This window comes from Methylorubrum salsuginis (assembly GCF_900114375.1).
GTDB classification, from domain to species: Bacteria; Pseudomonadota; Alphaproteobacteria; order Rhizobiales; family Beijerinckiaceae; genus Methylobacterium; species Methylobacterium salsuginis.
On record NZ_FOSV01000023.1, the window covers coordinates 1 to 54685 of the forward strand.

56 protein-coding genes (1 of these 56 cut by a window edge) are annotated in these 54685 nt (G+C 70.6%); 25 read left to right on the forward strand and 31 right to left on the reverse strand.

The annotated features are described in order from the left end of the window. Together BM140_RS26630 and BM140_RS25535 are read left to right on the forward strand one after the other, a co-directional pair. On the forward strand, nucleotides 1-1259 hold a 1259-nt coding region (locus tag BM140_RS26630), incomplete at its 5' end, for a flagellin (protein ID WP_114436011.1). A gap of 264 nt (nucleotides 1260-1523) precedes the next feature. Further along, nucleotides 1524-2267, forward strand: a complete 744-nt coding sequence (locus BM140_RS25535; RefSeq protein WP_131803903.1) for a hypothetical protein — start codon at nucleotides 1524-1526, stop codon at nucleotides 2265-2267. Between the two features lie 306 nt (nucleotides 2268-2573). On the opposite strand, the gene BM140_RS20500 is transcribed toward BM140_RS25535, so the two are convergent. Beyond that, nucleotides 2574-2888, reverse strand: a complete 315-nt coding sequence (locus BM140_RS20500) for a DUF6471 domain-containing protein (RefSeq protein WP_244535537.1) — start codon at nucleotides 2886-2888, stop codon at nucleotides 2574-2576. Nucleotides 2889-3026: 138 nt separating this feature from the next. Here BM140_RS20500 and BM140_RS20505 point away from each other — a divergent pair, with 138 nt between their 5' ends. The 3 genes from BM140_RS20505 to BM140_RS20515 all read left to right on the forward strand — a co-directional run bounded on the left by BM140_RS20505 (nucleotide 3027) and on the right by BM140_RS20515 (nucleotide 4911). After that, nucleotides 3027-3266 (forward strand): hypothetical protein, encoded by a 240-nt coding sequence (locus tag BM140_RS20505; protein WP_091950570.1) that lies wholly within the window; start codon nucleotides 3027-3029, stop codon nucleotides 3264-3266. A gap of 33 nt (nucleotides 3267-3299) precedes the next feature. Continuing rightward, complete coding sequence (locus BM140_RS20510; RefSeq protein ID WP_091950573.1) at nucleotides 3300-3716, forward strand: DUF1236 domain-containing protein; 417 nt, start codon at nucleotides 3300-3302, stop codon at nucleotides 3714-3716. A 70-nt stretch (nucleotides 3717-3786) separates the two neighbouring features. Next, the gene (locus BM140_RS20515) at nucleotides 3787-4911 is read left to right on the forward strand and encodes an aminotransferase class I/II-fold pyridoxal phosphate-dependent enzyme (protein WP_091950575.1); all 1125 of its coding nucleotides are present in this window, start codon (nucleotides 3787-3789) and stop codon (nucleotides 4909-4911) included. Here the strand turns inward: BM140_RS20515 and BM140_RS20520 are convergent, their stop codons facing one another. The 8 genes from BM140_RS20520 to BM140_RS20560 all read right to left on the reverse strand — a co-directional run bounded on the left by BM140_RS20520 (nucleotide 4912) and on the right by BM140_RS20560 (nucleotide 12882). Beyond that, nucleotides 4912-5982 carry a catalase family protein gene (locus BM140_RS20520; RefSeq protein ID WP_091950578.1) on the reverse strand — a complete coding sequence of 357 codons (1071 nt, stop codon included), beginning with the start codon at nucleotides 5980-5982 and terminating at the stop codon, nucleotides 4912-4914. 88 nt (nucleotides 5983-6070) lie between these two features. After that, nucleotides 6071-7393 (reverse strand): BatD family protein, encoded by a 1323-nt coding sequence (locus BM140_RS20525; protein WP_425287075.1) that lies wholly within the window; start codon nucleotides 7391-7393, stop codon nucleotides 6071-6073. Further along, the gene (locus BM140_RS20530) at nucleotides 7390-8346 is read right to left on the reverse strand and encodes a tetratricopeptide repeat protein (protein WP_091950580.1); all 957 of its coding nucleotides are present in this window, start codon (nucleotides 8344-8346) and stop codon (nucleotides 7390-7392) included. Before BM140_RS20530 ends, BM140_RS20525 begins: the two co-directional genes overlap by 4 nt. Then, the gene (locus tag BM140_RS20535; protein ID WP_091950583.1) at nucleotides 8346-9269 is read right to left on the reverse strand and encodes a vWA domain-containing protein; all 924 of its coding nucleotides are present in this window, start codon (nucleotides 9267-9269) and stop codon (nucleotides 8346-8348) included. Before BM140_RS20535 ends, BM140_RS20530 begins: the two co-directional genes overlap by 1 nt. Continuing rightward, entirely contained in the window at nucleotides 9266-10285 is a 1020-nt protein-coding gene (locus BM140_RS20540; RefSeq protein ID WP_091950585.1) for a VWA domain-containing protein, read from the reverse strand. Before BM140_RS20540 ends, BM140_RS20535 begins: the two co-directional genes overlap by 4 nt. 4 nt (nucleotides 10286-10289) lie before the next feature. Then, nucleotides 10290-10757 carry a DUF4381 domain-containing protein gene (locus BM140_RS20545; protein ID WP_091950587.1) on the reverse strand — a complete coding sequence of 156 codons (468 nt, stop codon included), beginning with the start codon at nucleotides 10755-10757 and terminating at the stop codon, nucleotides 10290-10292. 201 nt (nucleotides 10758-10958) lie between these two features. Continuing rightward, nucleotides 10959-11885, reverse strand: a complete 927-nt coding sequence (locus tag BM140_RS20555; RefSeq protein WP_091950592.1) for a DUF58 domain-containing protein — start codon at nucleotides 11883-11885, stop codon at nucleotides 10959-10961. Nucleotide 11886: 1 nt separating this feature from the next. Next, nucleotides 11887-12882: an AAA family ATPase gene (locus BM140_RS20560; protein WP_091950595.1), complete on the reverse strand. Its 996-nt coding sequence runs from the start codon at nucleotides 12880-12882 to the stop codon at nucleotides 11887-11889. A 316-nt stretch (nucleotides 12883-13198) separates the two neighbouring features. Here BM140_RS20560 and BM140_RS20565 point away from each other — a divergent pair, with 316 nt between their 5' ends. Then, nucleotides 13199-13915 (forward strand): MgtC/SapB family protein, encoded by a 717-nt coding sequence (locus BM140_RS20565; protein ID WP_091950597.1) that lies wholly within the window; start codon nucleotides 13199-13201, stop codon nucleotides 13913-13915. Between the two features lie 110 nt (nucleotides 13916-14025). On the opposite strand, the gene BM140_RS20570 is transcribed toward BM140_RS20565, so the two are convergent. After that, entirely contained in the window at nucleotides 14026-15027 is a 1002-nt protein-coding gene (locus BM140_RS20570; RefSeq protein WP_091950599.1) for an Hsp33 family molecular chaperone, read from the reverse strand. A 419-nt stretch (nucleotides 15028-15446) separates the two neighbouring features. Here BM140_RS20570 and BM140_RS20575 point away from each other — a divergent pair, with 419 nt between their 5' ends. The 7 genes from BM140_RS20575 to BM140_RS20610 all read left to right on the forward strand — a co-directional run bounded on the left by BM140_RS20575 (nucleotide 15447) and on the right by BM140_RS20610 (nucleotide 22278). Then, complete coding sequence (locus BM140_RS20575) at nucleotides 15447-15644, forward strand: con-10 family general stress protein (RefSeq protein ID WP_091950602.1); 198 nt, start codon at nucleotides 15447-15449, stop codon at nucleotides 15642-15644. 187 nt (nucleotides 15645-15831) lie between these two features. Next, nucleotides 15832-16677 (forward strand): response regulator, encoded by an 846-nt coding sequence (locus BM140_RS20580; protein ID WP_091950604.1) that lies wholly within the window; start codon nucleotides 15832-15834, stop codon nucleotides 16675-16677. A gap of 4 nt (nucleotides 16678-16681) precedes the next feature. Continuing rightward, nucleotides 16682-17812: a DUF2336 domain-containing protein gene (locus tag BM140_RS20585; protein ID WP_091950606.1), complete on the forward strand. Its 1131-nt coding sequence runs from the start codon at nucleotides 16682-16684 to the stop codon at nucleotides 17810-17812. Nucleotides 17813-18081: 269 nt separating this feature from the next. Continuing rightward, nucleotides 18082-18531: a PadR family transcriptional regulator gene (locus BM140_RS20590; protein WP_244535539.1), complete on the forward strand. Its 450-nt coding sequence runs from the start codon at nucleotides 18082-18084 to the stop codon at nucleotides 18529-18531. Continuing rightward, nucleotides 18518-19774 (forward strand): MFS transporter, encoded by a 1257-nt coding sequence (locus BM140_RS20595; protein ID WP_091950610.1) that lies wholly within the window; start codon nucleotides 18518-18520, stop codon nucleotides 19772-19774. Before BM140_RS20590 ends, BM140_RS20595 begins: the two co-directional genes overlap by 14 nt. A 106-nt stretch (nucleotides 19775-19880) precedes the next feature. Continuing rightward, complete coding sequence (locus BM140_RS20600; protein WP_091950612.1) at nucleotides 19881-21629, forward strand: ABC transporter ATP-binding protein; 1749 nt, start codon at nucleotides 19881-19883, stop codon at nucleotides 21627-21629. A gap of 421 nt (nucleotides 21630-22050) precedes the next feature. Next, nucleotides 22051-22278 carry a hypothetical protein gene (locus tag BM140_RS20610; protein WP_091950616.1) on the forward strand — a complete coding sequence of 76 codons (228 nt, stop codon included), beginning with the start codon at nucleotides 22051-22053 and terminating at the stop codon, nucleotides 22276-22278. Between the two features lie 82 nt (nucleotides 22279-22360). Here the strand turns inward: BM140_RS20610 and gmk are convergent, their stop codons facing one another. Beyond that, nucleotides 22361-23038 carry a guanylate kinase gene (gmk, locus tag BM140_RS20615; protein ID WP_091950618.1) on the reverse strand — a complete coding sequence of 226 codons (678 nt, stop codon included), beginning with the start codon at nucleotides 23036-23038 and terminating at the stop codon, nucleotides 22361-22363. 8 nt (nucleotides 23039-23046) lie between these two features. After that, nucleotides 23047-23910: a YicC/YloC family endoribonuclease gene (locus BM140_RS20620; protein ID WP_091950700.1), complete on the reverse strand. Its 864-nt coding sequence runs from the start codon at nucleotides 23908-23910 to the stop codon at nucleotides 23047-23049. Between the two features lie 313 nt (nucleotides 23911-24223). On the opposite strand from BM140_RS20620, the gene BM140_RS20625 reads away from it, so the two are divergent. Both BM140_RS20625 and BM140_RS20635 read left to right on the forward strand, forming a co-directional pair. Further along, complete coding sequence (locus BM140_RS20625; protein WP_091950620.1) at nucleotides 24224-24769, forward strand: hypothetical protein; 546 nt, start codon at nucleotides 24224-24226, stop codon at nucleotides 24767-24769. A 714-nt stretch (nucleotides 24770-25483) separates the two neighbouring features. Continuing rightward, nucleotides 25484-27277 carry a sensor histidine kinase gene (locus BM140_RS20635; protein WP_091950623.1) on the forward strand — a complete coding sequence of 598 codons (1794 nt, stop codon included), beginning with the start codon at nucleotides 25484-25486 and terminating at the stop codon, nucleotides 27275-27277. A 12-nt stretch (nucleotides 27278-27289) separates the two neighbouring features. Here the strand turns inward: BM140_RS20635 and BM140_RS20640 are convergent, their stop codons facing one another. From BM140_RS20640 to BM140_RS20670, 7 genes are all read right to left on the reverse strand, one after another. After that, a complete protein-coding gene (locus BM140_RS20640; RefSeq protein ID WP_091950625.1) occupies nucleotides 27290-28390 on the reverse strand; it encodes a M48 family metallopeptidase in 1101 nt (366 codons plus the stop codon). Nucleotides 28391-28396: 6 nt separating this feature from the next. Beyond that, the gene (locus BM140_RS20645) at nucleotides 28397-29674 is read right to left on the reverse strand and encodes a YjgN family protein (RefSeq protein ID WP_091950628.1); all 1278 of its coding nucleotides are present in this window, start codon (nucleotides 29672-29674) and stop codon (nucleotides 28397-28399) included. A gap of 133 nt (nucleotides 29675-29807) precedes the next feature. Then, nucleotides 29808-30038, reverse strand: coding sequence for a YbdD/YjiX family protein (locus BM140_RS20650; protein WP_091950630.1), 231 nt, complete (start codon nucleotides 30036-30038; stop codon nucleotides 29808-29810). A 4-nt stretch (nucleotides 30039-30042) separates the two neighbouring features. After that, the gene (locus BM140_RS20655) at nucleotides 30043-32103 is read right to left on the reverse strand and encodes a carbon starvation CstA family protein (protein ID WP_091950632.1); all 2061 of its coding nucleotides are present in this window, start codon (nucleotides 32101-32103) and stop codon (nucleotides 30043-30045) included. 137 nt (nucleotides 32104-32240) lie between these two features. Next, nucleotides 32241-32867, reverse strand: coding sequence for a TPM domain-containing protein (locus BM140_RS20660; RefSeq protein WP_207549488.1), 627 nt, complete (start codon nucleotides 32865-32867; stop codon nucleotides 32241-32243). Next, nucleotides 32857-33636: a TPM domain-containing protein gene (locus BM140_RS20665; RefSeq protein WP_091950634.1), complete on the reverse strand. Its 780-nt coding sequence runs from the start codon at nucleotides 33634-33636 to the stop codon at nucleotides 32857-32859. The genes BM140_RS20660 and BM140_RS20665 overlap by 11 nt, the downstream gene beginning before the upstream one ends. 13 nt (nucleotides 33637-33649) lie before the next feature. After that, nucleotides 33650-34285: a LemA family protein gene (locus BM140_RS20670; RefSeq protein ID WP_091950637.1), complete on the reverse strand. Its 636-nt coding sequence runs from the start codon at nucleotides 34283-34285 to the stop codon at nucleotides 33650-33652. Nucleotides 34286-34475: 190 nt separating this feature from the next. Between BM140_RS20670 and BM140_RS20675 the strand changes: the two genes are divergently transcribed. Then, the gene (locus tag BM140_RS20675; protein WP_091950639.1) at nucleotides 34476-34802 is read left to right on the forward strand and encodes an Rdx family protein; all 327 of its coding nucleotides are present in this window, start codon (nucleotides 34476-34478) and stop codon (nucleotides 34800-34802) included. Between the two features lie 100 nt (nucleotides 34803-34902). After that, nucleotides 34903-37044 (forward strand): sensor histidine kinase, encoded by a 2142-nt coding sequence (locus BM140_RS20680; RefSeq protein ID WP_091950704.1) that lies wholly within the window; start codon nucleotides 34903-34905, stop codon nucleotides 37042-37044. 68 nt (nucleotides 37045-37112) lie between these two features. On the opposite strand, the gene BM140_RS20685 is transcribed toward BM140_RS20680, so the two are convergent. The 3 genes from BM140_RS20685 to BM140_RS20695 all read right to left on the reverse strand — a co-directional run bounded on the left by BM140_RS20685 (nucleotide 37113) and on the right by BM140_RS20695 (nucleotide 39465). After that, on the reverse strand, nucleotides 37113-37949 hold the full coding sequence (locus BM140_RS20685; RefSeq protein ID WP_091950641.1) for an aldo/keto reductase: 837 nt from the start codon (nucleotides 37947-37949) through the stop codon (nucleotides 37113-37115). A 194-nt stretch (nucleotides 37950-38143) separates the two neighbouring features. Continuing rightward, nucleotides 38144-38620, reverse strand: coding sequence for a prepilin peptidase (locus BM140_RS20690; RefSeq protein WP_091950643.1), 477 nt, complete (start codon nucleotides 38618-38620; stop codon nucleotides 38144-38146). After that, nucleotides 38617-39465: a hypothetical protein gene (locus tag BM140_RS20695; RefSeq protein ID WP_244535540.1), complete on the reverse strand. Its 849-nt coding sequence runs from the start codon at nucleotides 39463-39465 to the stop codon at nucleotides 38617-38619. Before BM140_RS20695 ends, BM140_RS20690 begins: the two co-directional genes overlap by 4 nt. A 178-nt stretch (nucleotides 39466-39643) precedes the next feature. On the opposite strand from BM140_RS20695, the gene gspG reads away from it, so the two are divergent. Continuing rightward, nucleotides 39644-40087 carry a type II secretion system major pseudopilin GspG gene (gene gspG / locus BM140_RS20700; RefSeq protein ID WP_091950706.1) on the forward strand — a complete coding sequence of 148 codons (444 nt, stop codon included), beginning with the start codon at nucleotides 39644-39646 and terminating at the stop codon, nucleotides 40085-40087. A gap of 1 nt (nucleotide 40088) precedes the next feature. Here gspG and BM140_RS20705 read toward each other — a convergent pair whose 3' ends face one another. The 6 genes from BM140_RS20705 to BM140_RS20730 all read right to left on the reverse strand — a co-directional run bounded on the left by BM140_RS20705 (nucleotide 40089) and on the right by BM140_RS20730 (nucleotide 46397). Further along, on the reverse strand, nucleotides 40089-40736 hold the full coding sequence (locus BM140_RS20705) for a GNAT family N-acetyltransferase (RefSeq protein ID WP_425287074.1): 648 nt from the start codon (nucleotides 40734-40736) through the stop codon (nucleotides 40089-40091). Further along, the gene (locus tag BM140_RS20710; RefSeq protein ID WP_091950645.1) at nucleotides 40736-43105 is read right to left on the reverse strand and encodes an Orn/Lys/Arg family decarboxylase; all 2370 of its coding nucleotides are present in this window, start codon (nucleotides 43103-43105) and stop codon (nucleotides 40736-40738) included. Before BM140_RS20710 ends, BM140_RS20705 begins: the two co-directional genes overlap by 1 nt. Before the next feature lie 110 nt (nucleotides 43106-43215). Then, nucleotides 43216-43689, reverse strand: a complete 474-nt coding sequence (locus BM140_RS20715; RefSeq protein ID WP_091950647.1) for an arsenate-mycothiol transferase ArsC — start codon at nucleotides 43687-43689, stop codon at nucleotides 43216-43218. A gap of 163 nt (nucleotides 43690-43852) precedes the next feature. Further along, nucleotides 43853-44356 carry a UPF0262 family protein gene (locus tag BM140_RS20720; RefSeq protein WP_091950649.1) on the reverse strand — a complete coding sequence of 168 codons (504 nt, stop codon included), beginning with the start codon at nucleotides 44354-44356 and terminating at the stop codon, nucleotides 43853-43855. Between the two features lie 246 nt (nucleotides 44357-44602). Then, nucleotides 44603-45898, reverse strand: coding sequence for a histidinol dehydrogenase (hisD, locus tag BM140_RS20725; protein WP_091950650.1), 1296 nt, complete (start codon nucleotides 45896-45898; stop codon nucleotides 44603-44605). 43 nt (nucleotides 45899-45941) lie between these two features. Beyond that, nucleotides 45942-46397, reverse strand: a complete 456-nt coding sequence (locus tag BM140_RS20730) for a DUF2948 family protein (protein ID WP_091950652.1) — start codon at nucleotides 46395-46397, stop codon at nucleotides 45942-45944. A gap of 149 nt (nucleotides 46398-46546) precedes the next feature. On the opposite strand from BM140_RS20730, the gene BM140_RS20735 reads away from it, so the two are divergent. Continuing rightward, nucleotides 46547-46858 (forward strand): hypothetical protein, encoded by a 312-nt coding sequence (locus tag BM140_RS20735; protein ID WP_091950654.1) that lies wholly within the window; start codon nucleotides 46547-46549, stop codon nucleotides 46856-46858. On the opposite strand, the gene murA is transcribed toward BM140_RS20735, so the two are convergent. Then, on the reverse strand, nucleotides 46855-48144 hold the full coding sequence (murA, locus tag BM140_RS20740) for a UDP-N-acetylglucosamine 1-carboxyvinyltransferase (RefSeq protein WP_091950656.1): 1290 nt from the start codon (nucleotides 48142-48144) through the stop codon (nucleotides 46855-46857). The genes BM140_RS20735 and murA overlap by 4 nt on opposite strands. A 156-nt stretch (nucleotides 48145-48300) precedes the next feature. Continuing rightward, nucleotides 48301-48465 carry a hypothetical protein gene (locus BM140_RS25975; protein WP_165616512.1) on the reverse strand — a complete coding sequence of 55 codons (165 nt, stop codon included), beginning with the start codon at nucleotides 48463-48465 and terminating at the stop codon, nucleotides 48301-48303. 434 nt (nucleotides 48466-48899) lie between these two features. Between BM140_RS25975 and hemA the strand changes: the two genes are divergently transcribed. Genes hemA through BM140_RS20755 form a run of 3 tightly spaced genes read left to right on the forward strand, consistent with a single transcriptional unit; the run spans nucleotide 48900 to nucleotide 51395 of the window. Then, entirely contained in the window at nucleotides 48900-50321 is a 1422-nt protein-coding gene (gene hemA, locus BM140_RS20745) for a 5-aminolevulinate synthase (RefSeq protein WP_091950658.1), read from the forward strand. A gap of 37 nt (nucleotides 50322-50358) precedes the next feature. Further along, entirely contained in the window at nucleotides 50359-50925 is a 567-nt protein-coding gene (locus tag BM140_RS20750) for a hypothetical protein (RefSeq protein WP_091950660.1), read from the forward strand. Continuing rightward, nucleotides 50922-51395, forward strand: coding sequence for a hypothetical protein (locus BM140_RS20755; RefSeq protein ID WP_091950662.1), 474 nt, complete (start codon nucleotides 50922-50924; stop codon nucleotides 51393-51395). Before BM140_RS20750 ends, BM140_RS20755 begins: the two co-directional genes overlap by 4 nt. On the opposite strand, the gene BM140_RS20760 is transcribed toward BM140_RS20755, so the two are convergent. Beyond that, complete coding sequence (locus BM140_RS20760) at nucleotides 51356-52087, reverse strand: MBL fold metallo-hydrolase (RefSeq protein ID WP_091950664.1); 732 nt, start codon at nucleotides 52085-52087, stop codon at nucleotides 51356-51358. The two genes, BM140_RS20755 and BM140_RS20760, sit on opposite strands and share 40 nt — an antisense overlap. A 280-nt stretch (nucleotides 52088-52367) precedes the next feature. Here BM140_RS20760 and BM140_RS20765 point away from each other — a divergent pair, with 280 nt between their 5' ends. From BM140_RS20765 to budC, 3 genes are all read left to right on the forward strand, one after another. After that, on the forward strand, nucleotides 52368-52925 hold the full coding sequence (locus BM140_RS20765; RefSeq protein ID WP_091950666.1) for a DUF4337 domain-containing protein: 558 nt from the start codon (nucleotides 52368-52370) through the stop codon (nucleotides 52923-52925). Nucleotides 52926-53043: 118 nt separating this feature from the next. After that, nucleotides 53044-54195, forward strand: coding sequence for a helix-turn-helix transcriptional regulator (locus BM140_RS20770; protein WP_244535541.1), 1152 nt, complete (start codon nucleotides 53044-53046; stop codon nucleotides 54193-54195). Between the two features lie 180 nt (nucleotides 54196-54375). Further along, nucleotides 54376-54685, forward strand: the 5' portion of a protein-coding gene (budC, locus tag BM140_RS20775; RefSeq protein WP_091950669.1) for a meso-2,3-butanediol dehydrogenase. It continues 455 nt past the right edge of the window; only the first 310 of its 765 coding nucleotides appear in the window; it begins with the start codon at nucleotides 54376-54378; its stop codon lies beyond the right edge, outside the window.

Genomic DNA, 54685 nt, shown 5'->3' on the forward strand with positions numbered 1-54685 from the left:
CCTACTGGTCGATCGCCACCACGGTGCGCACCGACAACGCCTCGCTGTCGGCCGTGAAGGACTCCCTCGGCCTCGGCTCCTCGGCGGTCGACACCGCCTATAACGGCCTGAACTCGGTCCTGTCCGACCTGCAGAACATGCGCGCCAAGCTGCAGACCGCGCTGCAGCCGGGCGTGGACCGCGCCAAGGTCCAGACCGAGATCAAGGCGATCCAGGACAAGATGCGCTCGACCGCAGATTCCTCGACCTCCTCGGGCCAGAACTGGCTCTCGGTCGATTCCTCGGCCACCAACACCGCCTACCAGGCGACCCAGAACGTGGTCGCCGGTTTCTCGCGGGCGACGTCGGGCACCGTCTCGTTCTCGATGATCGGCGTCGACGTGAACGCGATCAAGCTCTACGACGTGAACGCGGCCACCATCACCACCCCGGCGACCTCCGGCCAGGTGTTCGGCTCGACCTCGCTCACCGGCACGACCGCCTTCACCGGCGGCACGGCGAACTTCAGCGGCACCAACGAGGTCAGCTTCACGCTCTCGCTCGCCGACGGCTCGACCGCCGACATCCTGATCAACAAGACCACGATGGCGTCCGCGGCCGCCGACCTGACCAAGGTGACGACGCAGGACTTCCTCGACGCGATCAACAACCAGATCGCCGCCGACACCGCCGCCACGCCGCTCGCCGGCAAGGTGAGCGCCTCCCTCGACACCGCGGGCCGCCTGACCTTCAAGACCACGGCGACCGGCGCGGCCACCAACGCCCAGGTCACGATCCAGAACCTGGCGGCGAGCGGCTCCAACGTCCTGGTCGATGTCGGCTTCGGCACGGGCACGGCGGCGACCGACGCCCGCACCGGCAAGGGCTCGGCGGCCGGCACCGCCGCCGGCAAGGGCATCCTCGACACGGTCGATGGCGGCACCACCTTCTCGATCGCCACGGTCAACATCTCGAACCTCGTCGGCACCGCGGGCGATACGGCGCTCAGCGCCATCATCACCCAGGTCGAGAAGGCGATCGCCAAGGTCACCGACGCCGGCACCAAGCTCGGCGCCAACAAGACCCAGATCGACGGCCAAAAAACCTTCGTCGACACCCTGATGAAGGCCAACGACCGCACCATCGGCATCCTGGTCGACGCCGACATCGAGGAAGAATCGACCAAGCTGAAGGCGCTCCAGACGCAGCAGCAGCTCGCCGTCCAGGCGCTCTCGATCGCCAACTCGTCCAGCCAGAACGTGCTCTCGCTGTTCCGCTAAGCCTCGACCCCCGGCCGCTCCGGCGGCCGGGTTCTTGTCCGCCATCGATCAGGGCCGCTCCCGGCATGGGCGCGGCCCATTTTCGTCGTCCGGTGGGGCGCTGGCCTCAAAAGTTTTGGTACGCTCAGTCGATGCCGCCCGCGTCGGGGTCGCAGACAGGCGCGGCCTTATGAAGGAGATGCACCAAGGTAGCGGCAGTGGCCGCGTAGGGCATTTGACCGGCCTGTAGCGCGTGCTACGACTCACCCAACCTAAGGGTGAGCAATGCCCGTTGATACTCTGAGCCTGTATCTTGATCTCGAAGAGGGGCAAAAGGCCGATCTAGAGGTAGCTTCACGTGCTGCGATTGCTTTTGCGGAGGCCGTGAGAGAAATCGCAGCGTTCGTTGATCCGTTCAGCGATGTTAAAGTAGAGTTGATCGGAACGACTGAGGGAAGTATCTCGTTTGATACGAAAATTAGATTCAGAACCGCGAGCGGTACGAAAGAGATTACGCTATATGCTCTTGTGATAGTGTGTATGATCTACCTCGGCTCCCATATCGGCGATTTTCTAATAGAAAAGGGCCTTGGAAAAGTTTGGGAACAGGTTTTTGTCGACGAAACAAAGAAACTCACGCAAGCAGAGATAGATGAGGTGGCACGGACTGTTGTGCAGGCCATTGATGCTCGGGCAGGTGAAAGGCAAGCAAAGTCGATTTATTCGGAGCTTGAAAAGGACCAGTCTGTAAAAGGCGTTGGGCTTACCACTGAGCCAGGAGTGAAACCCCGCATCATTGTTCCAAGTTTTGAGTTTCTTAAGCGTAGCGGAGCCGAAAGATTCCCTGAGCCTGTTGAAAAGAAGAGGAAAGTTAAGGAGACGAAAAATGTAGTGCTGGTTAGCCCGGTCTTACAGCACGACCGAAAGAGACGCTGGAAGTTTCGCCTTGGTGATCACGAGTTTGGCGCACCAATAAAAGATGAATACTTTCTTGACGCTGTTTTTCAGGAAAGCATCCCATCCTTTTGAAGGGCAATATCCAGATGAAGGTTCGTATTGAGATAAACGAAGAATATATAAATGGCGTTTGGGTGCCAAAGGAGTACACTATATGGCAAGTTATTGGTGTGCCTGGGCAATACCAAGGGCCGCAGCAGTCATTGCTTTTCGATGAGCACCCACAAGCAACCAATAAATACAGAAAGAGCCAATAATATTGCCGCCAACGGACTGTAGGAGCGCGCCCAGTAAAGGGCAGCAATCAGCACGCCGCTTGCTAGGGCGGCGATCGCGTAAGAGCCAAGCTTTCCCTGTCTTGTAAACACCAGTAGATAACTAAGAGATTATAATATAAAAGTCAAGCGTGACATTTATGCATTTAATTGCGGCCAAGCAGTGAAGCAAGAAATTGGTCGTAAATCCGCCGCGGCCTATCTTATTCGCAATATTTTGCTCGCTATCTTCGGCGCTGAGCTCGCCGAGCTTTTCGGCAAGCTGGGTGTAGCTCACACCGTTTCGCTTTAACACGGCCTTCAAGAAGATCTTGCGCGGCCCTTGTTCGTCGTCCTCCGGGACCACCGGCCCGGCGGTCGCCGAACGGATCGGCCGGTCGTGCCGCGGCGGTTCGGGTATCGAACCGCGCCGGCGCATCGTATCGGCTGTCCAACGTCCAGATTTCGACCGCTGGATGCAGCCCTTCCCAAGCTAAACAAGCAGAAAAATCCCGGAACCGTTTTTCGGAGCCGCAAGTTCTTCGCCACATCGATAACAAATCTCGGGAGTACGCTCATGCGCAATCATTTGATGGCCGCGGCCGGCCTGCTGACGCTCGTCTGTGGCGCCAATACTGCCCGGGCCGAAGAAACCGTGATCCGCAGCGAGACCCGGCCGGACGTGTCGGTCGAGCGCCGCGAGGGCGTGGTCGAGCACCGCGAGGTCACCACCGGCAGCGTCGATTGCGGCTCCAAGACCGTCCACAAGGAGGACGGCGCCGGCAATTCCAAGACCGTTCACAAGGAAGGCTGCTGAACCCGGTCCCGCATCCCGACAGAGGAGAGAGCGATGACGAACAAGTTCTGGCTCGCAACAGTCACCGCCTCGCTGCTGGCGCTGCCGGCGGCCGCACAGGCCCAGGGCACGATCCGCGGTGCGGCCGAGGGGGCCGAGGCGGGTGCGGCCGCGGCGGGTCCGGTCGGCGGCGTGGTCGGCGGGGCCGTCGGCGCCGCGACCGGCACGGTCGGGGGCATCCTAGGGGTCGACGACCGCCCGCGCTTCCGCTCCTACGTGCGCGAGCGCAACGTCCGCTCCTACGATTACGACGGCCGCGTCGCGGTCGGCTCGACGCTGCCGGCGAGCGGCGTGACCTATTACGACGTGCCGAGCGAGTACCGGGTGAAGCCGGGCTACCGCTACACCGTGGTCAACCGGCAGCCGGTGCTGGTCGACGGCAGCCACCGCATCGTCGAGGTTCTGGACTGACGCTCACGCCCCCGGCCCGTCCCGGCCGGGGGCGCTTGACATCGCCGGCGCTCCGGCGGCTTGAGGCGTCATGTCCGACAGCCTCGACGCTTTCGCCACTGACAAACTCGCCGGCCTCGACGCGGCGGCGCTCCGCCGCCGGCTCGTGCCGACCGCGCGCGGTCCCGCGGCCTCCGCCGAGCGGGGCGGGCGCAGCCTCGTGTCGTTCTCCTGCAACGACTATCTCGGCCTCTCCCACGATCCGCGGGTGATCGCCGCCGCCGCCGAGGCGCTCGCCCGTTACGGCGCCGGGGCCGGGGCCTCGCAACTCGTCACCGGCCATTCGCCGCCGCTCGCCGCGCTCGAAGCCCGGCTCGCCCGGCACAAGGGCAAGGACGCGGCGCTGGTGTTCGGCTCCGGCTATCTGGCCAATCTCGGCATCACCCCGGCTTTGGTCGGCCCCGGCGACCTGATCCTGATCGACGAACTCGGCCATTCCTGCCTGTTCGCGGGCGCGCGGATGTCGGGGGCGCAGATTCGCACCTTTCCGCACAATCGAATCGAGCAGCTTCGGGCAGACTTACGTGATGATCGCGGCGCGGCCCGGCGCGCCCTGATCCTCACCGAGCGCATCTTCAGCATGGACGGCGACCGGGCGCCGCTGCCCGAAATCCTGGAGATCGCGGAGGCCTACGACGCCTGGACCCTGGTCGACGACGCCCACGGCCTCGGCGTGGTCGCGCCCGGCGCCCGGGCCCCGCTGGAGATGGGCACGCTGTCGAAGACGCTCGGCTCCTACGGCGGCTATCTCTGCGCCTCGCGCCCCGTCATCGACCTCCTGACGAGCCGCGCCCGCAGCCTCGTCTACACCACCGGCCTGCCCCCGGCCTCCGCGGCCGCCGCTTTGGCCGCGCTCGACATCGTCGAGACCGAGCCGGCGCTCGCCGCCCGGCCGCTGGCGCTCGCCCGCCGCTTCACCGCCCGGCTCGGATTGCCGCCGGCGCAGAGCCCGGTCGTGCCGGTGCTGGTCGGCGCGGCCGAGGCGGCGCTCACGCTCTCCAAGGCCTTGGAGGAACGCGGCTTTCTCGTCGTGGCGATCCGCCCGCCGACGGTGGCGCCGGGCACCGCCCGCCTGCGGGTCGCCTTCTCGGCGGCCCATGCCGAGGCGCAGGTCGATGCGCTCGCCGACGCGTTGACCGAATCGATGCCGCGATAACTACCGCCCCGGCTCGTGGATCGGGCAGCCATTGTGCTCGGCGCGAAACCCCGCGGAGGCCGGGTAGGCGGCCCGCCGCGCCCGCATGATCGCGCCGAGCGGGCGGTGGGCCTCGATCCCGTGCCAGGGGTTGAAGGCAAGGCCGTCGTCGATGCGGTGCTGCTTCTCCTCGCTCCAGGCATCCTGGCGTGGCACCGTGAGGCGCGCCACCGCGACGTAGGGGCTCTCGTCCTCCGGCCATGGCACCGAGGCGTCCTCGACCGGCATGCTCTCGTCGTTCGTGCGCAGCTGCGCCCGCAGCTCCCACACGCCCTCGTGCTCGGCGAAGAAAGCGGTCACCGCCTCGCGCAGGCCGTTCGGCTTGCCGTTGACGTTGAGGCTGGCACCCGTCAGCGCCGTCAGCTCGGGCGAGACGGGGGCGACCGCGACCTTGGCGACGTAATCGCCCCAGCGCACCGGCACCTGACTGAAGAAGGTCTCGCCGAGGATGTGGGTCTCGGGGTGGCCGCCCATCGAGATCAGGGTCGGGCTCTTGGTGCCGACGCTCTCCAGCACGGTCTCGACGCCGCGCAGCACCGCCGAAAACGCCTTCTTGAACACCTGCGGTGTGTCGGTGGTGGCGGCGAGCAGCTTGAGGCTCTTGAGGAAGGCCGCGTCGTCCGGCGCCGTGAAGGCCGGGGCGTTGGCCATCACGAAATCCTGCGTCGTCCCCTCGGCGGCGGGCAGCCGCTCCCCCTCGACGCCGACGAGTTTGAGCGCGAGGCCGCGTGGGGTCGAGACACTGTCGTCGAGGATGTCGCCGGGGTTGGTCGAGAACCGCAGGATCGCGTCGTAGGTGCGGGCTCGAGCGAAGGCACCCTGCGCCAGTTCGGGCGGGAGACCGGGCAGCACCTCGATCTGACCGTCTAGCAGGCCGTGGCTCTTGGCATGGACGCCGCGCACCGCCCGACCGTAATCCGCGAAGGTGGTGGTCTGGATCTTGGCGAAGGTCGCCAGCATCTGGGCGTGGATGTCGTCCTCGTCGGTGCGCGGCTGTTCGACGGAGGGGTGGTAGGGGATCGGCGCGCTCAAACCTTGTCTCCGTGGAGCCGGCGGCTCCCGGACGGAGACGCATGCCGGACCCAACCGAGGCTGAAACATGGCCGTTCCGGCTGGCCGCTCACGCCTTCGCGAGCGGACCGTCGAGGGGGGCGAGCTTCGGCTCGGGCGCGAGCGGGCCGGCTACCGGGCGGCGCGGCCGGGTGAGTGCGGTCGCGAGCCGGGTGAGGTCGGGTGCGGAGGTTGGGCCTGCGCCGAACAGGTGGGCATCGAGGGTCTCGAGCCGCGCCGCGATCTCCGGGTCGTCCCGCCACAGGGCGGCGAGGTCGGGATGCGCCCGCGTCGCTTGCCCGAACGCGGCGCGGAAGGCGCGGGGGTCGTTCGCCGAGGCGGCGCGCTTGAGGGCGCGGGCTTCCCCCCGGTCGAGGCGCAGGCGCCCCTGGCCGGTGCCGTATCCGAGAAGCGCGAGCCCGAGGCCGAAGGCGGCCAGAGCCGCCGCCGCCAGCACCGGCCAGCCCGCAGGTGCCGGCGGCTTCAGGTCTCCCTCGCGATCGGGCAGGCCGCCGCCGATCTGACGGGCCGGAATCTCGGCCTCGCGCATGGTGCGGGACACGGTGTCGAACCAGGGGATCTTGATGGCGTCGAGCGGGATCACCTCGCGCACGCCGGGCTTCACGTCCCATTGGTAGGTCGCCCGGGCCACGGGCCCCGAGGGGGTGATCAGGGTCTCGCGCTTCACCGGACCGGCGAAGGTGACGATGCCGCGGGTGCGCATGACGGGGCGCGGCGGCAGGCCCTCGGCCAGCATGCCCTGAGCCTCCAGCACGACGATGCGCCGGGCGGTCTCGCCCATCTTGATCGTCTCGGGGTCGGGGTCCCAGTGGTCGGTGATCGCCACGTCGCGGGCGGGCAGCCACCAGGGCTCGGCCACGTCCGGCCCGCCGGTCTCGCCGGTCCAGGTCGCGACCGGAAACGGCACGGCCTCGGAGCGCACGTCGATCTGCTTGCGCTCGCCGTTGTCGTTGATGGTCAGGCGGTGGACGAACGGGTCGATGGTGAAGGTGCCGGTGTGCTGCGGAAACACCGCGATGGTGCGCTCGAATTCCAGCGCCATCTGCCCGTCGGGCATCCGGGTGCGGCCCCAATGGTCGCGGCCGAGCTGCGTCCAGGAGAAGTTCACGAGCGCGGGCTGGCGCACCTCTTCGAGCAGGATCTGGGTGCGGTAGACCCCGCGCAGGCGCAGCAGCACCATCTCGCGGGCATAGGCCGACCCGCCCGCGGGGAGTTCCGGGGTGACCGTGAAGGTGAGGTCGCCGGGCTCGATGGCGCGGGCGGGGGAGATCAGGCAGAGGACGGTCAGCAGAAGCGCCGCCGCCCATTCCCTGCCCCCTCTGCGGGGACGGTCTCCTGAGGCGCGCCTGAAAAAAAATCCCAAAAGAATCACCACGGGTTGCTGCCTCCCGGGATCGCGGTGCCGGCCTCGATGCGGCGGGCCTGCTCGGCCTTGAGCCGCAGCTTCAGGAAGCGGCCGGGCTCGTCCGGCAGGGTCTGGAGCCAGAGCCGGTCGGGGTGGATCTCGTGCGCCTCGAAGCTCTTGGTCACCCGGCGCACCTCCTTCTCGGGCGCGGCGGCGACCATGGCCGAGCCGGCGCCCTGGCGCCCGCGCCCGGCGGCGTCGCTGGCCGAGCCGCGGGCCTGGCCCTTGCCGGAATCCATCGCCTGCTGCTCGGACTTGCCGCGCCGCGCCACCGGGCTGGTGCCGGGGAGCGAGGCGGAGGAGCCGGCCTCCTTGTTGCCGGCCAGCCCCTCGCCGCTGGCGGTGGCCTTGATGTCGTCGTTCTGGTCCTGGTTGGCGGTCTTGCCGTAGCGGGCGCCGTACTGGGCCGAGGCGTTGGCGATGCCGCCGCCCTTGCCGCGGTCCAGCTCCTCCTCCAGCGCCTTGGCGACCAGCGAGCGGTTGGCCTGGGCGTCGGCGTCGCGCGGGTTGTAGGCGAGCGCGTCGTCGTAGGCCTCGAGCGCGCCCTTGAGGTCGCCGGAGCGGGCCAGCGCGTTGCCGAGATTGTAGGCGCCGCGCTTGCCCTGCGTCCGGTAGATCGCGATCGCCTCCCCGTAGCGTTCGGCCTCGTAGAGGGCGGCGGCGCGCCAGACCGGCTGATCGAACACCGAGAGGGCGGCGCTGGGCAGGCCCGCCGCCAGCAGTGCGCGGCCGAGGGTGGCGCGCGGCTCGGAGATCAGCAGCAGACCGAGGATGCCGAGACCCGCCAGCGCCAGTCCGCCCAGGCGGGCGGCCCTGCGCCAGTGGCGGGGGAAGGCGCCGGGAGCGAGCCGGCCGAGGGGGCGCGCGTTCCGGAGCGTGCTGGCACCCAGAAGGGTGCGGGGATCGAGCGGCGCCGTCATCACGCGCTCCGGCGGAACAGGAGGAGGACCGGCAGCAGGGCCAGCAGCAGCAGCCAGCGGCCCAGATCGGCGAAGGCGAGCACGCCGTAGCCGCCCGCGGCGAGGTGCTGCGCCGTCGAGGCGCCGACCCGGTCGAGCACGGCCTGGGGGCCGTCGATGTCGGCGACCTTGCCCCCGCCCGCGGCCCCGAGCCGGTCGAGGGCGGTGCGGTCGGTCGCCGGGGCGCCGGGGGGGAGGGCCTTGGCGGCGGGCACGAACAGGCCGTGGAGCTGCCAGCCCTTGTCCTTGATCGCCGCCGCCTCGCGTTCGGCGGCCTGGCCGATGCCGTCGCCGTCGGTGATCAGCACCACGTCGGCAGCGACGACGTTGGCCTCGGCCAGGATGCGGCGGGCCAGCGCGAGGCCGCGCTCGGGATGGCTGCCGCGATCCGGCACGGTGTCGGCGTCCAGTGCGAACAGGGTGGTGCCGATGGCCTCGCGGTCGGTGGTCGGCGAGACGGCGGTGTAGGCGTCGCCCGCATAGACCACGAGCGCCACCGAGCGGGTGCCGGCGGCCTCCGCCACCTGTTCGGCGGCCTGCCGCGCCTCCTTGAAGCGCCCCCCGTCGGTGACCGAGCGGGAGAGGTCGAGCACGATCACCGTGGCGTCGAGGTTGCGGAAGGTCGCGGCCTCGGGCCGCTCGACCGCCGGGCCGGTCAGCGCCAGCGCCAGGATGCCGGCCGCGAGCGCCGCGGCGAGGTTGGCCTGTCGCCGCCCGCCCAGCACCGCGCCGCGGCGGGCATGAAGCGCCATCAGGGCCGGATCGACCGCCTTGGCCCAGTCGCCGAGGGGCGCCGAGCGCCAAGCCGCCCGCAGGGCCAACGCCGCGACGAGGGGAAGCGCCAGGAACCAGAGCGGGCGCAGCAGGGTCAGGCTCTCGATCATAGGCGGCGCCTCGTCGCCAGCAGCGCGCAGGCGCACAGGAAGGCGAGCGCCGCGGGCCAGGGCCAGAGGTCGCGCCGCAGCGGCAGCGGCGGCGCCTGGGCGCGCCCGCCCTCCAGCGTGTCGATGGCGTCGGCGACGTTCTCGAGGTCGTCGGTGGTCTTCACCCGGAAGGCGCGACCGCCGCTCGCCTCGGCCATCGCCCGCAGGGTCTCGACATCGACCACGTCCTGCTCGTTGTTGGGGTTGTCGGCCATGTCGGTCGGCCCGAGCGCGATGGTGTAGATCCGCACGCCGAGGCTTTTGGCGAGTTCCGCCACATCCTTCGGCGCGGTCTGGCCGGCATTGTTGGCGCCGTCCGAGAGGAGCACCACGACCTTGTCGCGCGACGGCGGCGGGCCGCCGCCCTCGGCGTTCGCCACCTGGGCCGGCGCAAGGCGCTTGAGGGCGAGGCCGAGCCCGTCGCCGATGCCGGTGGAGCGGCCGACGAGGCCGATGGTGGCCTCCTCGAGCGTCCGGGCGACGCTGGCGGTGTCGAAGGTCGGGGCGGCGGCAACGAAGGCCTGATCGGCGAACTCGACGAGGCCGATGCGGTCGCCCGCCCGGCGGCGGATGAAGTCGGCGCCGACGCGCTTGACCGCGGCGAGCCGGCTCACGGTCTCGCCGTCGAGGGAAAAGTCGCGGCGCTCCATGCTGCCCGAGAGGTCGAGCGCCAGAACGATCTCCCGGCCCGAGGCGGGGAGGGCGGTCGCCGGCAGGACGAGGCGGGGGCCGGCGAGCGCCACCACCAGCGCGACCCAGAGCGTGCCGACGAGCCAGAGGCGGCGTTTGCCGCGGGCGGCGATGGAGCCGGCGCTCTCGATGTCGCCGACGAGCGAGGCCGGCACCCGCAGCGCCCCGCTACCGCCTTCCGATTCCGGCGGGATCAGCCGGGCGGCGAGCGGCAGGGGCAGCAGCAGCAGCGCCAGCGGCGCGGCGAAGTCGAAGGCCGAGACGAGGGCGGAGAGCCAGACGGGCATCGGGTCAGGCCCTGATCCGCGAGAGGAGCCGGGCCAGCTCGGCATCGATGGTGTCCGAGTCGGTCGAGCCGGGGCGCCGGTAGAGGCCGTCCGCGAAGGCCTGCCCGGGGCCGCTTCGAAAGAAATCGGTGGCGAAGGTGGTGTCGAGCGTCTCGGCCCAGGCCGGGCCGCGGGCGCGGGCGGCCTCCTCGCCCTTGAGGGTGCGCACCAGCCGCCGCAGCAACCGCGCCTGCGCCACCCGGCGGGGCTCGGGCGGGAGGTTTTTGGCGAGTGCGAGTTCCCTCAGGGCGGCGCGGCGCACCGAGGTGCCGCGCCGCGCCCGGACGATGCGGATGAGACCGACCAGCAACGCGAGGCCGAAGCCGATCGCGATGGCGGCCACGACCTCGGGCTGCACCGCCCCGCCGCCGCCGGTGGGGAGGTGGAGGGGGCGGAGGGTGGAGAGGTCGGCGGGGGGATGGGCGTCGTTCATGGTCGCGACGCCGCCACCGCATTCCCCTCTCCCCTCCGCGGGAGAGGGTGGGCCTCGCGTAAGCGAGGGTCGGGTGAGGGGAGCGACGCTTCCGGAGAATTCGCCATCGAACGCGGCCAAGCGGAACCGTGGTTCCCCTCTCCCGCCCGCTCCGCGGGCACCCTCCCCCGCGGAGGGGGGAGGGTTACGCGGTTGCGCCCTTCACAGCACCGCATCGAGCCGCTCCATCAGTGGGGCGTAGCTCTCCGGCCCTGCCTCGACATCGATGCGCAGACCTTCGACGCCGCAGGCGTGGAGCCGGGCCAGCCGTTCCTCGGTGTCGACGGTCGGCCGGGCGGTCCGCCCGGCCTCGATCGTGCCGCGGCGGCCGTCCGGGCGGGCGTAGGGGTAGAAGCCCGGCGGGCGGGTGCGCTCGAAGGCGTCGCTGACGAGGAGCAGGCGGATCGAGAGGCGCTCGGCGAGGGCCGTCAGCAGGCTTTCCAGCTCCGGCCCCGGCGCATCGAGGGCGGTGGCGATGACGAGATGGCCGCCGGACGGCAGCAGCGAGCGCACCAGCGCGAGGGTGTCGGTCAGCGGCGGGTCGTCCTTGGCCGTGCTCGTCAGCGCCGCCGCGTGCGCGTGGGCGAGCGCGCCGGTCACCGCCGTCATCGCCCGCTCGCCGCCCGTCGGCCGCACCACGGCGGGTTCGCCTGCCGACGCCACGATCAAGCCGATGCGCCCGCCATCGCCGACGATGCGCCAGCCGAGCAGCGCCAGGGCCTCCGCCCCGGCGACAGAGCGGAGCGCCCGGCGGGTGCCGAACAGCATGGAGGGCCGGAAATCGGCCAGCAACACCACGGCGCGGTCGCGCTCGTCGTGGTGGGTGCGCACGTGCAGCTCGCCGGTGCGGGCGGTGGCGTTGCGGTCGATGAAGCGGCGGTCGTCGCCCTCCGACCACAACCGCACGTCGTCGGGCTCCGAGCCGCGTCCGCGCTTGCGCGTGACGATGCCGCCGGGCAGTCCGGCGATGGTCTTGGTCGAGGGCGAGACGCCGCGCCGGGCGAGGTGGCGCAGGCTCATCAGCCCGGCCCCCGAGAGGTGGATGCCGGGCGTCTCCAGAGGGTCGGTCGCGGCGGCGGAGCCCGCCATGTCAGAGCGCCCGCGTCCGCTCGACCAGCCCCGCGACGATGCCCCGCGTGGTGCGCCCTTCGGCGGCCGCGCGCCAGGTCAGGCCGATACGGTGCGAGAGCGCGTCGGCGGCCAGTTCCGAAATGTCCTCCGGGATGACGTGGTCGCGGCCGTGGAGATAGGCGCGGGCCTTGCCGGCGACCATCAGGGCGAGCGTGCCGCGGGGCGAGGCCGGATGCTCGATCGCCGCGCGCAGCTCCGGCGCCACCGCGTCGGTGCGGGTGCCGGCCACCAGCCGCACGAGATAGTCCTTCAGCGCGGGCGAGACGTAGGTGGCGAGCGCGGCCTCGCGGGCGGCGATCACGTCCGCCACCGAGAGCTTCACCGGCATCGCCTCGGCATGGTGGTTCAACTCGCCCTCGACGAGGTCGAGGATGCGGCGCTCGCTCGCTTCGTCGGGCATCTCGACGACGACGTGGAGCAGGAAGCGGTCGAGCTGCGCCTCGGGCAGGGGGAAGGTGCCGGCATGCTCGATCGGGTTCTGGGTCGCCACCACCATGAACGGGTCGGGCAGGCGGTGGGTGATCCCCGACACCGTGATCTGGCCCTCGGCCATAGATTCGAGCAGCGCCGACTGCACCTTGGGCGGCGCGCGGTTCACCTCGTCCACGAGGATCAGCGAGTGGAACAGGGGGCCGGGCAGGAACTCGAACTCGCCCTGGTCCTGGCGCCAGACGGTGGTGCCGGTGAGATCGGCGGGCATCAGGTCGGGCGTGCACTGCACGCGGGCAAACGAGCCGTCGAGCCCGTCCGACAGGCGCTTGACCGCGCGGGTCTTGGCCAGCCCCGGCGCGCCCTCGATCAGCAGGTGGCCGCCGGTGAGCAGTCCGATCAGCAGGCGCTCGACCAGCTTGTCGGCGCCGATCAGGCCGTGGGCGAGACCGTCGCGGAGCTGGAGCAGGCGGTCGCGCACGCCGTTTCCGGCGAGGGGCGCTTCGGCGAGGGCCTGACCGCTCATGCGAAGGCGACCGCGCGCGCGGCGTGAGCCGACAACCGGGCGTTCGCAGGATGGGCGGCCTGCCTCATGCGCATCTCCTCAGGGTGATCTTATTCTTTGGGCTTATTCTTAAGGTGCCCACATTGGATCCGGTGTGCCCGCTGCCGCCGCGCTCCGTCAATCCCGCGCGGGCCGCAGCCGGCGAGGTAGGGCGATTTGCCCGTGGGCGCATGGATTCAACAGAGCGCGAGGCTTCGGGACGGCGTCTTCGCCGTAAGCGTCACGGAAGCGTCACGCTCGTCCGTCAGCGGGAGCGCCTCACGCAGACGGACGACCTATGCCCGGCCCTTTCCCCTTCCCGACGCCCGAGTCCCTCAACTCGGCGATCAGCCTCGCCACCGCCTTCGGCCTCGGCACCCTGATCGGCGTCGAGCGTCAGTACCGGCAGCGCACCGCGGGCCTGCGCACGGCGGTGCTGGTGGCTTTGGGCGCTTCGGCCTTCGTCGATCTCGGCATGCGGTTGACGGGCGGCGACGGGGCGACCCGCATCGTCGCCTACGTGGTCTCCGGCATCGGCTTCCTGGGCGCCGGCGTCATCATGAAGGAGGGCATGAACGTGCGCGGCCTCAACACCGCCGCCACGCTCTGGTGCTCGGCCGCGGTCGGCGCCTTCGCCGGGGCCGACCTGCCGCTGGAGGCCTGCTTCGTCACGGTGGCGGTGCTGGCCGGCAATACGCTGCTGCGCCCGCTCGTCAACCTGATCGACCGCATCCCGATCGACGAGAGCGCGACGGAGGCGACCTACGAGGTGCAGGTGACGGTGGCCCCCGATCAGTCCGGCCCCGCCCGCGACCTCCTGGTCGAGCGCCTGGAGGCGGCGGGCTATCCGGTCGGCGCCATCGAGGTCGAGGAGCGCGGCGAGGAGGCGGTCGATGTCGTCGCCACGCTGACCGCGACGACCGTGCAGGCGAGCGAACTCGATGCGGTGACGAGCGCGCTGCAAGCACGGCCCGAGGTGCGCCACGCGACGTGGTCGGCGCAATCGGGCGACTGACGCGGCTTTCGTTCGATCGCGGCGGATGGCGCGCATCCCCTCTCCGCCCGTGCGGGAAGAGGGGGGAACCGGCGGCCTTCGTGGCGATCAGCCCCGACGCCCCGCAGCTCTCACGAGGCCGCCGCGATCTCCCGCTCCACCGTCGCCGGGTCGAGCACGTAGCGGCGCGAGCAGAACTCGCAGGTGATCGCGATGCTGCCGTCGTCGGCCACCATGTCGTGCCGCTCCTGCGGAGAGAACGAGCGGATCATGCCCATCACCCGCTCCTGCGAGCAGCGGCAGCGCTCGACCAGCCCCTGAGGCTCGAACACCCGCACGCCGCGCTCGTGGAAAAGCCGGTAGAGCAGCCGCTCGCTCGAGACGCCTGGGTCGATCAGTTCGTGGTCCTGGATCGTGCCGACGAGGCTGCGGGCCTCGGTCCAGGCATCGTCCTCGGCGGGCTGCCCGGTGAGGATGTCGTGGCCCTCCGGCGCGTCGCCGGGCGGCAGGTCGGCCTGCCGCAGCCGGTCGGGGGAGGTCGGCAGGAACTGCACCAGCAGGCCCCCCGCGCGCCAGCGGCTCTCGCCGCCTTCCATCTGCTCGGCCACAGCGAGGCGCACCAGGGTCGGAATCTGCTCCGACTGGCGGAAATACTGGTGAGCGGCCTCCTCCAGGCCCTGGCCTTCGAGGGGCACGACGCCCTGGTAGCGGCTCTGGGCCGGGCCCTGGTCGATCGTCATGGCGAGATGCCCGCGGCCCATCAGGTCGGGCGCCCGCGCCTTGGCCCCCAGCGCCGCCACGGCGTCGGCCTCGAACCGGGCGGTGGCGCGAAGCCGATCCGGCGCCTCGAAATCGACCACCAGCATCCCGACAGGCCCGTCGGTCTTGGTCTGGAGCTGGAACCGGCCCTCCAGCTTGAGCGAGGCGCCCAGCAGCGCCGTCAGCGCCGCCGCCTCGCCGATCAACCGGGCGACCGCATCCGGATAGCCGTGGCGGCGCAGGATCGTGTCGATCGAGGGCCCGAGCCGCACCGCGCGCCCGCGTAGGTCGAGCGCCTCGACGGCGAAGGGCAGCACGGCGTCGTCGCCGCCTTCGAGCGCGGCCGTGGGGGGAGGGGCGTGTCCGGCACTCATGGGCAATCGTGTCCGTCTGCGGCTTGGGTCCTGTGGCGGGGGCGCGGCGCCGAGGGGCCATCGAGCCCGCCTCGGGAGCGAAGGCCTCATATGGGGCCTGCGGCAGCGCAACGCGAGCCCGCAACGCCGGCTCCGGTGTCCGGCGTTCGGGACGGACGGAGCCGGGCCGAGAAAGCGAGGGGCTCCGGCTCGCGAGACCGCCCGGCCTCTCGTGAACCGGGGCCCGGATCGGCCCGCGACGCTTCGCTTCGCGCCGCCCGGCAAGCCGGTGTCGACGGGGATGGGTTCGTATAGATTTTGTTTAATTTAACTTAGGTCATCAAATTTGCTTCGCATATGTTGTGCAGGTTTCCAAAATAGTTCGGAACGCGGCCGGTGTGCCGTGGTTGTTCTTGGGCAAGCTGAAAAGGAGAGATGTCTTGACTCAATCAAATGGCAATCAAGGAAAGTCCGAGCATCGCGGCGGTTCGGGCAACTTCGCCGAGGACCGGGAGCGAGCCTCGGAAGCCGGCCACAAGGGAGGGCAGCAGAGCAGCGGCAACTTCGCCAACGACCGCGAGAAGGCCTCCGAGGCTGGGAAGAAGGGCGGAGAGGCCAGCCACGGCGGCCGCTCCTGACCGCTCTCGACCGCTCATGAACGCGCACCGATCACGAAGGCTCGGGGCCCGCGCGGTCCGGCGCTCCGCCCCGGTGCGGAGCCCCGAGTTCGAGCTTTACGGAAGAAACGTTTTTTAGGAACCCGTCGCTAGTCTGGGTCCCACGGGAAAGGCCGGCCCGGCCGTCCCGGCCTGACGGGGCCAGTCCTTGAGCGCATCCACCATCCTGGTCGCCGACCCCGACGAGGAGACCCGGCTCGCCCTGGTCGAGGCGGTGCAGCGCATCGCCCCCGACGCGGTGGTGATCGAGGCCGCGGACGGCGGTGCCCTCGACCGGCTGCTCGCGGAATCCAAGGTCGACGTGCTGTTCATCGACGTGGGCCTGCCGCAGACCAACGGCGCCGACATCGCCCGCTGGCGCCGCACCGGAAACCCGCAGGGTCTCATCGTCCTCGTCACCGACATGCTGGCGCCGCGCTGGTCCTCGGTCGCCACCCGGCTCGGCGCCTACGACGTCATCCTGAAGCCGCTGCGCGACGCCCATATCGCCCGCGTGCTCGAGGCCGCCCGCGTCATCGCCCGGCGGCTCGATCTGCTCGTGGTCGAGCCCGGTCGCGCCACCCGCGCGCTGATCCGCAAGCTGCTCGGCCAGAGTCACTTCACCTTCAACATCCTGGAGGCGGCCGGCGGGCACGAGGCGGTGCGGGTGACCGAGCGGCGCGGCATCGACCTCGCCATCATCGAGATGACCCTGCCCGACTATCCCGCCCTGGAGGTCGCCTGCCGCATCAACGACCGCCATCCCGGCGCCCGGCTCCTGATGACCGGCCCGGCCATGGAGGAGGGCATGCGGCGCCAACTCGCCACCTTCGGGGCCTCGGGCTTCCTCAGGAAGCCGTTCCGCTTCTTCGATGTCGACAAGGCCGTGCACGAGAGCTTCGGGCTCTGGCACCCCTACCTGATCAACGCCCTGCGGCGCGAGGAGGCCCTGGCCGAGGGATCCTTGGCCGAGGGAGCCCTGGCCGAGGCGCCCGCCGCGCGGCGGGCCGGCTGAGACGGTGCTCGCGCGGCCCCATTCCCGGGCGCAACTCGACGCCCTCGTCGCCCGAATCGAGCGGGCCCTGCGCGACGGCGACCGGGCGCTGCAGTCGCAGCTCGTGCTGGAATCGGCCGGCCTGTTGACGAAGCGCTGGTCGCGGCTGCCCGTGGCGGACAAGCCCGCCTTCGATGCCCTGCTCCACGGCCTGTGCGCCCAGATCGATACGAACGCGCGAAAAACCTTCGCCGAGGGGCTCGCCGACCTGCGCCTCGGGCCGCCCCGCACCACGCGGGCCTTGGCCGGGGACGCGGCCACGGTCGCCGCGCCGCTGCTGAGCCGTTGCACCAGCCTGCCTCCGGAGGTGCTGGCCGAGGTGGCGGAGCGGGGTGGCGAGGCCCACCGCCTCGCCCTCGCGGCGCGGGCCGACCTCGCTCCCGCCGTCACCGACGCGCTGGTGCGCTGCGGCGGTGCCCGCGTCGCTGCCCGGCTCCTCGACAATCCCGGTGCCCGCTTCTCGCCCGACGGGCTCGGCGGGCTGCTGGCCTGCGCCCGCGAGAGCGAGGCCGTGACGCTGCGCCTCGCGCTCCGGCCGGACCTGCCGCCCGAGCAAAGCCCGGCGCTCCTCGACCTGACCCGCGTGCGGGCGCTGACCGAATTGCGCTTCGATCTCCACCGCGACGACGATCCGGACCCCGAGGATCTGATCGAGGCGGTCGCCGTGATCCTGGGGCGCGCCGTCCCCGAGCCCCGGCTCGCGCGCTTCGCCTCCTCCGACGCCTTCGTGCGCCAGCGCTTCGCCGCCGCCCCGCCCGGTCCCGTCCAGCTCGGGCGCTGGGCCGCGCTCCGCCGCACCGAGGATGTCCTGGCCGGCCTCGCCCGCGCCGCCGGTCTGCCGTTGCCGCTGGCCATCGCGGCCTTCGATGCCGCTGACCCCTCGGCCCTCGCGGCGATCCTCGGCGGGCTGGAGCATCCGTGGTCGTTGCTCAAGGCGCTGCTGATCCTGCGCCACGGCGAGGATGTCGCCGCCGCGACGACGGGGCTGGCCTACGACCGCCACCGCCGCCTGGGACCGCTCGCCGCCCGCCGGCTTGTCCGGCTTGGCGCGCTGCGGGCCGGGCATCTGGCTTTCCCCGCCGCGGACGTGGCGTAGAGCAGGCCGTGGCCTTTCGAGCACCGCGGGTGCCGCGGCTCCCCGGATAGCCGCCTCGATCCCGTCGGTCGTTCGTCGGAGGCGTCGTTTGACGATTGACAAAGATATATCTTAGACGCATCATACCGCAGAACGTAACACCATCAGCGGGGATCGTCATGCGACACGCCATGGACCACGGCCCGCATCGCGGGCGCCGCCACGGGCCTCCCGGTTGGGACGACGAAGGGTCCGGCGGCTTTAAGCGCGGCCCGAAAGGGCGGCGGCGGATGTTCGATGCCGGCGAATTGCGCCACACCCTGCTCCTGCTGATGGAAGGGGGCGAGCGCCACGGCTACGACCTGATCCGCGAGATCGAGGGGCTGACCGGCGGCGCCTATGCGCCGAGCCCCGGCACGATCTACCCGACCCTGACGCTGCTGGAGGAACTCGGCCATGTCGAGGCCAGGGCCTCGGAGGGGTCGCGCCGCCTGTTCGCGATCACCTCCGAGGGGGCCGCCCATCTGAGCGCCCACCGCGCCGAGGCCGAGGCCGCCCTGGAACGCCTGCGGGCGCTCGCCGTGGGCGAGGCGCCGTCGCCCGCCGACCCGGTCTGGCGGGCGATGCAGAACCTCAAGACGGTGCTGGGCCAGCGGCTGCCGGGCCAGTCGGAGAAGGCGTTCCTGTTCGAGGTCGCCGACATCATCGACGAGGCGGCGCGCAAAATTGAGCGCCTCTGACGCGGTCACGGGCCGGCCGGGTCCGGCGCTCCTGCTCCGGCTCGCGCCGTTCTTCTGCCTCTCGGTCACCTTCGGGGCGACGCTCGGCTTCCTGGGGAGCGGGGCGCCGCTGATCCTGCGCGTGCGCGGGATCGAACTCGCCGATGTCGGCCTGCTGCAACTCATCAACCTGCCGGTCGGCCTCACCTTCCTGTGGGCGGGCGTGGTCGACCGGTTCCGCCTGCCGCGTCTGCCGCACCGGCTCGGCTGGATCGTCGGGATGCAGGCGCTCGGCATCGCGCTGCTCGCCGTCTTGAGCTTCGGCGAGGCGTGGCCGCTCCCCGCCCTGTTCGGGCTGGCGCTCGCCGTCTTCTTCTGCCTCGCCACGATGGACGTCGCCCTCGAAGCCCTGGTGGTCGAGACGGTGGCGCCGGAGCGGCGCCCCACCGTCACCTCGGCCAAGCTCGGCGGGGCGTCGCTCGGCGGCATCGTCGGGGCGGGCGTGCTGATCGCGGCCTACGACCGGCTCGGCTGGCAGGCCGTGGTGCTCACGGTCGCCGGGCTGAACGCGCTCTGCCTGTTGCCGATCCTTTTTTACCCCGAGACCGCCCTGCGTCGCCGCTCGTCCGACGCCGCGCGGAAGAAGCTGGACTTTGCCCGGCTGCGCAGGCTCGGCGGGCGCGTGGGGGTGCTCGGCCTCTACTTCGCGGCCCTGTTCGCGCTCACCAGCGTCAACGGCTTCGCGCTGACCGATCTCGGCGTGCCGCTGGCGCAGGTCGGGCTCGTCACCATCAGTTTGTCCGCCGGCATCAACCTCGTGATGGCGCTCGTCGCCGGCCTGCTGGTGCGGCGCTTCGGCCTCGTGCCCCTCGTCACGCTCTCCGCGCTCGGCGTCGGCGCCGCCGGGCTCGCGATGTTGGTGGCCTGCGCCGCCGGCTCGGGCGGGCTCGGGATCGCGGCTGCGACCTTCGGGACGCTCGCGGCGGGCGGGCTCGGCGTGCCGGTCTTCACCATGATCTACCGCTGGGCGGAGGGACCGCAGCCGGCCACCGACTATGCGCTGCTGTTCGGCGCCGCCTTCTTCACCGCGATGCCGTGGCGGGTCGCCGCCCCGGCGCTCGCGGGCGTCGTCGGCTGGCCCACCTACTTCGCCCTGTGCCTGCCGTTCTTCGGGGTCGCCGTGTGGCTCCTGCGCCGGGCCATCACCCGCACGCTCGAGGCCGACCAAGTGGCGGCAAAGGCGGCGGCAATGGCGGCGACATGAGGGCGCCCCCGCTTCCCCGGGGCTGGTTCAGGGACCGGCCCTCCTTTATCGCCGTTCCGCGGCGTCCTCGTTCGACTCCCAAGAAATTCAGGCGACATCCCCTCCCATGCTGAAGGACTTCTTCGCCTATTATCGGCCCTACCGGACCCTGTTCCTGGTCGATTTCGGCTGCGCGGTGCTGTCCGGCCTGCTCGAACTCGGCTTCCCGATGGCGGTGAAGGCCTTCGTCGACGTGCTGCTGCCGCGCCAGGATTTCGGGATGATCATCCTGGCGGCCCTCGGCCTCGCGCTCCTCTACGTGGCCAATGCCGGCCTCATGGTGGTGGTGACCTATTGGGGCCACGTGCTCGGCATCAACATCGAGACGACGATGCGCGAGCGCGCCTTCGCGCATCTGCAGAAGCTCTCGTTCCGCTTCTTCGACGGCCAGAAGACCGGCCACCTCGTCGCCCGCGTGACGAAGGATCTCGAAGAGATCGGCGAGGTCGCCCATCACGGCCCCGAGGACGTGTTCATCGCCGTGATGACGCTGCTCGGCGCCTTCGTCCTGATGGCCTACGTGCATGCGCCGCTGGCGCTCGCCACCGCGGCGATCCTGCCGGTGATCGCCTTCGTGACGATCCGCTACGGCGGGCGCATGACCCGCAACTGGCAGGCGCAGTACGGCCGCGTCGGCGCCTTCAACGCCCGCATCGAGGAGAATGTCGGCGGCATCCGCGTGGTGAAGGCGTTTGCCAACGAGCCGCACGAGCGCGCGCTGTTCGCCACCGACAACGCCAAGTACCGCGCCGCCAAGCTCGAAGCCTACCGGCTGATGGCCGCCGCCCTCTCGATCAATTACCTGGGCCTGCGCCTCGTCCAGATCGTGGTGCTGCTCGGCGGCGCCTATTTCGTCGTGCGCGGCGACCTGACGGCGGGCGGCTTCGTCGGCTTCCTCCTGCTGGTGGGCGTGTTCTATCGGCCGCTCGAAAAGATCGGCGCGGTGGTGGAGACCTATCCGAAGGGCATCGCGGGCTTTCGCCGCTACCGCGAACTGCTCGCCACCGAGCCGGACATCGCCGACAGCCCGAACGCGATTCCCGCGCCGCCGCTCAAGGGCGACATCCGCTTCGAGGGGGTCGGCTTCGGCTATTCCGCGGACCGGCCGGTGCTACGCCATGTCGATCTCGACATCCGGGCCGGCGAGACGGTGGCTTTCGTCGGGCCTTCGGGGGCGGGCAAGACCACGCTGCTGTCGCTGATCCCGCGCTTCTACGAGGCACAATCCGGCCGCATCACCATCGACGGCCACGACATCCGCGACCTGACTCAAGGGTCGCTGCGGGCGCAGATCGGCATCGTGCAGCAGGACGTGTTCCTGTTCGCCGGCACCATCCGCGAGAACATCGCCTACGGCCGTCTCGACGCCAGCGAGGCCGAAATCCTGGAGGCGGCCGCCCGCGCCCGGCTCGACGGCCTCGTCGCCTCGCTGCCGGAGGGGCTCGACACGGTGATCGGTGAGCGCGGGGTGAAGCTGTCGGGCGGGCAGAAGCAGCGGCTCGCCATCGCCCGCGCCTTCCTCAAGAACCCGCCGATCCTGATCCTCGACGAGGCGACCTCGGCGCTGGACACCCAGACCGAGCGGGAGATCCAGGCCTCGCTCGCCGAGCTGGCGCAGGGCCGCACCACGCTGGTCATCGCTCATCGGCTGGCCACCATCCGCCACGCCGACCGCATCGTCGTGGTGGCCGAGCACGGCATCGCCGAGCAGGGCCGGCACGAGGTCCTGCTCGGCCAGGACGGCTATTACCGTCGTCTGCACGCCGCCCAGGTGGGCGACGTGTGGGAGAGTTCACCGCGGACGGCGGCGGAGTAGAAGCCTCCAACCGACGCGCTTAACCGAGTCGAAGGGGATTGCGCCTCGGTTCGCTCGCGTCTGCACGCGGCGGAATGTCCGCGAACAGGCGGGCGCAGCCGCTCGCCTGCCTGTTTCATCTCTGCAGCAGCGGGGGAGAATCCTATAAGGTTGTCGGCGAACCGACGACCATCAACGACGCTCGGCAACTGTCCCAGGACGACCGGCATCAATCCGAGCACTGGGCCTTGGGTCTCGTGGGGGCGCGAAGGTCGGCAAAGGCGAGAGGCGCCGATCGTGGGATCGACGACGGTCAGATGTCCTTCCAAGAGGGCGGTCCCGGCAGCGAGCACAGGCGAGTGCTGATCTCCGTCAAGTCCGGGGGGGCGAAGCGCGGGATGTGCGTGAACTCGCCGGCACCGTAAGTCGGGACGGAGCTGCCTTGGGTTGGCTGATCACCCTGGAGCCCATCACGAAACCGATGCAGCGCGAAGCCGCCGATGCAGGCTTTTACGTTTCCCCATGGGGAGCCCACCCGAAAATCCAGATCCGGGCTGTCGAGAGCCTGCTGGACGGAAAGGCGTTCGATGCCCCGCCCATCCAACCCGGCGGGACGACATTTCAGAAGCCGAGGCGCGTCGAGCGCAAGGAGCAAGGCACCTTGATCTGAGCCGTCGTCGCCAGCGACGAGCCTACACCGATGCGATACCACAGGCAGCCATCTTGGCCTCGCATCACCGGGCGGGCGGCGTTCAGCCGCTTTGCGTCGCCTCTGCCAACAGTCCCTCGACGAAGGCGGAAAGCCCGGTGCGGCGGCTGCGCTTGAGCCGCTCGGCGGACAGGATTGCCTGGAGCGAGCGGAAGGATTCGTCGAGGTCGTCGTTGACGATGACGTAGTCGTACTCGCTCCAGCGCTGCATCTCGTTGCGGGCGTTGGCGAGCCGGCGCTCGATCGTCTCGGGGGAATCCTCGGCGCGGCGCTCCAAGCGCTGGCGCAACTCCTGAAAACTCGGCGGCAGGATGAAGACCGTGACGACGTCGTCCTGCAGCCGCTGCCGCACCTGGCGCGTGCCCTGGTAGTCAATGTCGAAGATCATGTCCCGGCCCTGCGACAGGGTCTTTTCCACGGGGCGGCGGGGCGTGCCGTAGAAATTGCCGTGGACCTCGGCCCATTCGAGCAGGTCGTCGCGGGCGCGCAGGTCCTCGAAGGCCTCGCGGTCGATGAAGCGGTAATGGCGCCCGTCGATCTCCGAGGGACGGCGCGCCCGCGTGGTGACCGAGATCGACAGGTCGAGGCCCCAGCCGCCATCGGCCGCGATGGCCCGCGTCAGGGTCGTCTTGCCCGCCCCCGAGGGCGAGGACAGGATCAGGATCAGGCCGCGCCGCCCGGCTTTCGTCTCCTGACCGCCTTCCGTCCGACCCTGGCTCATCTCGCTTCTCACTCGACGTTCTGCACCTGCTCGCGGAATTGCTCCACCACGGCCTTCAAGTCGAGTCCGATCCGCGAGAGCGCGATGTCGCCCGCCTTGGCGCAGAGCGTGTTGGCCTCGCGGCCGAGTTCCTGCGCCAGGAAATCGAGCCGGCGCCCGATCGCGCCGCCCGATGCCAGCAGCTCGTTGGCCGCGCCGACATGGGCGCGCAGGCGGTCGAGCTCCTCGCGCACGTCGGCCTTGCCGGCGAGCAGCACCGCCTCCTGATGCAGCCGGTCGGGGTCGAGGCCGGTGCCGTCGGTGAGCGCGGCGATGCTGGCCTGGAGCCGCGCCCGCACCGCCTCCGGGCGCCGCGCCGGGCAGTCTTCCGCGGCCTGGGTCAGTCGGGCGATCTCGGCGAGCTGGCCCGTCACGATCTCCCGCAGCGAGGCGCCCTCGGCCCGGCGGGCGGCGACGAGGTCGGCCACCAAACCTTGCGCGCCCGCGGCGAGGTCGCGGTTCAGCGCCTCCGGGTCGGCGGGGCCTTCTGCCTCGACCTCGACGACGCCGCGCACCGACAGGAGCCCGTCGAGGGTCGCCGGGGCGACGCCGTCGGGCCGGGGCACCCGCGCCACGGCGGCGGCGAGGTCGGCGAGCAAGGCTTCGTCGATGCGCACCCGCGCCGCCGTCTCGGGGCGGGTCAGGGTCAGGCCGAGCTGGCACTGGCCGCGGGCCAGGGCCTTGGAGAGAGCCGCACGGGCGGCCTCGCCCGCCGCCTCGAAGCCGTTGGGCACCCGCACCCGGATGTCGAGCCCGCGGCCGTTCACGGTGCGAATCTCCCAAAGCCACTGCACCGCGCCGGTGGTGCCGGCGGCGCGGGCAAAGCCCGTCATGCTCGCGATCGAAGCCCCCGCGTCGTTCGCCCCCAAGCCTCACCCCCATCGCGGAACCGGCCCCGTCGGGCCCGGTTGCCCGCATACGCGGTTTGGACGGGCCAGCGCAACGCGGGGCGAACTCTGTCGATGCGTGCGGCGCACCCATTGCAGTGCGGTCGTGAACGCCCAAAAAACAGGCACGGCCAAATCCTGCGCAGTAGCCCGTTGTCGAGGCAGGCGCGAATACTGTGCATCATCTTGACGCTTATTGAGTGAATTTCTAGCTTCCGACTCGACAGCGAATTTCCGGACCTTCCCTGGAGGACCGACCGTGACGAACCCGTTCGATATCAAGAACCGTTTCCGTGCCCGGCTGCGCGCCGCCGACGCGCAGAAGAACCGTCTGCGCGCCCGTCTCCTGGAGGAGGGGACGCGGGCGCTGGCGCCGGTCTCGGAGGCGCTGACCCTGATGGCCGAGGTGCTGGAGGAGGACGGCGTCGCCCATGGCCGGATCGACTGCCCGGCCCCGGAGGTCGATCGCGACGACTTCGTCGGCTTCACCGCCACCCTGCGCGACGCCGCCGACAAGGAGCACCGCATCGCCGTGAGGTACGGCCCGGTGCTCGGCGGGCGCAACTACATCGCGGTGACGGGACTCAGCGCCGGCTACGACGAGCGCCTGGCCGCGCTCGCGAGCAACGGGGCGCCGAGCCTCGGCCGCTCCGTCGGCAGCGACCTGCATGTCGAGGCCGACCGGGGCGGCGACCTCGCCGAAGTGCTGAGGGAGATGGTCGAGGATTTCTTCGCCGGCCATGCCGAGCCGGCGATCCGCACCGGCCCGGGCGAGGGCCGGACGCGGCTGGCGCTGGTGCAATAGGGCCGACGCCCGGCATCCCGTCCCGAGCGCGCTGCCTGTCCCCCCCCCGGGAGAGGCGGCGTCTGCGTGCGTGTCTTGCGTGCGTGTCTTGCGTCGGCGCTGCCCCTCCGCCCTGCTTTCCGCACGGGGTTGGAGCGTCGGCCCGAGGGGCGGGACCGGACGCCGAGGCGATCAATCGGACAAGGACTCGGGTCCCGGCATTCCCAGGCTGCGCGCCCGGGCCGCGCGGGCCATGGCGATCAGCTCGTGGGCGGTGAGGCTGCGCAGGGGAAGGCTCTCGTCCGCCGCCGGCGCCAGGGGGGCGGGCTCAGCCGCCGCCGGCGGCGGAGGACGCAGGTCCCGGCTCGGCCAGAGGGATCGGATGCGGGATACCTTCCGGGGTGCTGCCTGCGCCATGCCGTCTCCTCGTTTGGCTGCCGGCGAGGGCAAATAGTTAAGCTTGTCCGAAGAAACATTCTTGACGGACGAGCAAGTGCCGCTTCGCGCGAGAAAATCGTACCGGGCTCCGCCGCCGTCCGGCGCCTTGATGCAACCGCACCGCGGCGCCTCAGGAAATTTGTTTCCAACCGCATCGACCATTGCCCCCCGGGGCGGGGCGGGCGATGAAGACCGCACCGGTCCGCCGCGGCCGGAGCAACGGCCCGAAAGGGGCAGCCGGCTCTCGCACGGGGCCGAGGCGGCTTCAGGGCGTGAACCCCGAGGGTGCCGCCAGCGATGCCGACCGACGCCGAGCGGGTCCAGCCGATCTCGTCCTCCGCCGGGACGCTCGCGGGGACCCGCTTCGTCCGTTCGTGGCCGGTGCTGCCGCTGCGCCTCGTCCTGGCGCTCGCCTTCGGCACCCTCGGCCTCGTCTCGACGCTGGTGCTCGCCCTCCTCGTCCACCATCAGGCGACCGCGCGGCTGGAGGTGGAGGTCGGCGCGCAGCTCGACGAGTTGGCGGCGCATATGGCCCGGACCCTCGACCAGGGGATGTTCGAGCGCTGGCGCGACGTGCAGGTGGCGGCGGCCCTCGACACCCTGCGCGAGCCGGGCGTGCCGCTGCCGGCCAAGCGCGCCGTGCTGGAACGGCTGCAGACGACCTATCCGGCCTACTCGATCCTGCTCCTCACCGACGCGGCCGGGCGCATCGTCGCCACCAGCAGCGGCCTGCTCGAAGGGGCCGACGTCTCGGCCCGCGACTATTTCCTGGCCGGGCGCGAGCGGCCCTTCGTGGACGACGTCCACGATGCGCGGCTTCTCGCCAAGGTGCTGCCGCAGGCCGGCGGCGAGCCGCTGCGCCTCGTCGATCTGGCCGCCCCGGTCCACGCGCCGGACGGGACGCTGGCCGGCGTCGTCGCGGCCCATCTCGATTGGGCCTGGACCCGCGAGGCGGTCGCCGCCTTCGAGCGGACGCTGACGCGCCAGCGCGCCGGCACCGAAATCCTGCTCCTGTCGCGCGACGGCGTCGTCCTGCACGGGCCGCCCGAACTGCTCAAGCGGACCCTGCCGCCCGAGACGCTGGCGGGCGCGCGCCGCCTCGGCGCCGACGCCGCCGGCCCGCGGATCGGCCCCTGGCCGGATCGGCCGGCCCCGTACCTCTTCGCCACCGAGCCGACGCGCGGTTTTCGCGACTATCCCGGCCTCGGCTGGACGGTCGCCGCGCGGGTCGATGCGGCCCGCGCGCTCGCCCCCGTGCGGGCGCTGAGCGGCACGATCGCGGTTTCGGGCCTCGCCGTGGCGCTCGCGGGGGCGGCCCTGGCGTGGTGGCTCGCCGGGCGGCTCGCGCGCCCGCTCGATGCCGTCTGCGCCCAGGCCGACCGGCTCGGGCGCGGCGAGCCGCTGGCCGTGCTGCCGCCGACGCTCGTGCGGGAGATCCGTGACATCGCGCAGGCGCTCGATGCGGCCGGGCGCGAACTGCGCCAGCGCGAGACCGGGCGCCGCCTGCTCGTGGACGAGCTGAACCACCGGGTGAAGAACACGCTCGCCACCGTGCAATCCTTCGCCTTCCAGAGTTTCCGCGGGCTCGACGGCGCCGTGGCCCGACAGCGGGAGGCGTTCGAGGGGCGGCTCCTGGCGCTCTCGGCGGCGCACAACATCCTGACGCGGGAGCAATGGGCCGGGGCCGGCCTGCATGCGGTGGTCGATGAGGTGCTGCGCCCGTTCCAGGCCGGGGGGACGCGCTTCGTGCCGTCCGGCCCGGATCTGCGCCTGCCGCCCCGCGTGGCGCTCGCCCTCGGCATGGTGCTGCATGAGCTCTGCACCAACGCGGCCAAGCACGGCGCCCTCTCGGTCCCCGAGGGCCGGGTCGCGCTCGCCTGGGAGGTGGGGGCGCCGGAGAACGGCGCCCACCGCCTCCACCTCGTCTGGCAGGAATCCGGCGGCCCCCCGGTGACGGCACCGAAGCGGCGCGGCTTCGGCTCGCGGCTGATTGAGCGGGGGTTGGCGGCCGAACTCGGCGGCCACGCCCGCATCGACTTCCCGCCCGATGGTGTCGTCTGCGAGATCTTTTCCGCCGTCGAGGCGGTGTGAGGCCCCGTCGTCCTATCCCGGCGTCTTCCCGTCCTTGGAGCCGCAGATGCCGCGCAGCGTCCGCCAATCCGCTTCGCTCAGCAGCGGAGGGGCATCCGTCTTATCGCCCGGCGTGGCCCGGATCGCCGCCGCGCGCTCGGCGGTGTAGGGGTGCGAGCGCAGGAAGCCGGTGAGCCCGCCGGGCGTCTCGTCGTGTTTTTCGGTGATGCGCTCCAGGATGGCGGCGAGCGCCCGCCCGTCGCCGCCGGCCCGATCCACGCCCGCGACCGCTGCCCGGTCCGCCGCGCGCTCGGCCTCGCGCGAATAGCCCGCCGCGATCGCCGCCTGACCGACCGCCACCAGCACGGTCGAGCCGGTGAGGTCGCCGAGCACGAGGCTCAAGAGGAACGAGGTGCCGCCCGCCCGGATCACCGAGCGCACCGGATCGCGCGCCGCGACGTGCCCGAACTCGTGGGCGAGGATGCCGGCGAATTCGTCGGCGCTCTCGGCCTTCGTGATGATGTCGGACAGGATGATCACCCGTGTGCCCGGCAGGGCCAGCGCGTTGGCGGTCGCGTGCCGCCGTACGCTGACCTGCGGCGGCGGGGACAGCGCCATGGTCTCGGCGAGCCGCCCGACCAGCCGGTCGAGGACGGCGCGGGCCTCCGGCGCCTCGCAGAGCGGCGGATCGCCGAGCAGGCCGACGATCTGCGTGTCCACCGCCTGTCCCAAGCGCGCCTCGAGCGAGGGCGGCACCAGCGGGGCGAGCAGGTTGGCGGCGGCCGGCACGCCGTAGATCGCGGTGAGCAGCACCGAGACCCCCGCGGCGACCGACCAGAGCACGAGGCGGGGCAGCCCGGTTCCGCCCCGAGTCCGGCGCAGGTCGGGGCAGCGGGCGGCCAGCGCCTCGGCGAAGGCCGCATCCTCGAACTCGACGCTGCCCGGATGTTCGGCGTGGCCGATCCGCGCCAGCGGCGGCGCCGTCTCGGCGGCGCGCAGGTCGAGCAGGCTCCAGTCGAGGCGGGCCGTCTCGCCCGCGATCTCCAGCCGCTCGCCGAGGCGCAGCCGCACGGCATGGGCCCGGGCGCTGCGCCCGTCGAAATAGAGGCCGGTGGTGGTCCGCGGTTCGCTCACCCGGTTCTAAAACCCGATTTCCAGGGCGCCGCCGACATCGAGGGCGTCGGCGAGCCCCTCGTTCAGGCCGCTCCCGGGCGGATAGGCGGAGGCCAGCACCGCATCCAGGGCGGCGGCGTTCTCGATTTCGGTCGTGCTCGCCACCGCGTGCCACAGGCGCAGGGTCACGACGCGGGCATAGAGCACGGCCGCCCCTAGCAGCGTGGCGACATAGAGCAGGCCGGCGCCCGTATAGACGGCGGCCTGTATGCCGGGGTTCTTCTCTTCGCCGACGAGGAGGTGCATGACCATCGCGAACAGGAAGCCGACCACGATGAAGAAGCCGATGACGGACAGGAAGTAGATGATGTAGGGCCAGTAGAATTGGCGCGCCTTCAGGTGCGAGACGAGGCGCGCCTCGCCGAGATGGGTGGCGGTGAGGAAGGCGCGGGCCTCACGGGCGCGGTAATAGGGGATCAGAAACGCGACCGCCAGGATCGAGAACCCGAGGGCGACCATGCTGGCCACCGCGAAGAATTCCAGCGGAGTGTCACTATATTTCGGATTGAGGTCGAAGCCGGTCTTCTTGCCGGCTGGATCCGGCAGATACAGATCGGTCGGCACATCGAAGCCCGTGGCACTCAGCAAGCCTAATCCGGTCAGGAGGAGCGGCGCGACGGCGAACAGGTAGAACATCAGCCACGGCAGCAGCACCGAGCGCCCGGTGGCGGTCGAGCGCAGCCGGCTCTCGCCGATCAGGGTGTGGTCGATGCGGTAGCGCTCCAGGCTGGCGCGCATGAACGGGAAGGCGAGGCCCAGCGACAGGATCGTGGCGAGCCACCACAGGCCAGCGCGGAGCATGTAGGCGAGAGCCGAGCCGTCCTGGCTCAGGCGGATGCCGCGCCAGCGGGTGCGCGAGGCGCGGTAACGCCGCCCGCGGAAGATCGCGTATTGCCCGAGCAGGAACAGGAACGCCGCCGACAGCGCCGGTACGGCGGGCGCGAGGATCGGCACCGCGAAACCGAGAATGAACAGGACGAGGTAGACCGGCACGAGGATGGCGAGCGCCACGAGGAAGCCGAGAAACAGCTCCTTGCCGCGGCCGAGATACTCGGCGGGGCTGCCGGCCACGATCGTTCGGCTCCAGAAGAAGCGCCGCAGGTTCGTGATGTACCAGAAGCGATAGATCGAGAAGGTGACCAGCGAGAGCAGGAAGCCCTTCACGACGATGCCGGTCAGACCCGCCGCCGTCCGGTCGAAGGTGACCGTCCCCGTCGGGCCGAGCTGCACGTCCTGATGATTCATGTATGTCTGCCCCCAGATGTCCGAATCCGGGCGGCAGACTAGCCAAGCTTGCGCCACTTGCACGCGAAAAAGGCGCCGGATCGCGCGAATGTCGCGGATGCCGGCGCCTTGTCGTTCGTAGGGTTACCGCGGCTCAGCAGCAGCGGAAACCTGAGGTGTTGCCGACCCCGAAGCGCGCGTTCTCGCGGTTGCGGAAGAACTCGCGCTCGGTCATCGGCGTCTGGTCCGGATGGGTCTTCTGGATGTGGGCGACGTAGGTGCCGTAATCGCCCTGGCCGACCATCAGGCGCGCCCCGTCGCAGACGCATTTGTTGAACGCCTTGAGGCGGTCGCGAAAGCTCGACGACGGGGCCGTTGCGGTCATGCTCTCACTCCGCCGGGGCGAGCTTGGGATCGGCTTCCAGCGCCGTCCAGCGATCGCTGCGATAGGCCTTGAGGCAGGCCCTGGCGCCGAACACCACGATCGCCACGACGAGGCAGACGAAGAACACGGCGAGCACCGTATCGACGCGGTCGTTGAAGACGATCTTGTGCATGTCGTCCATGCTTTTGGCCGGCGGCAGCACCTTGCCCTCGGCGATGGCGGCCGAGAAGCGGTCGGCGTGGCTGAGGAAGCCGATCTTCGGGTCGGGGGAGAAGATCTTCTGCCAGCCGGCCGTCAGGGTGCAGATGCACAGCCACACCGTCGGGATGATCGTGACGAAGGCGTAGCGCTCGCGCTTCATCTTGAAGATCACCACGGTGGCGAGCGTCAGCGCCACGGCCGCCAGCATCTGGTTCGAGATGCCGAACAGCGGCCACAGGGTGTAGATGCCGCCCAGCGGGTCGGTCACGCCCTGATAGAGGAAGTAGCCCCAGGCGGCGACGCAGAGGGCGGTCGCCACCATGCTCGGGGCCCAGGCCGAGGTGTCCTTGAAGCGCGGCGATAGGAGGCCGAGCAAGTCCTGGAGCATGAAGCGCCCGGCGCGGGTGCCGGCATCCACGGCCGTGAGGATGAACAGGGCCTCGAACAGGATCGCGAAGTGGTACCAGAAGGCCATCATCGCCTTGCCGCCGATGGCCGACGAGATGATGTGAGCCATGCCGACGGCGAGCGTCGGGGCGCCGCCGACGCGCGAGATGATCGAGTGCTCGCCGACATCCTTGGCGGTCTGGGCGATCACCTCGGCGGTGACGGGGAAGCCGAGCTTGGTCGTCACCGCGGCCGCCGCCGTCTCGGGCGTGGTGCCGAGCAGTGCGCCGGGGGAGTTCATGGTGAAGTAGATGCCCGGATCGATCACGCTCGCGGCGACGAGCGCCATGATCGCCACGAAGCTCTCCATCAGCATGCCGCCGTAGCCGATGAAGCGGGTGTCCATCTCGTTGTCGACGAGCTTCGGGGTGGTGCCCGACGAGATCAGGGCGTGGAAGCCCGAGACCGCGCCGCAGGCGATGGTGATGAACAGGAACGGGAACAGCGAGCCCGCCCAGACCGGACCGGTGCCGTCGACGAACTTCGTCATGGCCGGCATCTGCATGTGCGGGGCGACGACGACGATGCCGAGCGCCAGCCCGACGATGGTGCCGATCTTCAGGAAGGTCGAGAGGTAGTCGCGCGGGGCGAGGAGCAGCCACACCGGCAGGATCGCGGCGACGAAGCCGTAGCCGATCAGCATCCAGGTCAGCTGCGTGCCGGTGAAGGTGAACATCGGCCCCCAATAGGGGTCGGCGTTGATCTGGCCGCCGCCGAGGATCGCGGCCATCAGCAGGACGAAGCCGATGATCGAGACCTCGCCGATCTTGCCCGGCCGGATGAAGCGCGCGTAGAGGCCCATCAGGATCGCGATCGGGATCGTGGCGGCGACCGTGAAGGTGCCCCACGGGCTCTCGGCCAGCGCCTTGACGACGATCATCGCCAGCACCGCCAGCAGGATCACCATGATCATGAAGGTGCCGAACAGGGCGATCACGCCGGGGATGACGCCGAGTTCCGCCCGAATCAGTTCGCCGAGCGAGCGCCCGTCGCGGCGCATCGAGATGAACAGGACCATGAAGTCCTGCACCGCGCCCGCCAGCACCACGCCGGCCAGGATCCATAGCATGCCGGGCAGGTAGCCCATCTGCGCGGCGAGCACCGGGCCGACCAGGGGACCCGCGCCCGCGATCGCCGCGAAGTGGTGGCCGAACAGAACGGTCTTGTTGGTGGGAACGTAGTCGAGGCCGTCGTTGTGGCGGTGGGCCGGGGTCTCGCGCTTCGGATCGAGGCGCATCACCTTGTCGGCGATGTAGAGGGAATAATAGCGGTAGGCGATCAGGTAGGTGCAGACCGCGGCCACCACGACCCACAGCGCATTGATCGATTCCCCGCGCTGCGTGGCGACGATGGCGAGCGCCGCCGCGCCGAGCGCACCCACCAGGGCCCAAGGCCCGTGTTTCTGTACCGCGCCCATCTGACGCCTCGCTCCGTGATGGCCGCATTCTTGATTCAGGCGGCCTTGACGGAGCTTGTTTGGCTTAATTTTCTCCCTATGACCAGTTGCAGAGGCTACACACACGGCCAACCATCAACGAGTGCTTTTCCGCGGCCTCACTCCAAGACGATGACGCGGTTGGGCAACTCGTTGCCGGTCTCGTCTCCGGGGAGCGCCGCCTCCAGCACGCCGCCGACTTGCTCCACCGCCGCGACGAGGCCCGATCCCAGTTCGTCGCGCCCGGCGGCGGCGAGGAGATCGCCCAGCACCGCGCGCCACGCGCCGTCGGAGATGCGGGCGCGCACGGCGGAATCCGCGACGATCTCGGCGTAGCGCTCGGCGAGCGCCACGTAGATCAGCACCCCCGTCCGCCCCTGCGTGGCGGTCAGCCCGTGCGCCACGAATTCGTGGCGGGCGGCGGCGCGGGCGCGCTCGTGGCGCCAGGGGCGCGGCGTCAGGGCGATCCGCACCCGCTCGTTCAGCGTCGCGGCAAGCGCCGCCAGCACGCCGCCGGCCTGGGCCAGCGCGATCTCGGCCGCCGACCAATGCGTCAGCAGGATCAGGGGCCAGGGGAGCGCCAGCGCCACAGTGAGCGCCAGTGCCAGGGCGGGGGAGCGGTAGAGCCCGGCGCGCGCGGCCACCAGCACGACGATCTCGCCCGCGGTGCCGGCCTCGGCCCTGCCGATGGCTTGAGCGATCCGCGCGCGCTCCGCTTCGGTGAGGATGCCCGCTCTACCAGTCACCGGAGGCTCCCCCGCCGCCCGACGAGCCGCCCCCGCCGGAGAACCCGCCACCCCCCGAAAACCCGCCGCCATCGGAGAAGCCGCCGCCCCAGCCGCCGGAGGGGCCGGGAAGGACGACGATGCCACCGCCGCGCCCGCGCCGCCCGCCGGAATTCATCCGCGCCATGACGATCACCAGCACGACGATGACGAGGATCCAGAACCCGACCGTGATCGGATCGACCGAATCCGCGCGCACCGGGGCGCGGCGCTGCCATTCCTCGGCGTCGCCCGACAGGATCGACAGGATCGCGTCGGCGCCGGCCTCGACGCCGCCGGAAAAGTCGCCCTGCTTGAAGCGCGGCGTGATCGCGGTGGTGATGATGACCTTGGTCAGCGCGTCGGTGAGCGCCCCTTCCAGGCCGTAGCCGACCTCGATGCGGACCTTACGCTCAGTTGGCGCCACGAGGAGGAGGACGCCGTTGTTGGTCTTGGCCTGCCCGAGCTTCCACGCCCGGAACAGGCGGTTGGCAAAATCCTCGACGGTGAGGCCCTGGAGCGAGGGCACGGTGGCGACCGCGACCTGATCGCCGGACTTGTCCTCGTGCGCCTTGAGCTTGGCATCGATGCGCGCCTCGGCCTCGGGCGAGAGGATGTTCGCGGCGTCGACGATGCGGCCGGTGAGTTTTGGAAGATCGGGCTCGGCGGCGAACGCCGCGCCCAAGGCCAGCAGCAGGACGGCCAGGGCTGCCGCCAGCCGGGCAAAACTGTTGTGCGCGTGCGGGATCACCCCTCGGCCGGCGCTAGAACTTCACGTTCGGCGCGCGCTCCGAGCCCGGCGTCGAGGTGAAGGTCTCCATGGGCTTGGCCTCGGGGTAGAACCACGAGGCGATCCAGCGGCCCGGAATCGTGCGGATCTCGGTGTTGTAGGCCTGGACCGCCTGGATGTAGTCGCGCCGCGCCACGGCGATCCGGTTCTCGGTGCCCTCCAGCTGCGATTGCAGCGCCAAGAAATTCTGGTTCGACTTCAGATCCGGATAGGCCTCGACCGAGGCGAGCAGGCGCCCGAGCGCGCCCGAGAGCTGGTTCTGCGCGTCCTGGAACTGCTTGAACTTGGCCGGGTCGCTCACCGTCGAGGCATCGACCTGGATGCTGGTGGCCTTGGCGCGGGCTTCCGTCACCTTGGTCAGCGTCTCCTGCTCCTGCTTGGCGTAGCCCTTCACCGTCTCGACGAGGTTGGGGATCAGGTCAGCCCGGCGCTGGTACTGGTTCTGCACCTCGCTCCACGAGGACTTCGCCTGCTCCTCCAGGCTCGGCACCCGGTTGATCGCGCCGCAGCCCGACAGGCAGAGCGCCAGCCACAGGGCGGCGAACGCGCTGGCGATCCGGCCGAGCACGGGCGCGCGCAGCGCCACAGGGGGCTGGAGGCTGACGGACATGGGCGGCTGGTCTCCGGGGCCTCACGGAAGCGGGGCCTTGTCGGAGGGGAGATAGGTGCGGCGGGCCGCCGCGGGAAGACGGGGTGGTGAAGTTCGGCGCGGATCCCGCGGCACCTCCGACGTACCGAACCCGGCGCCGGGGCAGGCGCATGGTTGACAAGGCCGAGCCGATAGGGCCGCTGTGCGGGCCATGGACGAGGCTCCCGACGACGCCCCTACGTCGCTGCCCACCCGACCGCGGGTCGCGATCACCTACTGCACCCAGTGCCAGTGGCTGCTGCGCGCCGCCTGGATGGCGCAGGAGCTGCTCTCGACCTTCCGCGACGACCTCGGCGAGGTGGCCCTGCGGCCCGCCACGGGCGGCGCCTTCGCCATCGAGTTCGAGGGCGAGACGATCTGGGAGCGGGTGCGCGACGGCGGCTTCCCCGACGTGAAGACCCTCAAGCAGCGGGTGCGTGACCGGCTCGATCCGAGCCGCGACCTGGGGCATGTCGATCGTGCTGCGCACCGATCCTGAGACCCGCGCCGAGGCGGAGCCGTCGGCGGGGGCGTCCCCGGCGCCGGCTGCGGCGCCGGCCGGCCCACCGCGGGAGCCGCGGGCGGCGGCGCTGCCGCGCCTGCTCGCGCGGCTCGGCCAGCGCGGCTTCTCCACGCAATTCTACCTGATCATGCTGGTGATCGCGCTGATCGGCCCCGGCCTGATCTTCACCGCGATCCTCCTCGCCCGCTACGCCTCGACCGAGCGCGCCCGCTTCGAGCAGGACGCGCGGGAGAACGTGCGGGGCATCGCGCTCTCGATCGACCGCGACACCGCCGGCCTCGTCTCGGTGCTGCAGACGCTCGCGACCTCGCCGCGGCTCAAGGACGGCGAATTCACCAATTTCGAGAACCAGGCGCGGCTGGTGCGCGACGCGACCGGCCTCGACATCGTGCTGCGCCGCCTCGACGGACAGCAGATCGTCAACACCGCGCTCCGCCCCGGCGCGCCACTGCCGGTCACGACGCTGCCGATCGACCACGAGCTGCGCGCCAGCGGGCAACGCTCGATGGTGACCGGCTACCTCGCGGGCGCGACGCCCGATCAGGCGAGCTACGCGGTCGCCGTGCCGGTGCGGATCGAGGACGCGGTCACCTACATCCTCAGCTTCACCGTACCGGTCAGCCGCATCGAGGGGATTCTGGCCCGCGAGCAGGTGCGGGGCTGGACCTCGGGCGTGTCCGACCGGGACGGCGTGGTGCTGGCGCGCCTGCCCGAACTGCCCGGCGTGGTCGGGCGCCCGCGTCTCGCGACCTTGCGCCAGAAGGCGACCGGGACGCCGGGCGTGTGGGAGGGGCGCGACCGCGCCTTCAAGCCCGTCACTGTGGTCGAGGCGCGCTCGCGGCTCAACGGCTGGACGGCGGGCGCCAGCATCCCGCGCGAACTCGTGGACGAGCGGCTGCACCGCTGGCTCTGGGCCTTCGGCGGTTTCGGCCTGCTCGTCCTCGCGACCTCCTCGGTGCTCGCGGTGCATCTGTGGTCGCGGGTGTCCAAGCCCCTGCGCCAGCTCGCGGCCTCCGGTCCGGCGCTGGCCCGGGGCCAAGCGATCCCGCGCATCGCCTCGCCGATCCACGAGATCCGCCGCCTCGGCGACGTGCTGTCGGAAGCCTCCTTGCGGCTCCGCACCCGCAGCGAGGAGCGCGACCGCGCGCTCGCCGAGACCCAGCGCGGCCTCTCGGCCCTCAAGGAGAGCGAGGCGCGCTTCCGCCACATGGCCGATTCGGCGCCGGCCCTGATCTGGATGACCGACGAGACCGCCGAGGTCGTCTTCGCCAACATGCATTTCGACCACCTGTTCGGCCGCCCGGCGGCCGAGATGTCGGGATCGGGCTGGGAATCGATCGTCCATCCGCCGGACCTACCGCTGTTCCTCTCGACCTTCGAAGAGGCGTTCGAGAGCCGCCGCCCGTTCCGGGCCGAGATGCGGGTGGTGGACCGCGCGGGCGAGGTGCGCTGGCTGCGCTGCGAGGGCGTGCCGCGCCTCGACGACCACGGCACCTTCCTCGGCTTCACCGGATGCAGCGTCGACGTCACCGACGCCAAGCGGGCCGAGGAGCACCTGCGCCTGCTCATCAACGAGTTGAACCACCGGGTGAAGAACACGCTCGCCACGGTGCAGTCGATCGCGATGCAGTCCCTGCGCGGGCTCGACGGCGAGGAGGCGGAAGCGGCCCGCGCCGCCTTCGAGGCGCGGCTGCTGGCGCTCGCCCGTGCCCACGACGTGCTGACCCGCGAGAGCTGGGACGGGGCCGAACTCAAGACCGTGGTGGCCGACGCGATCCGCCCGCTGGAGGCCGGCGACGGGCAGACGCCGCGCTTCTCCGTTTCGGGCCCGCGCCTACGCCTCGCGCCGCGGCTGGCGCTTTCCATCGCCATGGCGCTCCACGAACTCGGCACCAACGCGGTCAAATACGGCGCGCTGTCGAAAGAGGGCGGCGTGGTGACGATCACCTGGACGGTGCAGCGCAAGCCCGAACTGCGCCTCTCGCTGCGCTGGAGCGAGGCCGGCGGCCCGCCGGTGACGCCGCCGACGCGCCGCGGCTTCGGCTCGCGCCTGATCGAGCGCAGCCTCGCCCGCGAACTCGCCGGCACGGTCGAGCTGCTCTACGAGCCCGACGGTGTCGTCTGCACCATCGAGGCGCCGGTGCCGCCGCCGGGCCTCTTGGAGCGCAAGGGCGGGACGGAGCTGGCGGCGGTGAAGCCGCTGCCGCTCGCGGGGTAAAACGCATCCCCATCGGCGATGAGGACGCATCGCGGTGGCCCGCGCGCACGGCGCGGCGGCGGTCGGTATTATTGCAACGTCGCCGGGTCCGGCCCGATGCGCCCGTCGGCGCGGTCGAGCCCGGCGATGGCGGCGTGGTCGTCCTCGGTCAGCGAAAAGCCGAACACGTCGAGGTTCTCGCTGATCCGCGTCGGGGTGGCGGATTTCGGGATCGCGACGAAGCCGCATTCGACGTGCCAGCGCATCACGATCTGGGCCGGGTTGCGCCCGAGGCGGCCGGCGATGCGGGTGATCACCGGCTCGTCGAGAATCTGCGCCTTGCCGAGCGGGCTCCAGGCCTCGGTGACGATGCCGAGCCGCTCGTGCGCCGCCCGCAAGGAACGCTGCTGGAAGCGGGGATGCAGCTCGATCTGGTTCAGGGCCGGGGTGACGCCGGTCTCCGACACGAGCCGGTCGAGCTGGCCTTCCGAAAAATTGGACACCCCGATGGAGCGGGCGCGGCCCTCCTCGCGCAGGCGGATCAGGGCGCGCCAGCTGTCGAGATAGAGGCCGCGCGCCGGACAGGGCCAGTGGATCAGATAGAGATCGACCGCCTCGACCGCGAGGCGGGCGAGGCTCGCCTCGAAGGCCCGCAGGGTCGCGTCGTAGCCCTGGTCGTCGTTCCAGAGCTTGGTCGTCACGAACACGTCCGCGCGCTGGACCGTGGTCTCGCGCAAGGCGCGCCCGACGCCCGCCTCGTTGCCGTAGACCGAGGCCGTGTCGACCGAGCGGTAGCCGCTGCCCAGCGCCGTGCCGACCATGGCCGGCGCCTGCGCGTCCTCCAGTCGATAGACGCCGAAGCCGATCTGGGGGATCGTGTGCCCGTCGTTCAGCGCGATCTGCGGGACGGGATCGTGAAACGGCATGAGGCCAGCCTGTGCGCGGCCCGCGAAAGGGCCAGGAAAACGCGGGGAGAATCGGCAGGATTTTGCCTGTCGTGTAGCCGTCTCACCGGGGGGGCTGGGCTGCGCCGGGATCAGGGCAGGAGCCCGCCGGCCTCCGATCCCTCCGGGGCTTCCAACGGGATGGTCTCGCTCGCGGGTTCGGTCGGAGCCCGACCTCAGGGCGCATGGCCCAAGAGCAGGGCGGCGTGCAGCCCGGCCGCCAGGAACGGCCCGAACGGCAACCGGAATTCCCGCGTGACGCGCCGCCCCGCGAGCGCGGCCAGGGCGAGGGCGGCGAGCGCCGCGGTGCTGGCGATCAGGATCAGGAGCGGCAGCCCTTCGAGGCCGATCCAGGCGGTGGCGGCGCCGACGAACTTCACGTCGCCGAGGCCCAGACCGGTGCGTCCGCGCAAGCGACCGTAGAGGGCGCGCAGGCCCCAGAGGCATCCGAACGCCGCCGCGGCTTGCGCGAGGCAGGCGGCGAGGGCCGACGGCTCCGGTTCGCGCATGGTCGCGACGGCGAGGCCGAGGCCGAGCAGGAGGAGGTTGAGGGGATCGGGGAGGATCCGGCGGCGCAGGTCGGTCACGCTCAGGGCGAGGGTGATCGGCAGCGGCAGGAGCGTCAGCGTCAGCGATCCGGGGTCGAGGTTCATCGCCGGCCCAGCAGAACGATGCGGCTCTGCGGGATCGGCGTGAAGGTCATCGGCACCGCCCGCATCGGATGGGGCGGCGGGGGCGGGGCGTCACCGAAATCGAGCGGGCGCAGATCGGGGGAGGGCTCGGCCATCGCGCCGCGGGCGCTGCGGGCCAGCAGGGACTGCCAGAACGCGAAGGCGGCGACCGAGGCGACGACGACCGCGGCCATCCAGAGGGTGAGCAGGAGACCGGCGGAGACGCGCCCGTTCAACTCGCGCATCAGCCCCAGCGCGAAGGCGGCGTACCACGACACGCCGGAGATCGCCCCCGAGACGAGGAAGACCGCGGTGCTCGTGTGCGACACACCCTCGAACATCGGCCGGCTCACGTCCCTGAGCACGCTCGGCAGGACCAGGGCGTGGATCAGCAGGCCGTTGATGGTGAGCGCCAGCACGATGACGAACTTGGCCACGATCTTGGGGTTGGCGAGCTTTTCGGGCGACTCGACGGCGTAGACCGCGAGGAAGCCGAGGCCGGAGAGCCAGAGCAGCGCGATCCCGACCGAGACGACCTTGCTGACGAACAGGAAGGTGCGGGCGATCTCGGGCGGCAGGCCGCCCCAGCGCATCCAGCGCAGGATCCAGAAATCCAGCATGGTCGCGCCGCCGAGCCCGAAGCACAGGCCGATCAGATGGAGGCCGACCAGGAGGGTGAGCAGGCGGATCGGCGGGAACGGCGCCGGCAGCGGCAGGCTCATGACCTTCGGCAGCGTGTCGGCGGCCGCAGGCCCGATGCCGAAGAGCACGGTCAGGATCAGGACGAGCGAGGCCGTCTTGAGGAACTGAGAGCTGGCCGCGGCCATGAGCGCTTCCCGCTGGCGCGGGGCGAGGCCCGCCGGATCGTCCGGAAGCGTCGCAGGATTCCGATAAGAAACATCAAAAGAAATGCGGGACGGCGGGCCGTACCCTGCGGCTGCGGTCAGGTCTTGTTCGGAACTCGCGGCGATCCTGCCCGCCGGACAGACCCCACAGGTGGCGACGATGACGGACGACGCGGTCGAGGACGAGAAACGAGCCGCCGGGCGGCAGGCCGGCTTCTCGCTGGTCGAGCTGCTGGTGGTGCTTGCGATCATCGGCATGATCGCCACGATGGTGACGCCGCAGGTGCTCGGCTATCTCGGTCGCGCTCGGGGCGACACCGCCCGCGTGCAGGTCAAGAACATCGCCCAGGCGGTGGAGCTGTACTACCTCGACCTCGGCAGCTACCCGACGGCGCAGCAGGGGCTCCAGGCGCTGGTCCAGCCCACCGGCGGAACCTGGCGCGGCCCGTATCTGCGCGACGCCCGCGGCCTGATCGATCCGTGGAACCAGCCCTACCTGTACCGCTCCCCCGGCGCGGGCGGTAAGCCCTACGAGATCTACTCGCTGGGCAGCGACATGAAGGTCGGTGGCACCGACGATGCCACCGACGTGGCGAGCAACTGATCTACTCCGCCGGCCGGTCCCAGGATTGCGGCTGGTCGTCGGCGCCGGAGCCGAGCGGGCACTGGACCATGACGCTGTCGCTCCAGCGCCCGTACTTGTAGCCGATGGCCGGCAGGTAGCCGACGCGGGCGAACCCGCAGGCCTCGTGCAGGCGCAAGGACGCCTCGTTCTTCGCGTCGATATAGCCGATCATCTGGCGGTAGCCGCCGGCGGAACAGGCCTCGATCAGCGCCGGGAGCAGGCGCCGGCCGATGCCCGCATGCAGGTGGTCGGGGTGGACGTAGATCGAGTGCTTGAGGGTGAAGCGGTAGGCCGGGCGCTTGCGGAACGGCACGGCGTAGGCGTAGCCGGCCACCTGCCCGTCCCGCTCGGCGACGAGATGGGGCAGGCGCTTGCTGCGCATGTTCTTGCGCCGCCGCTTCAGGTCGTCGGGGAGCAGGCGCTCCTCCTCGAAGTCGCCGGTATCGCCGACGCCGCGACGGATGTGGCGCTCGTAGATGGCGATCATCGCCGGCACGTCGGCATCCGAGGACGGCCGGATCACGATGTCCGGCCAATGGGCCGGACATGGCCTCTCCGCGAGCGCCCCTTCGGTCGGCGTCTCGGCCCGCGCCCCAGCCTGCGCCCCAGCCTGCGCCCCTTGGGCCATCAAGCCCCCTCGCGCAGCACGTAGGTGTGGAAGCGGATGCGCCCGTCCGGGTCGGTCTCGCGGTAGACGCCCTGGATCTCGGCCTCGAAGCCGGGAAACAGGTTCGAGGCCGCCTCGAACATCTTGAAGTAGTCGAGCATGGGCTTGGCCCGCTCGTCCAGGCGCTCGCCCGGCAGCACGGTGCCGATGCCGGGCGGGTAGACCAGCATCAGCGTGGTGGCGACGCGCCCTTCGGCTTCCGCGATCGGCACGTAATCGACCTTGTTGCGCGTCAGCATCTGCGCGGCGGCCTTGGGGGGCATCACCATCTCGGGCAGGTGCTCGGGCATGAACTGCTTGCGCTGCAGCGCCGAGGTGCCCGACTCGCGATGGAACGTGTGGTAGTCGGCGCAGAGGTCGCGCAGGCGCACGCCGCGGTAGCGCTTGGGCCGGGCGCGGACGAATTCCGGCATCGCCTCCTCCAGAAGCACGTTGTCGTCGTGCAGCCGCTTGAAGGCGACCAGCCCCGAGATCAGCGTGCCGGCCTTCGAGGATTCGACGCCCGGCGTCAGCAGGAAGAGCAGCGAGTTCAGATCGTTCTTCTCCGGGACGATCCGGTTCTCACGCAGGTATTGCGCCACGATCGGCGCGGGCACGCCGTGCTCGGTATAGGCGCCGGTCTTCCGGTCGAATCCGGGGGTCAGGATGGTGAGCTTGTTCGGATCGGTGATGGCGAAGCCCGGTTGACCGCCGTCGCGATGGGACGGCCCGACATGGGTGAAGCCGTGCCAGGAGGCGCCCGGCGTCAGCTCCCAGTAGCGGGCGTCCGAGGCCAGGATGTCGGTCGGGATCGATTCCCACGGCGTCTCGCCGCCGTCGGGGCCGACCACCACGTCGGGCACGAAGGGGTCGAAGAACCAGCGCCGCTTCGGATCGGCCTCGCGCTCCTCGAACTCCTTGCGGATGGCGCGCGCCTTCTTGCGCCACTCGATGCCGAGCCGGATCGTGTCGTCCCACAGGACGACGCCGGAGCGGCCCTTCATCATCTGCGCGCCGACATCGAGCGAGGCGAAGATCGGGTAGAAAGGCGAGGTCGAGGCGTGGACGAGGAAGCTCTCGTTCAGGCGCTTGTGCTCGACGCGCCGGGTCTGGCCGCGGATATGACCGTCGCGGGTGTGGATCTGCGAGGCCTGGGAGAAGCTCGCCAGCTGCTTGTGGGTCGATTGCGTGGCGATGATGCCCGGCGAGGTCTCGTCGAGCCCGGTCAGGCCCATGGCGAAGCGGCGGGCGTAGAGCGGGTGGAACTTCATGAAGCCCGCCCAGGCCTCGTCGAACAGGATGTAGTCGCACAGGTGCCCGATCCGCTCGACCAGCGCCTGGGCGTCGTAGATCGTGCCGTCATAGGTGCATTGCTCGATGACGGCGCAGCGGAACGGGCGCTCTTTGCGCCACGCCTCCTTGTCCTTCACCAGGGGGTTGTTTTTGATCTTTTCGCGGATGCGCTCTTCATCGAGCGACTCGTGGTAGATCGGGCCGATCAAACCATAGGCATTCCGATCCGTTTCCAAGAAAATCGGGATGCCGCCGGCGAGCATCAGGGCGCCGTGATGGGCGGCCTTGTGGTTGTTGCGGTCGAACAGGACGAGATCGTCCTCGGCCACCAGCGAGCCCAGCACGACCTTGTTCGAGGCCGAGGTGCCGTTGAGGACGAAGTAGGTCTTTTCGGCGCCGAAGATCGCCGCGGCTTCCTTCTGCGCCTTCAGCGCCGGGCCCTCGTGGGTCAGCAGATCGCCGAGATCGAGCACCGAGTTGTCGAGGTCGTCGCGGAAGATCGCCTCGCCCAGATGCTCCACGAAGATGCGGCCGATCGGCGAGCGATTATAGAAAATGCCGCCGTTGTGGCCGGGGCAGGTCCAGAGCTGGTTGCCCTCTTCGGCGTAATCCACCAGCGCGCCGAAGAACGGGGTCTTGAGCGTGTCGGCGTACTGCGTCACGCGGGAGACGAGGCCGCGGGCGATGAATTCGGGGGTCTCTTCGGCGAGGAAGATGTAGCCGTCGATGAAGTCCAGCAGCTCGACCGGGATGTCCTCCAGCCGCTTGCGGCGGACCATGATGACGATCGGCATCTCAAGGCCGCGCTTTCGCATCATGTCGATGAGCGCGGCGGCCTTGCCCTCGAGCCCGCGCTTGCCCCAATCGACCACGAGGCAGCCGACCGCCGAATCGGTCTGGACCGCGATGGAGGCGTCCTCAACGCGCCGCGCCCGCACCACCTCGAAGCCGCGCGCCTCGACCGCCGCCACGATCTGCTCGACCCGCGCGCCTTCAAGGTCGCCCTGTTCGAAGTGAGGCGTGCACATCAGCACGGTGAAACGGCGGTGGAAGTCCATGGGACCGGGCTCTCCTCGCGAGGGTCAGGCCCTGCCTTTCGGGGTGATCCGCGACGATTCGATGACAGCCGCGCCATCTCCGTAGCCGGCTGTGTCGCAGAAGCGGCCGGCTACCCCTTCAGCCGCGCCTTGATCCGATAGGTCAGGCCGTCGCGGACGTCGCGGTAGCCGTCGAGGCGCTGCTCGCGGGTGCCGTCCTGGTTGAGCGTCGGGTCCGGGGTCGGCCAGTATTCCACGTCGGCCGCGATCGTATGGGTCAGTTCCAGCGCGCGGTGGTGGGCTTCCGGCGAGAGGGTGACGATCAGGTCGAAGTTCAGCCCCTCCCAGTCCTCCAACTGCTCGATGGTGCGCGGCTTGTGGCGGGCCGCGTCGATGCCGATCTCGTCGAGCGCCGCGATCATGAACGGGTCGCTCGGCTCGCCCGAGCGCACGCCGGCCGACTGCACGTAGGTGGACTTGCCGAAATAGTGGCGCGCGATCGCTTCTGCCGCGAGCGAACGCACCGCGTTGAAGTTGCACATGAACAGGACGGACTGCACCCGCCGCTTCTTCGGCCCCGTCCCCGGGATCGCGTCGTCCGCCATGCCCCGCCTTACGAAGGCCGCCTCGCGTCTACCGTCATAGGGCCGCCCCGTGCTCCCCGAAAGCGCAACGTTTTTCCGTTTGCATGCAAGCTTCGGGCAGGATGATGCGTTCCGGCCACGCTCGCTTTCGCGGAACCGACACCCGCTTCACCGGAACGCGCGCTCACCCCTTCCAGTGCAAGGCGAAGACCAGGGTGAACAGGCGCCGCGCGGTGTTGTGGTCGAGATCGACCTTGCCTTCGAGGCGCTGGCGCAGCAGCTCGGAGGCCTCGTTGTGCAGGCCGCGCCGGCCCATGTCGATCGCTTCGATCTGCGTCGGCGAGGCGGTGCGGATCGCGCTGTAATAGCTCTCGCAGATCATCTCGTAGTCGCGGATCACCCGGCGGAACGGCGTCAGCGACAGCAGGTGGGTCATCACCGGCTCGCCGCTCTCCGTCGAGATCGCGAAGGAGAGCTTGTTCTCCACGAGCCCGAGGACGAGGGCGTAGGGGCCGTCGTCCCGGTCGGGGATCGTGAAGCAGTTCTCCTCCAGGATGTCGTAGATCGCGATGGCGCGCTCGTGCTCCTGGTCCGGGTTGCCGCGGCTGATCGAGGCCTCGTCGAGGCGTACCGCCGCGAGCCGGTTCCTCGGTTTCTCCTCCGCCGCTTGCCCCGCTTCGGCCGTCATCGCCGCCGCCTTCTTCTTCCCGGTGCCGAATCCACGGGCACCGCTCTCCCGTCACATGAGCCGAAAGCCCGCGCCACAGGCAAGTTTTTAGTGGCTCTCATGAAGCGCACCGCGCGCTTCATGAGGCTCTTATGCCAAGCGGCACGCAACCGGACCGATGGTCCTGTTGCGTGCATCCGGCGGATGCCCGCCGCCCCGCCGTCGCGGGGGCCATCGGCGATGAGTCGGGATCATCGCCGATCGGTTTTACAGGTTGAGCCGGATCGCGACCGAGCGGGCATGCCCGTCGAGCCCCTCCGACTGCCCCAGCGCGATGGCCGCCGGTCCGAGCGCGCGCAGGGCCGCGGGATCGCAGCGCAGGATCGAGGTGCGCTTCATGAAGTCGAGCACGCCGAGGCCCGAGGAGAACCGGGCCGAGCGGGCGGTCGGCAGCACGTGGTTCGGCCCGCCGACATAGTCGCCGATGGCCTCCGGCGTGTGGGAGCCCAGGAAGATCGCACCCGCGTTGCGGATCTTCAGCGCGAGTTCGTCGGCGTCCTCGGTCTCGATCTCGAGATGCTCCGGCGCGATGGCATCGACCAGCGGCACCGCCTCCTCGAAATTCCGGACGAGGACGATGGCGCCGTAATCGCGCCAGCTCGCCCGCGCGATGTCGGCCCGCGGCAGGGTCGCCAGAGCCCGCTCGACCGCCGCCTCGGTCGCGTCCGCCAATTCATCCGAATCGGTGACGAGGACGGATTGGGCCGCGGGGTCGTGCTCGGCCTGGGCCAGCAGGTCGGCGGCGATCCAGTCGGGGTTGGCGTGGCCGTCGGCCAGGATCAGCACCTCGGAGGGGCCGGCGATCATGTCGATGCCGACTTGGCCGAACACCCGGCGCTTGGCCGCCGCGACCCAGGCATTGCCGGGGCCGACGATCTTGGCGACCGGCGCGATGGTCTCGGTGCCGTAGGCGAGCGCGGCCACGGCCTGCGCCCCGCCGACGCGATAGATCTCGGTGACGCCCGAGAGGTGGGCGGCGGCGAGCACCAGCGGGTTGAGCTGGCCCTCGGGCGTCGGCACCACCATGACGATGCGCGGCACGCCCGCGACGCGGGCCGGCACGGCGTTCATCAGCACCGAGGACGGGTAGCTCGCCGTCCCGCCCGGCACGTAGAGGCCGACCGATTCGAGCGCGGTCCAGCGCCAGCCCGCGGTGACGCCGAGATCGTCGGTGGAGAGGTGGTCCTCCGGGATCTGCCGGCGGTGATAGGCTTCGATCCGCTCGGCGGCGAGTTCGAGGGCCGCCCGCGCCTCCGCCGGGCAGGCGGCGACCGCGGCCTCCACTTCCTCCGCGGTGATCCGCAGGGAGGCTGCCGAAAAATCCTGGCCGAGCCGGTCGAAGCGGCGGGTGTAGTCGACCAGCGCCGCGTCTCCCCCGGAGACGACGCCCGCGATGATGCCGCGCACGGTCTCGTCCACATCCTCGGCGATCTCGCGCTTGAGGCCGAGCAGGCGCTTGAAGGCTTGCGCGAAATCGGGCGCGCGGCTGTCGAGACGGATCATCGGGCGGGGCCGGTCTTGAGAGGGAAGGTCACGGGAGGAAACGTCACGGGCGGTTCTCGACGAGGGGGCGCACCGCCTCGTGGTCGGGCGTGCCGTCGGCCTCCCAGACGGGGCCGAGATCCTTCAGACGCACCTCGATGCATTCGAGGTCGAGGCGGATCGCGGCGCCGCCGGAGAAGACGAGCGTCGCGACGCCGGACGGCGCCTCGCCCTCCTCGAACGTGACGGCGAGCAGGCTCAGCGTTTCGTCGGAGGAGGCGCCCGGCGTGATGCCGCGGGTCTTCACGCCGTTGACGCGCTCGAAATGCACGCCCGAGAGCCGCCGCCGGGGCGCCTCACCGGGGGCGACCGACCAGTCGAACCGGCGCGCCACCAGCACGAAGCGGTGCTCGCCGGGCAGCCATGCGAGGTCGCCCGCCCGCAGGACGGCGTCCTGAAGGTGGGCCGAGATCACGGCGAGATCCTCGGCATCGAGGGCGGCGAGCTTGAGAAGCTCCATTCGTGGCTCCGGGCGCCGAAAAGGGCCGATGACGGAAGAATTCGGGGCGTTAGGTAGCGACGCACCCCGCTTCCGGCAACCGGAACGGCTTTTCTCATCGCCCGTTCAGGAGCGTCCGACGAAACTCGCCGAACAATCAGGAGGAGACGATGCGACGTGGACTTCCGGCGCTGGGCGCCGCCCTGATCCTGGGCCTGGCAGCCGGCCCGGCCGCCGCCCAATATCGATACTACGACGACGGCTACGGCCCGCCCCGCCGCTACGCGCCGCCTCAGGGCTACTATTACGAAGAGCCGCCGGCGCCGCCCGCACGGGTGCGCCGCTACGACGGCGACCCGCGGGGGAGCCTCTGCGTCACCGCTCGCGGAAGCTGCCCGACTTGGCTCGCCCCGCCCAACTCCCCCTGCGCCTGCGACATCCCCGGCTTCGGGACCAAGCGCGGGGGCGTCGCGGCTTATTAAGCGCGCACGCGTTCGATCTGCGCGCCGCAGCGCCCGAGCTTGGCCTCCAGCGCCTCGAAGCCGCGGTCGAGATGGTAGACCCGGTTGATCTGGGTCTCGCCCTCGGCCGCGAGCGCGCCGATCACCAGGGACACCGAGGCGCGCAGGTCGGTGGCCATCACAGGCGCGCCCTTGAGGCGCTCGACGCCCTCGACCACGGCGAGGTCGCCGTCGAGCCGGATCTTCGCGCCGAGTCGCGCCAGCTCCTGCACGTGCATGAAGCGGTTCTCGAAGATGGTCTCGCGGATGCGCGACTGGCCCTTGGCCAGCGTCATCAGCGCCATGAACTGCGCCTGCAGGTCGGTCGGGAAGCCGGGGAACGGATCGGTGGTGATATCGACCGGGCTGATGCCGCCGCCGTTGCGGCGCACCCGGATGCCGCCCGCGATGTCGCTCACCTCGGCGCCGGTGGCCGACAGCGTGTCGAGGGCCGAGGCCAGCAGGTCGGCGCGGGTGTTGACGAGCGAGACGTCGCCGCCCGTCATCGCCACGGCCATGGCGTAGGTGCCGGTCTCGATCCGGTCGGGCAGCACCTCGTGGCGGGCGCCGCCCAAGCGCGCCACGCCCTCGACGACGATGCGGGAGGTGCCCGCGCCCTCGATCCGCGCGCCCATCTTGATGAGGCACTCGGCAAGATCGACCACCTCCGGCTCGCGGGCGGCGTTGTCGATCACCGTGGTGCCGTAGGCCAGAGCCGCCGCCATCAGCGCCACATGGGTGCCGCCGACCGTGACCTTGGGGAAGTCGATCTCGGCGCCGCGCAGGCCGTTCTTCGTCTTGGCGACGACGTAGCCGCCGTCGATCTCGATCTCGGCCCCGAGCTTTTCCAGCGCCATGATCAACAGATCAACCGGCCGCGTGCCGATGGCGCAGCCGCCGGGCAGCGACACCTTCGCCTCGCCGAAGCGGGCGAGCAGCGGCGCGACGACCCAAAAACTCGCCCGCATGGTCGAGACGAGTTCGTAGGGCGCGGTGGTGTCGATGACGTTGGAGGCGGTGAGCCGCACGGTCTGGCCGGTCTCGGTGGTCTGGCCCGGACGCTTGCCGACGACCATGTGATCGACGCCGTGATTGCCGAGGATGCGGGTCAGCGCGGCAATGTCGGCGAGCCGCGGCACGTTGATGAGTTCCAGCGTCTCGCCGGTGAGCAGGCTTGCGATCATCAGCGGCAGGGCCGCGTTCTTGGCCCCCGAGATCGGGATCGTGCCGTTGAGCGGCGCGCCGCCGGTGATGTGGATACGGTCCATGGGGGTCCTCGGCTCGCGCGCGCTCTGAAGCGTCGCGCGGCGGTCGCGTCGTGTTTTACGGATGCGCGGCGTTCCGGCGCATCGCCTCGTGGGTTCAGGTATAGGCGCAGTCCGGCGAAAAGAAGAAGCGTGGCCGCAACATCGGGCCGGCGACGGTCAACGGCCGGAGCGGTCCTGTTCGTTCGCCGGGGGCGGGTCGGGCGGCGCGGTCTCGGCCGGGGCCGGCTCGTCGGCCCGGCCGCGGGCCTGGGTCTTGCGGCGGCGCAGGTTGTCGCGCAGGGCCGCCTTGAGGCGGGCGGCGCGGTCGTCGTTCGGGGGCATGCGTGTCGGGGCCTTCGGTGCTCGCAAGAGCTTACACGACGACGCTCTCGCTTCGAAGACACCGCCTCATCGGTCATGATCTCGGGCGGCTCGCCATGGCAACCCATCATCAACCGAAACGGCGCTTTTTCGAAAAATCGGGCGCGCGATTCCGTCGCGTCCGAGGTGTGCACGGCAGGAATGTCTCGAACTCACCTTGAACCAGTTCGAAAATACGCCGAATATCGCGGTCGCAGCGGAACCGCATGACGACGGTGCCGCCGGCCGACGACGAGGCGCCGAAGAACGGCGCCGCCCGCGAAGGACGGGCGATCCTCTTGCCGTCGTGCCGTGAACGGCCCGGACCTGCCCTTCGGATCAGGCCCTGACCCGGATTCTTCGAGCCGAGGTGCGCCCTTGAGAAGAGCGCCCGGCCAGCACAGCGTCGAGGACGGATGCCCGTGAACCTGATGCCCGTGAACGCCGACGAAGCCGCCCAGAGCGCAGCCAAGGGGGCCTCTCTGCCCGACCATGCGCTCATGGGTGGCGACGGCGGCGTGGACGACGCGCCTGCCATCGATGCCTGCAACATGCGTGCCGGTGCCGGCCGCCCTGCCGCCGCACGCCCGGCCGGCCCGCGCACCGATTACGAAACCTATTTCCGCGGCGCCCTCGACCGGCTCCACAGCGAGCGCCGCTACCGCGTCTTCGCCGACATCGAGCGCATCTCCGGCCGCTTCCCGCAGGCCGCGTGGCGCCGGCCCGAGGGCGGCACCCGCGAGATCACCGTATGGTGCTCCAACGATTATCTCGGCATGGGCCAGCACCCCGAGGTCGTCGAGGCCATGACCCAGACCGCCGCCCGCTGCGGCGTCGGCGCGGGTGGCACCCGCAACATCGCCGGAAACAACTCGCCGCTGGTCGATCTGGAGCGCGAGCTCGCCGACCTGCACGGCAAGGAGGCCGGCCTCGTCTTCACCTCGGGCTACGTCTCGAACCAAGCCGGCATCTCGACGATCGCCAAGCTGATCCCGGACTGTCTGATCCTGTCGGACGCCTTCAACCACAATTCGATGATCGAGGGCGTGCGCCATTCGGGCTGCGACAAGCGCGTCTTCCGCCACAACGACCTCGGCCATCTCGAAGAGCTGCTGATCGAAGCCGGCGACCGGCCCAAGCTGATCTGCTTCGAATCGGTCTACTCCATGGACGGCGACGTGGCGCCGATCGCCGCGATCTGCGACCTCGCCGACACCTATGGCGCCATGACCTATCTCGACGAGGTCCACGCGGTCGGCCTCTACGGCGAGCGTGGCGCCGGCATCGCCGAGCGCGACCGGGTGATGCACCGGGTCGACGTCATCGAGGGCACGCTGGCCAAGGGCTATGGCTGCGTCGGCGGCTACATCACCGGTTCGGCCATCCTGTGCGACGCCGTGCGCAGCCACGCCGCGGGCTTCATCTTCACCACGGCGCTCCCGCCGGCCATCGCCGCGGCCGCCCGCGCCTCGGTGCGCTATCTCAAGCGCTCCAGCACTGAGCGCGAGGCGCATCAGCGCCAGGCGGCGCAGACCAAGGCGGCGCTGGCCGCCGCCGGCCTGCCGGTGCTCGCCACCGAGACCCATATCGTGCCGTTGATGGTGGGCGACGCCGAGCTGTGCAAGGCGGCAGCCGACCATCTTCTGGAACACCACGACATCTACATCCAGCCGATCAACTATCCGACCGTGCCCCGCGGCACCGAGCGCCTGCGCATCACGCCCTCGCCCTTCCACGACGAGGCCCGCATCGCCGCGCTGACGGCCGCGCTGGTCGAGACCTGGGACACGCTGGACCTGCCGCGGGCCGGCACGGTGTTCGCGGCGGCCGCGGAGTAGGCTTCCCGCCTCTCCGCCTCACGGTTAGGGTGCCGGAATGGCGCCCGCCCTCGACCGCGACCGCATCCTCCAGGCCTTCGAGGCGCTCGGAGCCGATCTCGCCGAGCGCGGATTGCTCATCGAGATCGCGGTCTACGGCGGCGGCGCCCTGATGCTGCAATTCGCGTGGCGCCGCGGCACCGACGACATCGATGCCGTGGTGCGCGAGGGGTTTGACGAGGCCGCGCTCGCGCCCTCGGTGCGACGCGTCGGCGAGCGCATGGGATTGCCCCCGGACTGGCTCAACAACGCGGTGGGTATGTATACGCCCCTGGACGAAGACGACGGATTGTTCCTGGCCGCGGGCAGCTATCCCACCGGTGGTACGCCCGGCCTGCGCACGGTGCTGGCCAAGCCCGCTTACCTCCTGGCCATGAAGCTGCAGGCGCTTCAGAACTTCGACCGCGGTGACCGCGACCTCAATGACGCCGCGGCGCTCGCCGCGCATCTCGACATTACCGACGAGGCCGCCCTGCACGCGCTCTATTGCTCGGTTTACGGCGAAGCGCCGCCGGAGGGCGCGAGCCTGCGCTTCAAGGCCGTAGTCCGGGGCTCGGGCCGGTGAGGCCCGCCAGCCTGTGCGAAGTCGTGGAACGGGCTCGCGGGGATGGCGACTGGGATCACCATCTGCAGAACTTCCTCGACGCCTTCTACGCGCTCGACGGCGATGGGGCGGCGCAGGTCGCGATGATCGCCGAGGACCCGGGTTTCCTCGGAGAGGCCCGGCCCGACGCCTTCCTCGGCGGCGTCGGCGAGCACCTCGCCCGGCGCTGGCGCCTGCCCTTCATTCCGGCCTGGGTCCGCGACGAGCGGCGCTACCTCACCACCGTGATGTACTGGCCCGACGAGCGCAACCTCCGCGGATACCTGCTCTGCGTCAGCCCCGTGGCGTTCCGGGTCCGCCTGATCTTCACCGGGCCCGACCCGCTCCAGCGGGCGCGGTTTCCCTATCACCGGGGCGTCGTGCGCTATCCGCTGACGTTCCCGCCGGATCCTCAGAACACCACGACCAATCCGTCCTCCGCCGCGATGTAGCCGTCAGGCTCGCGGGCGATCATCTCCGGGCTCATATGCGTCAGCATCAGCCGCTTCGGGGCGATTTCGGGCAGGCGTGCCCGCAGGGTGGCCCAGTCGAGGTGGAAGGGCACCGGGCGCTCCGCGGTGTAGCCCTCGGCGATCATCAGGTCGGCGCCCCGGCCTGCCGGAATGATCGCCTCCACCCACTCGGTGTCGCCGGTATAGGTCACGACCTTGCCGTCCACGCAGAGCCGCAGCGCTTGCGCCGGCGCCCCGGAGGGATGGCGCATGGCAAAAGCCTCGGCCCGCACGCCGTCGACCTCGGCCGGGTGCTCCGGCTCGATCTCCACGATCTCGACGGTAAAGCGCCGCTCGGCGGTGGAGGAGCCGGGAAACAGGGCCTCCATCGCCGCGGGCAGCCGCGCGCGAAGGCCCGGCGGGCCGACGATGGTCAGCGGCTCGGTGCGCCCGCTCACGAGCTGTCCGTCGAGGATCAGCCAGGGCAGGCCGCCGAAATGGTCGCCGTGCAGATGGGTGACGAACACCGCGCGGATGCCGTTCGGGTCGACGCCGAAGCGGCGGATCGCGATGAGCGCCGAGGCACCGCAATCGATCAGAAAGGCGCCGGCCTTGGCCTCGACGTGGAAGCAGGTGTGGAAGCGCCCGCCCGAACCGAAAGCGTCGCCGCAACCCAGAACCTGAAGCTTCATCTCTTCTCCTGGCCTCGAACGCCGCCGCCCGCATCCGCACGGTTAGGCTATTCCTTCGCGCAACGCCTTGGCGGAGCCGAGGCCGCTCGAGAGCGGGTGCTCTTCACGCCGGGCCGTAAGGGGCTGCCGCGCGATCCGACAGACGGCGTCGCCGCCGGGCATCTCGGGCGCGCGCTCTTCCCGGCAACGGCGGTGCCGGCGTTTTTGGTTTGCACTCGCGCGTCAGATCGGTTGTGACTCCGATCCCGCGAATCTCGGGATTAAAAGAAAAGGAAACGGCATGTCGGGTGGGCACGGAGCGGTCGAGGCCTCGAACAAGCGCGTCGCGCTGCTGATCTCAGTGCTGGCGCTGTTCCTGGCCGGGGCCGAGACGCTGGCCAAGAGCGCGCAGACCGAGGCGCTCGGCGCCAATATCGAGGCTGCCAACCAGTGGGCCTACTTTCAGGCCCGCACGATCCGCGGCACCGTGCTCAAGACCGCCGACGAAGCCATCGCCCTGCTGCCGCCGGGCGCCGACCCGGCCGCGCTCAAGGCCAAGCGCGACGAGTGGGCCGCCACGATGCAGCGCTGGGAATCCGACCCGGCCAAGGGCGAGGGCCGCAAGGAGCTGTCGGCCAAGGCGCAGGGGGCCGAGAAGCGGCGCGACCTCGCCCTGGAGCGCTACCACCATTACGAACTGGCCTCCGCCGCGATCCAGATCGGCATCGTGCTGGCCTCGGCCGAGGTCATCACCGGCATCGCCGCACTCGCCTTTGCCGGCGGGCTGCTCGGCGTGGTCGGCCTCGCGCTGGCGAGCTTCGGCCTGTTCGCCCCCCACGCCCTGCCGTTCTTCCACTGAGCTCCGCCCGAATGGGCAAGGCCGCGATCCGGGTTGCGAAGCGGTCGTCGGCGCCTGAACCGGTTGCGGCGGGCGGGTGTTCTTACCGGGATGTTCCGGATTTGCCTGCCCGTTTGCCATGAATGCGCCTCAGCCCCTCAGCCGCCATTTCGTCCTCGGGGCAGAGCGGCCCGCGCCGGTTCCCTCGGTGGAGACCGCGGCGCTGATCGACCGGATCTACGAGGCGTCCGCGGTTCCCGAATTGTGGCGGCCGGTGCTGATCGACATCGCCCGCCTCGCGGGCGCGAGGGAAGCGGTGCTGCTCGTCTCCACCGGCACGCGCTTCCGCGACTGGGTGACGACCTCGGCCGAATTCGATGCGCTGGTGCTGGCCCATACCGAGCGCTTTCCCGACAACATCCGCACCCGGCGCCTGCTGGAACTGCGCCATCCGGGCTTCCTGTCCGATCTCGACGTGGTCTCGCAAGGTGAGATCGACACCGATCCGCTCTATCAGGACTTCCTGATCCCGTGGGGCTACGGCTCGGGCACCGCGACCGCCGTGATGGTCCCGAGCGGCGACAGCGTCATAGTCCATTGCGAGCGTTCGCATGCGGAGGGCGCCTTCGGCCTGGAGACGCTCGCCGCCCTCGACGACCTGCGCCCGCACCTCGCCCGCGCGGCTCTGCTCTCGGCGCGCCTCGAGATGGAGCGGATCGCCACCACCACCCGCACCCTGGAGATGCTCGGCCTGCCCGCGGCCGTGCTCGGCTCGGGCGGTCGGCTGCTCTCGGCCAATGCCGGGCTCACCGCGCTGATGCCTCATACCTTGAGCGACCAGCCCTCCCGGCTCGCCGCGGTCGATCCGGCGGCCGACCGGCTGCTGCGCGAGGCGGTCGGCGGCCCGGGAGAATCCGGACCGCTGCCGGTGCGCTCGATCCCGATCCCGGCGCAGGACGAGCGCCCGCCGGTGATCCTCCACCTCGTGCCGGTGCGGGGCGCGGCCCACGACGTGTTCGCCCGCGCCCGCGCGGTGCTGATCGCCACGCCGGTCGTCGCCCGCGACGTGCCGAGCGCCGACGTGGTGCAGGGCCTGTTCGACCTGACGCCCGCGGAATCACGCCTCGCCGCCCTGATCGCCGCGGGCGACGCCCCGGTGCCGGCGGCGGCCAAGCTCGGCATCACCCCGAGCACCGCCCGCTCGGTGCTCAAGCGCGTCTTCCAGAAGACCGGCGTGTCGCGGCAGGCCGAACTCGTCGGGCTGCTCACCGGGACGGCGCTGACGGGATAGAGCATCGTCCCGGATATCGGATCCAGGACGATGCTCTACGTTGTTGTGCCGCATCGTCTTTTTCCGAAAGCCGGAAACCACCTTTCGGGACGATGCTCTCGCGCCGCGCCGTCGCAGGGCCGGAACCTGCCCCCCGCGGGGCCGGTTGAGCGGGCTCCGACGAAAGGCAGCAGGACCCTCATGGCTCGCTTCTCGAACAAGGTCGTGCTCGTCACGGGCGCGGCGTCCGGCATCGGCGAGGCCACGGCCCGCCGCTTCGCGCAGGAGGGCGCGCAACTCGTCCTCGCCGACCTGAACGAGAAGGGCCTGGACAGGGTCGCGGGCGAGATCGGTGCCGAGGCGGTTCTGACCCACGCCACCGACCTCTCGAACGCGGATCGGTGCGAGGAAACGATCGCGGCCACTCTCGCAAGGTTCGGGCGGCTCGACGTGCTGGTGAACAATGCCGGCAAGGATCATCTCGGCCGGGTCGACGAGGGCGACCTCAAGG

What these genes read in the sequence shown, in the direction of transcription:
- BM140_RS25535 (WP_131803903.1), top strand. Translation starts at nt 1,524, where the DNA reads ATGCCCGTTGATACTCTGAGCCTGTATCTTGATCTCGAAGAGGGGCAA.
- BM140_RS20500 (WP_244535537.1), bottom strand. Translation starts at nt 2,888, where the DNA reads ATGCGCCGGCGCGGTTCGATACCCGAACCGCCGCGGCACGACCGGCCG.
- BM140_RS20505 (WP_091950570.1), top strand. Translation starts at nt 3,027, where the DNA reads ATGCGCAATCATTTGATGGCCGCGGCCGGCCTGCTGACGCTCGTCTGT.
- BM140_RS20510 (WP_091950573.1), top strand. Translation starts at nt 3,300, where the DNA reads ATGACGAACAAGTTCTGGCTCGCAACAGTCACCGCCTCGCTGCTGGCG.
- BM140_RS20515 (WP_091950575.1), top strand. Translation starts at nt 3,787, where the DNA reads ATGTCCGACAGCCTCGACGCTTTCGCCACTGACAAACTCGCCGGCCTC.
- BM140_RS20530 (WP_091950580.1), bottom strand. Translation starts at nt 8,346, where the DNA reads ATGACGGCGCCGCTCGATCCCCGCACCCTTCTGGGTGCCAGCACGCTC.
- BM140_RS20535 (WP_091950583.1), bottom strand. Translation starts at nt 9,269, where the DNA reads ATGATCGAGAGCCTGACCCTGCTGCGCCCGCTCTGGTTCCTGGCGCTT.
- BM140_RS20540 (WP_091950585.1), bottom strand. Translation starts at nt 10,285, where the DNA reads ATGCCCGTCTGGCTCTCCGCCCTCGTCTCGGCCTTCGACTTCGCCGCG.
- BM140_RS20545 (WP_091950587.1), bottom strand. Translation starts at nt 10,757, where the DNA reads ATGAACGACGCCCATCCCCCCGCCGACCTCTCCACCCTCCGCCCCCTC.
- BM140_RS20555 (WP_091950592.1), bottom strand. Translation starts at nt 11,885, where the DNA reads ATGGCGGGCTCCGCCGCCGCGACCGACCCTCTGGAGACGCCCGGCATC.
- BM140_RS20560 (WP_091950595.1), bottom strand. Translation starts at nt 12,882, where the DNA reads ATGAGCGGTCAGGCCCTCGCCGAAGCGCCCCTCGCCGGAAACGGCGTG.
- BM140_RS20565 (WP_091950597.1), top strand. Translation starts at nt 13,199, where the DNA reads ATGCCCGGCCCTTTCCCCTTCCCGACGCCCGAGTCCCTCAACTCGGCG.
- BM140_RS20570 (WP_091950599.1), bottom strand. Translation starts at nt 15,027, where the DNA reads ATGAGTGCCGGACACGCCCCTCCCCCCACGGCCGCGCTCGAAGGCGGC.
- BM140_RS20590 (WP_244535539.1), top strand. Translation starts at nt 18,082, where the DNA reads ATGTTCGATGCCGGCGAATTGCGCCACACCCTGCTCCTGCTGATGGAA.
- BM140_RS20600 (WP_091950612.1), top strand. Translation starts at nt 19,881, where the DNA reads ATGCTGAAGGACTTCTTCGCCTATTATCGGCCCTACCGGACCCTGTTC.
- gmk (WP_091950618.1), bottom strand. Translation starts at nt 23,038, where the DNA reads ATGAGCCAGGGTCGGACGGAAGGCGGTCAGGAGACGAAAGCCGGGCGG.
- BM140_RS20620 (WP_091950700.1), bottom strand. Translation starts at nt 23,910, where the DNA reads ATGACGGGCTTTGCCCGCGCCGCCGGCACCACCGGCGCGGTGCAGTGG.
- BM140_RS20635 (WP_091950623.1), top strand. Translation starts at nt 25,484, where the DNA reads ATGCCGACCGACGCCGAGCGGGTCCAGCCGATCTCGTCCTCCGCCGGG.
- BM140_RS20645 (WP_091950628.1), bottom strand. Translation starts at nt 29,674, where the DNA reads ATGAATCATCAGGACGTGCAGCTCGGCCCGACGGGGACGGTCACCTTC.
- BM140_RS20650 (WP_091950630.1), bottom strand. Translation starts at nt 30,038, where the DNA reads ATGACCGCAACGGCCCCGTCGTCGAGCTTTCGCGACCGCCTCAAGGCG.
- BM140_RS20655 (WP_091950632.1), bottom strand. Translation starts at nt 32,103, where the DNA reads ATGGGCGCGGTACAGAAACACGGGCCTTGGGCCCTGGTGGGTGCGCTC.
- BM140_RS20670 (WP_091950637.1), bottom strand. Translation starts at nt 34,285, where the DNA reads ATGTCCGTCAGCCTCCAGCCCCCTGTGGCGCTGCGCGCGCCCGTGCTC.
- BM140_RS20675 (WP_091950639.1), top strand. Translation starts at nt 34,476, where the DNA reads ATGGACGAGGCTCCCGACGACGCCCCTACGTCGCTGCCCACCCGACCG.
- BM140_RS20685 (WP_091950641.1), bottom strand. Translation starts at nt 37,949, where the DNA reads ATGCCGTTTCACGATCCCGTCCCGCAGATCGCGCTGAACGACGGGCAC.
- BM140_RS20690 (WP_091950643.1), bottom strand. Translation starts at nt 38,620, where the DNA reads ATGAACCTCGACCCCGGATCGCTGACGCTGACGCTCCTGCCGCTGCCG.
- BM140_RS20695 (WP_244535540.1), bottom strand. Translation starts at nt 39,465, where the DNA reads ATGGCCGCGGCCAGCTCTCAGTTCCTCAAGACGGCCTCGCTCGTCCTG.
- gspG (WP_091950706.1), top strand. Translation starts at nt 39,644, where the DNA reads ATGACGGACGACGCGGTCGAGGACGAGAAACGAGCCGCCGGGCGGCAG.
- BM140_RS20705 (WP_425287074.1), bottom strand. Translation starts at nt 40,736, where the DNA reads ATGGCCCAAGGGGCGCAGGCTGGGGCGCAGGCTGGGGCGCGGGCCGAG.
- BM140_RS20710 (WP_091950645.1), bottom strand. Translation starts at nt 43,105, where the DNA reads ATGGACTTCCACCGCCGTTTCACCGTGCTGATGTGCACGCCTCACTTC.
- BM140_RS20715 (WP_091950647.1), bottom strand. Translation starts at nt 43,689, where the DNA reads ATGGCGGACGACGCGATCCCGGGGACGGGGCCGAAGAAGCGGCGGGTG.
- BM140_RS20720 (WP_091950649.1), bottom strand. Translation starts at nt 44,356, where the DNA reads ATGACGGCCGAAGCGGGGCAAGCGGCGGAGGAGAAACCGAGGAACCGG.
- hisD (WP_091950650.1), bottom strand. Translation starts at nt 45,898, where the DNA reads ATGATCCGTCTCGACAGCCGCGCGCCCGATTTCGCGCAAGCCTTCAAG.
- BM140_RS20730 (WP_091950652.1), bottom strand. Translation starts at nt 46,397, where the DNA reads ATGGAGCTTCTCAAGCTCGCCGCCCTCGATGCCGAGGATCTCGCCGTG.
- BM140_RS20735 (WP_091950654.1), top strand. Translation starts at nt 46,547, where the DNA reads ATGCGACGTGGACTTCCGGCGCTGGGCGCCGCCCTGATCCTGGGCCTG.
- murA (WP_091950656.1), bottom strand. Translation starts at nt 48,144, where the DNA reads ATGGACCGTATCCACATCACCGGCGGCGCGCCGCTCAACGGCACGATC.
- BM140_RS25975 (WP_165616512.1), bottom strand. Translation starts at nt 48,465, where the DNA reads ATGCCCCCGAACGACGACCGCGCCGCCCGCCTCAAGGCGGCCCTGCGC.
- hemA (WP_091950658.1), top strand. Translation starts at nt 48,900, where the DNA reads ATGCCCGTGAACCTGATGCCCGTGAACGCCGACGAAGCCGCCCAGAGC.
- BM140_RS20750 (WP_091950660.1), top strand. Translation starts at nt 50,359, where the DNA reads ATGGCGCCCGCCCTCGACCGCGACCGCATCCTCCAGGCCTTCGAGGCG.
- BM140_RS20760 (WP_091950664.1), bottom strand. Translation starts at nt 52,087, where the DNA reads ATGAAGCTTCAGGTTCTGGGTTGCGGCGACGCTTTCGGTTCGGGCGGG.
- BM140_RS20765 (WP_091950666.1), top strand. Translation starts at nt 52,368, where the DNA reads ATGTCGGGTGGGCACGGAGCGGTCGAGGCCTCGAACAAGCGCGTCGCG.
- BM140_RS20770 (WP_244535541.1), top strand. Translation starts at nt 53,044, where the DNA reads ATGAATGCGCCTCAGCCCCTCAGCCGCCATTTCGTCCTCGGGGCAGAG.